We start from the raw sequence: 53566 nt of genomic DNA on the forward strand, positions 1-53566 counted from the left end.
TCGGAGTCGGCCGTCCCCTTCTCTCCCGCGTCGGCCGATCCGGTGGCTCCGCCGGTGACCTTGCCGTCGGCCGAGACGCCGATCGAGTTGATCCGCTGGGTGTCCGTGTAACGACTGGCTCCCCAGATGCCCACGCCTGACAGCACCATGAGCGCGGCCACCGAGGCGGCCAGGCCGACCGGGAACCTCCGGCGCGGCGAAGACGGTTCCACGACCGACGCCTGCAACACCTGGGGCCGCTGCGGCGACTCCCACATGGGCTGCTGCGGCTTGGGCCTTTCCCACGCCTGCTGTGGCTTGGGCGGCTCCCACGCCTGTTGCGGCTTGGGCTGCTCCCACACCTGCTGCGGGGGCTGGACCGGCACACCTTCGAGCGGCGCGCCGTCCGCCGCCGGCGGCAGGGCGGGGAGACCGAACGCCGGAGGCCGGGTCACCGCCTCCGCCGGCGGCGGCTCAGCCGTGACCTCCGGCTCCGCCGCCGGGCCGCCGAGCAGGCGCAACAGCGCTGTGTACGTGGTCGGCCGCTGCCCGGCGTCCTTCGCCAGCGCCGCGGACACCACGCCCAGCAGCGGCTCCGCCAGCGTGCCCAGCGCGGGCACCCCGGTCAGCACCGCGTCGGCGTCCTGACCGAACGGCGCCTTGCCGGTGGCCGCGAAGACCACCGTGGCCGCCCAGGCGAACAGGTCCGCGGAGGAACCGTACGGCTCGCCTCTCAGCTGCTCGGGCGAACGGTAGCCGATCTCACCGGCGGGCTCGCCGAGGTCCAGGTCGGTCACCCGGAGGCCGTCGGCGCCCATGATGACGTTGCTGGGGGTCAGTCCCCGGTGGGTGATGCCCGCCAGGTGCGCGGCGGTCAGCGCGGTCAGCGTGCCGACGGCCACCCGCTCCACGGCCTCGGCGTCGAGCGGCCCATCGGCTGCGACAAGCTCGGCGAGGCTGCGCCCCTCGACGTGTTCGCGCACGACGTAGAGGTGGCCCTCGTGCAGACCGACGTCCACCGTTCGCGCGATGGACGAGCTGGAAAGGCGCCGGACCCTGGCGAAACGCGCGACGCCTTCCGGGTCCGGCTTGCCGGTGAACAACTTGATCACCCGGAGAGGCGCGTCCTCCGACTCCCGGCCCAGGAAGGCCGTCCCGCGCGGCCCCTCCGGCAGGCGTTCCAACAGGTCGTGGTCGCCCAGCCGCATCGGATCGTCCGGCTGTAATGGGTCCATCGTAGGTTTCCCTTCATCAAGCGCTGCGGCGCAGCGCCTGCATCAGCAGTCACATGGGTCATCAGGTCGGTGGGCCCGCCCGCCATCCACGGCTTCTGCCGAGCGGCAGCACCCGGGCGAGCGCGCCGGCCGCGGCGGTGAGGATCAGCGCCCCCGCGGTCACGGCCAGCGAGATGTTCCTGGCCCCGGCGTCCTCCGGTGGGAGTTTGGCGATCGCGTCCGCCGCGATGGGAGCGGGCGGAGGCGCGGCCACCAGCGGCCGGCCCGCGGGCTCGAAGGGCAGGACGGCGCTGACCGCCTGCACCGGATTGACCATGCCCGCCCCGGTGCCCTTGCCGACGGAGCCGTCGGCCGTGGCGATGATGCGCCGCCGCACCTGCTCCTGGTTGAGATGCGGGAACCGGGCGCGCACCAGCGCGGCGGTCCCTGACACGTAGGCGGCGCCGAAGCTGGAGCCCTCGAGATCCAGCTTGTACGTGCCGTGCGGCCACGGGGCGATGATGCCGACGCCCGGCCCCAGGACGCCGACGGGTGTGGCCGTGTTGGAGGAGTCGGCGCGCCGCCCGTCGGTAGTGGCCGAGCCGACGGCCAGCACTCCCTCATAGGAGCCCGGATAGGCGGGCACGTCCTCCTTCTTGTCGGTGATGTTGCCCGCGGCGGCGACGATCACGACATCTCTGGCCAGGGCGTTCTGGACGGCCGCCTTGAGCGTGGGATTGTCGGCCGCCTTGATCGAGATGTTGATGACGTCGGCCTTGAGCTGGACCGCCTTGTCGATGGCCGCCGCCAGGTTGGCGACGTGGCCCTCGGCCTGGTTGCTCTGTTTGAGCTCTATGACGGTCGCCTGCGGAGCCACGCCGTGGAAGGCGACGCCTGGATAGACGCGGCCGGCGATGATTCCGGTGACGGCGGTGCCGTGACCGACGCAGTCGGTGTAGCCGGTTCCGGTGAAGTCGACGAAAGTGGAGAGCCAGGGCAGTTGCGGGTGCTTGACGTCGAGGCCGCTGTCGATGACCGCCACCCGTACGCCGGCGCCGGTGCTCAGCCGCCACGCCGTCTTGATGTCCAGCCGCTTCTGCGCCCAGGGCTCTCCGCCGGGCAGCTTCACCACGCCTGCTTCGGGGTTGCACTCCTCACGCGCCGACGTGGCGGTCGCCGGGGTCGCGACCGCTGGAGCGACGACGAGGCCGAGAGCGGACACGGCCGCCAGAAGCACTCGACCGAGCACAGCCGAACGCCGCACTTTGTCCAGATATATCCGAGCGATCCGCCCCGACTGCGCAGGACCATCACGGCTTCCCGCCGGCACGGAGGCGCGGCTCGCGCTCGTGCGACGCCGACCGCCCCACCGCTCTACCAGGGTCATCTCAGCCATCCAGGTCGAACCGCGTCTGACCGCCGGATCCGGCGATCAACACGACCAGCAGGGCAACGAGCAACGCGGGCGTCCTGGCCCTGGCATCCGCGCCCCCGCGCACCTGCCCCGATCAAGTCGCATTCGTTCGAGAGGCAATCCTGCGACGCCGGATACCCCGTGTCGTTAGCGGAGAGCGCAAGATATCTTGGCGGAGAGCGCAGATCATCCGGCCCCGGCCAGGCGACCCCGCCGGGGCCGACCAGTGGGCCCGTCAACGCGCTCCGGTACCCTCTCGTGATCTTCACACAGCGCTCGAGTCCCGGCCGGACACCGGGACCCCCCTTGAAACCAACCTGGAGTAGTCGTCAATGACCATGCCTGAGCACAGCACGACCTGGCACGACGCTCGCTACGACATGCCCGTCAGTCGGCAACTGGAGCGCTACAACGAGCTAGCCGCCAGGAACGCATCGGCTCGTGCCCGGATTGAGCTGGTGGAACGAGGGATCTATGACCCCGCCCGGCATGGAGCCGATGACCGGCCTCCGCTCACCGTGGCCGAACACATCGAATTGCTGGCATTGGCGGAGAGCATCGCGCGCACCGTGCGCCATCCCTCCAACGTCCACCACGCGCTGCTGGCTGGGGTGACCTGGGCCGATATCGCCCGCATCGCCGACTCCGACGAGCTCGCCGTCCGGCGGGACTACCAGCAGTGGGCTGACGATCAGTACGACCTCAACCAGCGCTTCCCCGACCGCGGCATGACCGCCGATGAGCACGCCGCCGCGACGGCCAGAGCAGCGGAGGGGCCTTGAGACACCTTCTTGCTGACCGAGACACCGTCGCCGACTTTGTGGGCACCTCACGTCCGGCGATCTTCGCGGCCTCCACGCTGCCCGTGAGGGTCGCCAGGGAGATCGCGACCTTCTTCACGTCCGTGAGCTTCCGCGCGCCGGGCCGGCAGACCACCAGAACCCACGGAAACCGGTGCCGGCGGTCGATGTCGCTCCGGTCGTCGGCGCAGTGGTAGCCGTATTCGGTGGTGCCGTCCCGCTTCTCGGCGACGGCTTGGCCGTCCACGGACGCTTGGGGGCGAACCTCCTTCGACGGCGGTGGCGACGACGTCGCCGAGGAGCCGTTGTACGACCCGCAGGTGAAGAGGCTCCGCGTCAGCGCGGGGTGAGGACGCAGAACTCGTTGCCCTCCGGGTCGGCGAGGACCGTCCACGACACGTCACCCTGGCCCACGTCGAGGTCGGTGGCGCCGAGAGCCCGCAGCCGGGCCACCTCCGCCGCTTGATCGTCGCCGGGGTAGGGCCGGAGGTCGAGATGGATGCGGTTCTTCACGGTCTTCACATCAGGCGTGCGGAGGAACTCGAGATACGGCCCGACACCCTTGGCGGAGCGCAGCACCGCATGATCGTCGGTCACCTCGTGCAGGGTCCAGTCCATCGCCTCGCCCCAGAACCGGGCCATGGCCCGGGGGTCCGCGCAGTCGACCACCACCGCGGCCATCGGCCCGGTGTCCCGGTAGACCGATCGAGGCTCCAACACGCAGAACTCGTTGCCCTCCGGGTCAGCGAGGACCGTCCACGGGACGTCACCCTGGCCCACGTCGACGGGCGTCGCGCCGAGATCCTGGAGGCGCGCGACCAGATCCGCCTGATGGGCCGCAGAGGTGGTGGCGAGGTCGATGTGCACGCGGTTCTTCACCGTTTTGGATTCCGGGACGCGAAGGAAGTCGATGCAGAGAGCGATGGGGTCGGGATAGGCGAAGCCCTCGGGCTCGACGTTGGTCTCGCCGGCTTCGTCGCCGGAGACGTTCCAGCCGAGCGCCTCCGCCCAGAACCGGCCGAGTGCGGAGTCATCACGAGCATCCATCGCAACGTGAACGAGCCGTGTCGCCATGCCGCCGATCCTATGCACGCGTCGATGAGGACCCAGCTGGGGCATCGAGGGCCGAGAAGCTGAGGACCGCGTCCAAGGCCGCGTAGTAGAGCTGAGGCGCGTGGGGACGTCGGCGGTGACCGCCTAGCCCGCCTCACCGCCGTCGTCCAGGTGCCCGATGGCCTGCTCGGACGCAGGCGTGCGGCGGCGGAGCCTCTGGCGAGCTCCGGCCTCCTGCCGAGCACGCGGATGGCGCTGCAGATGAGCGTCGCCTTCTCCGTGGCGTTCCGGCGCAGTGATCGGCAGCGAGGTTGTCGGACCGTTCCGCTACCTTTCCACCATGGCGGAATTCGTACTGGTCGCGGGCGCGTGGCTCGGATCGTGGGCGTGGGACGAGGTGGTGCCGGAGCTGCGTGCGGCCGGCCACGGCGCCCACCCGTTGACGCTGTCCGGCCTCGCCGACAGGCGTGGCCTGCCAGCTGGGCAGCAGACCCACGTCCAGGACATCGTCGACGAAGTCGGACGCCACGATCTGCGCGACGTCATCCTGGTCGGGCACAGTTACTCGGGCATCCCGGTCGGTCAGGCCGCCGAGCGGATCGGTGACCGGCTGGCCCGCGTGGTCTTCGTCGACTCCAACGTTCCCGCCGACGGCGAGTCGTTCGTGTCCCGCTGGTCGGTTCACGGCCGGACGATGGTGGAGGCCTCGATCGCCGAGAACGGGGGCTTCTGGTCGCCGCTGGTCGCGGCCGACTACGACGGTCAGGGCCTCACCGGAGAGCAGATCGCCCGGATCGTGCGCGGCTCGACACCACACCCGGGGGCCACGCTGACCGAGCCGGCCGTACTGGCAGGCCCGCTCGGCCGGCTTCCGGCGACGTACGTCAAATGCCTGCTCGACGGCGACAAGCCGAGCGACGACGTGGTCGAGCTGCTGACCAGCGAGCACTGGCGGCTGGTCGAGATGAACACCGGCCACTGGCCGATGTTCTCCCAGCCACGCGAGCTCGCGCGAATCCTGCTCGACGCGGTGGCAGGCGGGTAGGTCCGGCGCCGCGGCCGCTTTGGCGAGGGCTGCCCGGATGGTCTCGTCGCCGACCCGGTCGACAGCGGCTTGCACCTGGGGGGACGCTGTTCCGGCGCGGCCGAGAACGAACTCCTGGACCGGCGGGCGGCGTGGACAGTTCGGCACGCGGGGCGGGCACCGTCGATCACCTCAGTCGTTTGTGCGCGTGGGCCAGTAAGTGGTGGGTGGCCGCCTGGCCGCCGACGGCGATCTGGCTGACCAGGAGGCTTCTGGTGCCGTCGCCGGCGTTGGGCGAGTCGGGCGCCATCCTCGACCAGGCGTGCCTGATGTGCGTGGCCAGATAGCGGGTGTCGCTGCCGGTGTCGGCGAGAACGACGACGCGGTGGACGGGGTAGCGGTCGATGACGCGCTGAAGTTCGTAGCCGGTGCCGATGTTCTCCTTCTGGAAGCCCGACAGGTCGATGACGACGAGGTCGGCGAGACCCAGCAAGGTGTCGACGGCGCGTTTCCAGTAGGCACCGTGGCACAGGTACGCGGACATGGGGTAGCTGCCTTTGCGGTCCCAGACGCGCACGCCTTTGCCGCCGGTGCCCCTGATGGTGCGAAACCCGCTGGGCAGCGGCTCGAAGGGCCGCGCGTCGAGCTCGCGCAGCATGCGTCGGTCGGAGGCGATGAACAGCTCTCCGAGCGTCCCGGCGCGCCGCATCCGCGCCAGCTCGGAGTGGCGCACGGAGGCGGCGCTGCGCAGCAGGTGCACGTACCCGCAGCGGCGAAAGGCCCCTTTGACGAAGTCGCGCACCCGTAGCTCGTTCTCGAACAGCCGGAAGTAGACGATGCTCAGCGGCGGCTGGCCGAAGACGTTGCGTGCGGCGCTGACTTTGGGCAGGCCGAAGACGATGGTCCGGGGCGGCGCGTAAAAGGTGATCTTCAGCTCGGGGATGACCGGCGCTCGGTAGCGGGACAGGGCGGCGGTGGCGGGCGGCATCAGCTCGGCGAAGGCCGGGTCCTGCGAGAGCTTGCGCACCTGCCTGGCCAGCAGGTGCCGGCGCGTGACGTCGACGGCGACCACAAGCAGCACTACCAGCCCCACCCCGCCGGCCAGGGCGGCGACCAGCATCGCCTCCTCGGCGCGCGAGCCCATCCGCTCGGGCGTGAGCACGGTGCCCAGCGCCACGATCGCCAACGGAAAGGCCACCCACGGCACGGCCAGCATCAAGACGTTGCCCAGCGTGGTACGGCCGGGCCGCGACTGCCGCAGGGCGGCGCCGTGCTCGGCCGAGGGCGGCAGCAGCAGCGCCTTGGCCGGATCGCGCGCCCGCCGTTGCTGCGACAGCGCGATTTGCCAGCGGACCACGCGCACGACCAGCGCGACGGTGAACAGTGCGGAGGCCAGGCCAGTGCCGCCGGCCAGCCAGGGGAAGAGCTCGAAGTCGCGGGGGATCCGCACGCCGACGGTCACCGCAGGAACCCGGCCGCTCATGTAGGCGAAGACGAGCGAGGCTATGCCGCCGGTGTAGAGGCCCCCGAGCAGGTTGCCGCGCGCCGCCTCGGCCTCGGCCGCCGGGTCAAGCCGATACCGCATGAGCCACCTCCGTTCCCACCGAGTGTGGCCACCCAAGATCCCCGGCACATGAGTAGCCCCTACTCAGGAGGGGGTACAGGGGCTCTACCGCGGTCAACGCGGTACCGGGCCGAGCGGAAGCTCCTCATCACAGACCACTGACAGGCGCAGAAGCCACAGGTCGCTACCGCTGATTTCCGCACCCAACCTCCTCGATGGCCCATCGGCCGCTTCGTCCCCCAGATCGTGACGTGTTCGACGCCGCAATCTTGGGATCAATGGAGGCACCACGGCGGAGAGCGCACCGGCAGATCTTGGCCGACTCGGCTCGATGCCCTCGGCTGACCCGATCCCAGGCAGCACGAGGACGAGCGAGCGGCTGAGCCGGCCCCCGGACCGGCGACAGCCCGCAGCGGGCCAGCGAACGCGCGATCGGCGCTGATTCCGTTCACGGGACAGACGGGAGGTCGTGGGACCGAGGTTCGTCAGCGTGATCGCGGTCAGCGTCTCGGCCCACCGCCGCTCACAACGGATCGCAGGCGGGATCGTGTTTCTCATAGAGCCGGGCGAGCAGACGATTGAGCTGCCGTTGTTCGGCTGCGTTGAGCGGCGACAGGAACTCGGCCTCCGCCTTGGACAGCTGATCGAGCGCCTCGTCCACCACCTTCGTGCCGGCATCGGTCAGCCTGACCAGGTACTTCCTTCGATCAGCGAGGTCGCGTTCACGGTGCGCGTAACCCAGCCGCTCCAGCTTGTCCACGACCGCCACCATGGTCGTCCGGTCCATGCCGGTGAGCCGGCCCAGTTCGCGCTGGGACAGCCCCTCACCGTGGGCGACGCTCAGGACGCGCAGGTCACGACCGGTGAGAGACCAGCTGTCCAGCGCGTTACCGATCACTGCGCGGGCGGCGTCGCCGAGACGGAGCATCATGTGGCTGGTCGCCGAGGTGACCAGCCGCGCGGCCGGGGTCGGTTCTCTCATGAGGGCAACATACGTCATAGCACCGATCATCAGTTACTATGATCGTCAGCACCGCTGATGAATCGGAGTGTGCCATGAGCTCAGTTGCCACTCGTGAGACCGCGCTTCGCGTCGCCCTCGTGGCGATGGGGCTGGTCACCACCCTCCCCGCCCTCGCACTGGTCACCTCGTACGCGCTGGAATGGACCTACGGGGTGATCGCCCCCGAACCGATGACGCTGGCACTGCTTCAGCACCGGGGCATGCTCCAACTGCTGCTGGGCGCGGCCCTGATCTGGGCGGCCTTCTTCCCGCCGGCGCGGCGGGCTGCCGCGATCGCCGCGGTGGCGGGCAAGTCGACCTTCCTCCTGCTGATCCTGCCGAACCCCGACCTGCGTGCCGACCTCGCGCCCTTCAGCACGGTGGTCGATCTGACCTGCATCGTCGTGCTGTCGGTCTACATCGTCTGGAGTACCTCGGTCAGCGTCAGAGGCGGTCGACACGCCCCGCATTGACTTTCTGGGCAGTCGGACGGCTGTGCTCTCTCAGCCGGCGTGAAGGATCCGCAAGCGATCGGGTGCCGCCGGATCTCGGTCGACGACCTGGACCGGCGCCCAAGCCCACTGCCAAACGCTGATGCCTGGCGTGCGGGAGAACTGGATCTTCCCGCGGGTGCCTTCGACTGCAACGCGCGGCCAGGCTTCGGCAGTGCGTGCCCGGTCCACGCCACCAGACCGCAGCGCATCAGCGAGGACGGTGACCGTGTCGTAGCCCTCGAAGGCGACGAAGGAGGGCGCCGCGGCCAGCCGTTCGCGCAGGACCTTCTCGACTCGTGCCCCGAGTGGGCTGAGGCACTCGGGCAGGTAGCGCAAGAACGGGATCGCGGCGCCGTCGTCGCCCAGCAACCTCGCCCATTCGGCGAACTCCGGCTGCCCGGCCGGAGCACCAATCATGATCTCGGCCAGGCGCGGGTCGCGGCGGACAGACTTGACGATCGACACGGCCGGCTCCGGGTGGCCGACCAGAAGAAGGAGGGCCGTCGCGCGATTGCCGACGAGTTCGTCGCACACGGCCGTGGGGGCGAGCGCGCCCATGTCGAGCTCGATGACGGTGCCGCCGTGCGGAGCGAGGTAGTCCCGCAGAATGCGGGCCCCGGATGCCCAGTAGACACTCGGCTGGGCAGCTACGGCGATCCGCCTGTGGCCCGCGCTGAGAAGGAAGTCCGCGTAGATCTGCCAGCCGTGGGACTGCGCCGGGGCGACGCGCGCGACCCATTCCGTCGGCTGTTCGGTGAGCGTGTCGAGAACCGCTGAAGAGCAGAGGTACGGCAGGCCGAGGGCCTCGGCCCTGGCCGCAGCGGTGCGAGCGACCACGCTGTGATACTCCCCCGCCAAGGCGGCCACGCCCAGGCGAGCCAATTCATCCACGGCCGCCGCGGCCCGCTGCGGATCAGCCGCAGTGTCCCGGACCACCAGTTCGAGCGGTCTTCCGACGATCCCGCCGGCGTCATTGACATCGCGAACGGCCAGCTCGAGTCCGGCGAGCAAATGTTGGCCTGCCTCGACCCAGCCAGGCCGAGTCAACGGAACGAGAGCGCCGATCTGGACGGATGATCCGTCAGTCCGCTCCACTGCAGGCGGTGATGGTGGCGTGTTCATGCGTGGCGTCTCCCGTGTGACGTTTCGGTCGCAGTCTGCCCTGATCACAGAGTGGCAAGGCCAGATAGTACGCGTTCATCTCATCTCGCCGGGGCGGGCGCCCCCCGCGACCTGTACGACCCCGGCCGCCCCATCACCTCACGTGTTCCTCAACCACTCACACCCGGAGGGGTTGGACCAGCGGATCGATCCGGGCGGGCCTGAGACACCCCCTCGTCCGCCTCTTGATCCTCTTTCTGGGCAGGGGGTGTCAGTCGGTGCTCGCGGCGGAGGCGAAGGGGCCGTCCAGGGCGGCCCATTGCAGCAGCAGGATGGTTTTGCCGTCGGTGATGCGTGCGTCGCGGACCATGGCGAGGGCGTCGGTGAAGGGCAGTTCGAGCACTTCGATGTCCTCGCCGTCCTCCTCCAGCCCGCCGCCGTGTGCTGTGCGGTCGGCCGGTGTGTAGGGGGCGGCGTAGAAGTGCAGGCGCTCGGTGACCGAGCCGGGGCTCATGTAGGCGTCGAGGACGTGGGTGAGCGGGCCGAGCGTGATGCCGAGCTCCTCGGCGGCCTCGCGCCGGATGGCGGCGACCGGGTCGTCGCCGTCGAGCAGTCCGGCCGCGGCTTCGATGAGCATGCCGTCGGGGTGGTCGTTGACGTAGGCCGGGTAGCGGAACTGGCGGGTGAGCAGCACGCGCCCGCGGTCGGTGTCATAGGGCAGGACGACCGCGCCGTTGCCGCGGTCATAGGTCTCGCGCTGCTGGGTGACCCAGCGTCCGTCGCGGCGCCGGTAGTCGAAGGTGGTGCGGCGCAGGACGTGCCAGCCCTGGGAGGTGAGCTCCACGTCGCGGACCACGACGTCGGAGTTGCGGTCCAGATCACGCCCGACGCGGTCGAGGCCGGTGCGGCCGCGGTGGTCGGGGACGTCGATGCCGGGGCGGGTGTTCACGCGGTCTCCTGCGGAGTGCGGCGCGGGATCTCGTTCACGTCGTGGTAGACGGGCAGCGCGACCCACTCCCCGATCATCGGGACGTGTCCGGCGGCGAAGACCGGCCACGCCGCCGCTTCGAGGCGGGCGAGGTTGGCGGCCATGGCCTGCGGGTCGCCGTCGGTGCCGGAGCGGTAGGGCCCGGCGATCAGGATGAGCATCGGCTTGTCGGTCATGACGCGCTACGATACATGCAGAAACGTGCAAGAACTGGAGAGAACGTGCATGCTGGCTGCTGAACGGCGTGACCACCTGCTGGGCCTGCTCGCCCGCGAAGGCAAGATCGTCGCCAAGGACGTCGCCGCGGACCTGGGCATCTCCGAGGACAGCGTGCGGCGCGACCTCCGCGACCTGGCCGCCGAGGGCCTCTGCCACCGCGTCTACGGCGGAGCGCTACCCGTCTCCCCTGCCGTGGCGGACTACACCGCCCGCAAGACCGTCACCCCCGACGGCAAACGGAAGGTCGCCGCGGCGGCCGCGGCGCTGGTACGGCCGGGCAGCGCCGTGATCCTGGACGGCGGCACCACCGCCCTGGCCGTCGCCCACACGCTCTCGCCGGACCTGGCCTGCACCGTGATCACCCACAGCCCGACCATCGCCGCCGCGCTGCTGGAACATCCGCGGGCCGAGGTCTTCCTGCTCGGCGGCCGCATCTTCAAACACTCGGCGGTCGCCTGCGGTGCCGCCGCGGTGGAGGCGGCCCAGAACGTCTCGGCTGACCTCTGCCTGCTCGGCGTCACCGGCGTCCATCCCGAGGCGGGACTGACCACCGGCGACGCCGAGGAGGCCGCGATGAAGCGCGCCCTGGCCGCACGGGCCGCCGACACCTACATCCTCGCCTCGTCGGAGAAGATCGGCACGGCTTCACGGTTCCGCGTCCTGCCCTGGGAGGAGATCAGCGGACTGATCACCGATGCCGATCCCGGCCACGCAGTCGTCGAGCAGCTCACGGCACGCGGCGTGGAGGTTCTGGCAGCCGGCTGAAAGCCACGCGCCGAACACGGGAGCGCAGGAGGTAGCGGTTCAGCCGGCCACAGGAACTGACTAGCCTCGGCCGTATGGTGTTCGACTCCGTTCATTTCGATCTCCAGTCCTATGCCGGTTTCGACATGGATCGATACGTTCGGCGGACGCACTGCAGCTGGGAGGACCTCGGCTGGCAGTCCTTGCTTGCGCAACGGTTCGACCACGTCCCGCTGGTCGAGGACATGGAGTTGCCGGCCGCGGCGGACGTGCACCTGATACTGCCCGTAGGAGGCCGGACCGTGATGGAGACACGGATCGATGGTCGATGGAGCCGCCACACCTGGGTACCGGGGCGGCTCGAACTGGGCATCCCGGACCGGCCCGCCGTCCGCCGCTATCGCGCGGACGGCCCGTTGCGCAGCGTGCAGGTCCACATCCCGCGCGGCACCGTCGAACGGACCGCCGAGCAGCTGGGTGGCCGCGCGGTGGACTACGCGAGCATGGCGGCGTCCGTGGCCGCCGGCGATCCGCTGATCGAGGAGGCTGTCCGCGCCGCCGGCTTCGCGGAGGAGACCGGCGACCTGTACGCCGAGTCCGCGGCCGCCTTCCTGGCCGTGCACCTGCTCACCCGCCATTCCCGGTCACCTGGTCAACGGACGCCGGGGCGGGAGGACGCACGCGTCCGCGCGGCGATCGCCGTCATGCGTGACCGGCTGGCCGAACCGCTCACCCTGGCGGACATCGCGGACGAGGTGTACCTCAGCGTCTATCACCTTGTTCGCGTGTTCAACCGAGCAACAGGAGAAACGCCCCACCGGTTCCTCATCCGCTTGCGGATCGAGAAGGCGCAACGCCTGCTGCGGGATACCGACCTCACGGTCGCCCAGATCGCGCCGCTCTGCGGTTTCGCCAGTCCCGGTGCTCTGTCGACGGCCTTCCTGCGGCACACCGGCACCCGTCCCTCGGCATATCGCAATTCCTGACCGCTCTCCCGGCAATCTCACGCATGGACCCGGGGGTGACCGGTTTCTAGGGTTTCGTCCATGTCTGAAAACGCGGCGACAACGCCGGAGATCGAGCCGTACCCCATGCGCATTCCTGACCGCGACCTGGCGGACCTGCGGGCTCGTCTTGACGGGGTTCGGCTTCCCGAGCCGGAAACGGTGCCGGACGCCACGCAGGGTATCGGGTTGGACCGGCTGAGCACGCTGCTGGACACCTGGCGACAGCACGACTGGCGGGCCAGGGAAGAGCAGTGGAACACGATTCCGCATTACCGCGTGCGCCTCGACGGCCTGCGGATCGCGTTCTGGCACGTACGCTCGCCCGAGCCCGCAGCGCTCCCCTTGTTGCTGACCCACGGCTGGCCGGGCTCCGTCCTCGAATTCGAGAACGTCCTCGGGCCGCTCAGCGATCCGGTCGCCCATGGCGGTTCCGCGAGTGACGCCTTCCACATCGTCGTCCCGGCCCTGCCAGGGTTCGGGTTCAGCGATCGTCCACGCGAGCGCGGCTGGCACCCCGCACGCACGGCGCGGGCGTGGGCCGAGCTGATGACCGTGCTCGGCTACGAGCGGTTCGGCGCGCACGGCGGAGACTGGGGCGCGTTCGTCAGCACCGAACTGGCACGCCTGGTGCCCGAGCGAGTCGCCGGCCTGCACCTGACGATGCCGATCGCCTCTCCCCTGCCGGACGACCGGATCTCGCCGGACCCGGCGGAACAACGCATGCTGGAGCGGCGCGACACTCATCTCGCGGACGGATACGGCTTCGGGATGATCATGAGCACGCGCCCGCAGACGCTCGGCTACTCCCTGCTCGACTCGCCTGCCGGCCTGGCGGCGTGGCTCGGTGAGAAGTTCGCCGCCTACTCCGACACCCGACCGGAGGCCGGCGGCGGGGTGAGCGCGTCGCAACAAGTGGACAACATCGCCCTGTACTGGCTGACCGGGACCGGCGCCTCCAGCGCTCGCTGGTACTGGGAGGCCATGCGGTGGGTACCACGCAGCGCCGAAGAAGAGAACGAACAACCGGTGACGGTGCCCACCGCCTGTTCGCTCTTCCCCGCCGAGCCGTGGCCGACCGCCCGGCGCTGGGCCGAGCGGCGCTACCACGACCTCCGGTCATGGCACGAACTGGACCGCGGCGGCCACTTCCCCGGCCTGGAACAGCCAGACCTTCTGGTCTCCGAAATCAGGACCGCATTCCATCACCTACGTCACCGTCCCGGCGATCTCACGCGGTGAAGGTCTCTCACCCTCCCATCCACCGGCGGCCGGCTTTGCCTCCGTCCCCGCGATGACCTGCCACCTTCCCGCCCGAAGGGAAACATCATGACGACCGTGTCCACGCGACCCGCCCGCACCGACCGGCGCACCCCGCCGGCGGTGACCATCTCCTCCTGGGCGGTCCCCGTGATGGTGCTCGGCCAGTTCGCCCTGCTGGCGGGCGTCCCGGTCACGATCGCGCTGGTCGGCGCTCTCCGCCACGTCCGCGATCGGACGGTTCGCCGGGCGGCCACGCTCCTCGCCGTCACGTACGCGATCCCGCTCGTCGTCTGGCGGACGCGGCTCGACGGCGCGCCGAGCCTGTCCAAGGACATTCACCCCGCGTTCGTCGCTGTGATCGTCGCCGCCTCCGCCGCACTCATCGTGGCCATCCGTCGAGCCCGGCGCTGAAGCAGCGTGCCCACTTTCCTCAGTACTCATCAGGAAGCTCAATGACCATGTCCAGCAACAACCTGTCGAACTCCTCCGGGCAGCGATTCCCGACCCGCGCGCGCATCACCGCGCTCACGATCTCGCTCGCCGCGACCGGCGTATTCGCAGGCGACATCTCCGCCGCGCAGGCCGTCACCGCGCAGCCCCCGGCCATCCACCACGCCGCCGCTCACCACGGTGGTGGACTCCAGTGCCGCGGGAAAGGTGTCGACCCCACCGCGAAGATCCGATACCGGACCGAGGCCCTGATCAAGGCGCCGCTGAACACCGCCTGGAAACTGCAGACCGATGTGGAAGCCTGGCCCACCTGGCAGAAGCCCGTGACCAGCATGAAGCGCCTCGACCCTGGCCCGCTCCGCAAGAACTCGCGCTTCCGGTGGACCACCCCGGTTCCCGCCACTCCCGTCAGCGCGCCCACCACGCTGGTCATCACCTCCACCGTCCGCCAGCTTCGGCACCATGCGTGCATCCGCTGGACCGGGCCGGCGATCGGCGAAGGACTGCGCATCGACCGGGGCGTCCACGTCTGGACCTTCACCAAGGTCAAGGGCGGCGTCCTCGTACGCACCGAGGAGACCCATGCGGGCGACCAGATCGAAACCAACGTGCCACTCGCCACCGACTTCCTCGGAAAAGGTCTTGAGGCCTGGCTGAAAGACCTCAAGAACACCGCCGAAGCGCGCACGAGCGCTTAAGTGCCTGTTCCGAACTTCTGGCCATGGACCGAGGGACGGTGGACACATCCTGGGCTACCGCATGTCGCGGTCTCCGATGATCAGGGATACGCCGGCGTTGAAGATGTCGTCGGGGGTGAGTCCGGCGTGGCGGCCTTCCGCCAGGGCACGGGCGATGGTGGGGAATGTCTGCGCGAACTGTTCGGCGGTCCGGGTGTCCATGGTGTGGGCGCCTGCGGAGTCCTGCTCTTCGATGACGTGGCCGAGGGTGTAGTGGGTGCCGGTGAAGACGATGTTCGCCGCCTCAGCCAGGGGCAGGTCGCGGTCTTCGAGTGTGCGGAGTGCGTGTTCGGCGATGCGGGCGAGGGTGGGTGTGCCGGGTGGTCGGGCGCCGGCCACGACTCGGGCGCCGTCGGGGTAGGCCAGCATTGCCTGGCGCAGGCGGTGGAAGATGGCGGCCAGCCATGGCCGCCAGGACTGGCCTGAAGGCAGTGGCGCGAGCTCGGCGAATTGTTCTTGCAAGATGGCTTCGGCCATCGCTTCCAGGAGTTCCTGCTTGTCGTTGAAGCGCCAGTAGATGGCGGGGGCTTTGACCTGCAGGCTGGTGGTGAGCCTGCGGAAGGTCACCCCGGTCAGACCTTCCTGTTTCAGCAGCGTCAGGGCTTGCTTCACGATCGTCTCGGCATCCACGGCATCCATTGTATAACTGTGTTACATTGGCTCCTGTAACGTCGTTATAGAGCGGGGTGTAGATCTTGAACCAGGCACTCGTGGACAGCATGCGGACCTACCTCCAGGCCGGACTGGCCATGGACGTGGACCAACTGGATCAGCTGTATGACCCGGAATTCGAAAACGTGCGGGCGGATGAGTCCGGCCAGACGATCACCCTGACCAAGGCCCAGTTCATGGCGCGCTTCCGCGCACTGCGCGAACAAGGCCAGTCGGTGGGTGAGTCCATAGACGACATCACCTTCCCGGCCACTACCGACTTCGGCGACCATGCGGCGATCATCATGCGCCGGGTCGAAAACGATGTGCCGGCACTGTATACCTTCATCTGGCGGATGGACGAGGGACAGCCGACCACCATCCTGCGCGAGATCACCTTCGACAAGGACATCAGCTACCTGCTGAAGATGGTGCAGTCCGCGAAGGACGCATAGCGGTATCGGAGGGCGCGCCCAAATCAGCAGCGGGCCCGGGGCGTCCACGATGACGTGCAGCTTCCTGCCCTGCACGTTCTTGGCCGCGTTGTATCCGCGAGAGTCGGTGGCGACAGCCTCGGCTGCCCCGCAGCGACTGTGAATCGATGATCCCTGTGCTGGGTTCGGCCTGGCGCCCCTCGGCCAGTCGGACGTGTTCACGCAGGTCGTTATGGCGTACGTACAGATCCTGCCGCCAGCGACTGAAGATCGCGTGGACGGTGCGCCAGGGCGGGAACTCGGCAGGGAGATTGCGCCACTTGCCGCCGTTGTCGACGACGTTTCGGATGGCGTCCGCGATCGGGCATGTCGCATACCAGGCGGCGGTGGTGGCGTGCTCGTCCTGCTCCCACTCGCTCCGCACGGGCATCCCTCGCGTCGGTGATTACAGTAAGGACCGCCGACCACAAACAAGAACGGGCTCATCCGTCCAGGAAGCGCACCAGCTCCGCAGTGACGAACTGGGGGTTCTCCTCGACGAGCCAGTGTCCCGCGTGCGGCACGTCCACCGCGCGCACGATCTTGGTCATGCGCGGGGCCACTGTGGCTCGGATCGCGTCGAGGTGCCCCTGGGCGGTCATGAGCAGGGTCGGGACACGTACCGGTGCTGCTGCCGCGGTGTCACGAACGTCTTTGTCGAGGGCGCGGTAGAGCTCGAAGCCGCCCGACAGGACCTCTGGCCGGCTGTAGGTCCGTGCGTACTCGTTGATCTCGGTGTCGGAGAACGGGGACCGATCAGATGTGCCGCCGAACGCCGTGCCGCCGAACGAGACCTGGGGATAGAACAGCGCCAGGTACTCGCGGACGTCGTCGCGTACGACCGCCTCGGGGACCCGTCGCTGGGAGTGAAAGGCGATGTGCCAGCTCAGTGAGCGGTACGTGGACGCATCGATCCTGGGCCCGGGTAGTGGCAGGTCGAAGTAGCCGAGGCGGGCGGTGTCGTCGGGGAATTGGCTGGCGTACTGGAAGGCTACTGCGGCGCCGAAATCGTGCCCGACGACGCGGGCGTCACGTATCCCGAGCCGGTCGGCGATCAGCGTGTGGACGTACCGCGCCAGAGTGGCCTTGTCGTAGCCGGTCGGTGAGCCGGTGCTGTCGCCCAGTCCGGGAAGATCGACAGCGTAGACGGTGTGGTTCTTGGCGAGCGCCGGCATGATCGGCCACCAGCCGTACCAGGTCTGCGGCCAACCGTGTATCAGCACTACCGGCGTGCCGCTGCCGCCGGTCACGTAGTGCATACGGACGCCGTCGACGTCGGAGAACTCGTGTCGGAAGGTGTTCTTGAACTGGGGGTCGTCCTGGGTTGCGACGGCGTAGGGGGGAACGTCGCCGGCTGTCGGCGTGGAACAGGCCGCGGTGCCGATCGTGAGCAGGAGGGTGAGCGTGACGGTCGCCACCGTGCGCGCGGATCGGAAGAAGCGGCGCGACAACAGTCGTGTTGCGGTGATCATGTGGTCCTGTTCTGGAGAAGGTGGATCAGCGCCCGGTCGCGCCGTCGATCAGTTCGCGGAGGATGTCCGCGTGGCCCGCGTGACGGCCGGTCTCCTCGATCATGTGGGTGAGGGCCCACCGGATGCTGGGAGCGGGGCGTTCCGGTCGCGGTCGAGGAATCGGCGCGCCGAGATCGGTGCACCCGTCGAGCAGTTCGTTCGCGCGCCTGACCGTTTCTCGGTAGCGGGCGACGACGTCGGCCACGCTGTCCGCCGGCGCAGCCTGGAACGTCGCCTGCCAGTCGGTGACGTCGTCCCCGAGGAACATCGAGCGTTCGACGAAAGTCAGGTGGTTGAGCAGGCCGAGCAGGTTCGTGCCGGACGGCACCACGGCTGTTCGCGCCTGAGGTTCGGGGGCACCCTCGACTTTCGCGGCGATCGAGGTCCGGAGGTAGTCGAGGAATTCGCGCAGGATCTCGGTCTCGCTGCTTCCGGTCCGGGGCGGCGGGGTGTCGCCGCGGCGGTCGCGGCGCGTGGTGCTGGGCACAGTGGCTTCCTTTCTTTCGCTCTTTCGCCGGGGGCGGGTCTGGTGCCGTGTCAGGCGGTACGTCGGATGAGTAGGACGTGGTCGGTGATCTCGGCGGTGCGCCCGCCCGGTCCGGTCGCGATCCGGCGGGGTGTGTCGGCCCGCTCGACCGTCCATGTCGCTGGGTCCAGATCGATTCCCGCGGCGACCTCCCGCGGGCTCGGGTACCGGACGTCGGGATTTTGGTTCCACGACCATGGCGCGGCCGAGCCGTGGTCGACGACCAGTAGCCGCCCGCCCAGGCGCAGTGCGCGCGCGGCTGAGCGCAGGACGGTTGCCCTGTCCAGGTCGAAGGGGGTGTGCAGGTAGTGGGCACAGATCAGGTCGAATCCACCCTGCGGGAACGACTTGTGCAAGTCGTGGCGCACGGTGATGACACGGTCGCCCAGGCCGCGCGAGCGGGCGAGGACGGCGAGCCGCTCGACCGCCACGGCCGAGATGTCGGCGGCGGTGACGTGCCACCCCTGGCCGGCGAGCCACAGCGCGTCGCCGCCGTCGCCGCATCCGAGGTCCAACGCGTCGCCGGGCGGCAGGCTCGTGATCGTCTCGGTGAGGCGCGCATTCGGCTGCGGGTCACTGGCTGCCGGTCGGGCCGCGTGCAGGTCGTCCCAGAACGTGACCGCATCGGTGGTGCTCATCAAGGCTCCTTCTGTCGGGAGCGCTCAGTCTTGCCAGGCGGGCCCGATCTGGCACAGAAACTTGCGGTTCCGGCAAGATGGCCTCATGGATCGCGAAACGGACGACGTCCTTGACGCGGTGGGGCCGCGACTTCGTGCACTGCGTCGTGACCGCGGCATCACCCTCGCTGCCCTCGCGGCGACGACCGGCGTGTCGGAGAGCACCCTGTCCCGGCTGGAGAGCGGGCAACGTCGGGCAACCCTGGAGCTGCTGCTGCCGCTGGCTCGTACCTACGACGTTCCGCTGGACGATCTCGTCGGCGCCCCGCGCACCGGCGACCCCCGGATGCACCTCAAGCCGATCAAACGGTTCGGGATGACCTTCGTGCCCCTGTCCCGGCGGCCGGGCGGAGTGCATGCGTTCAAGATGATCATCCCTGCCCAGCCGAAACCGCTCGAACCGACCCCGCAGACCCATGAAGGCTTCGAATGGCTGTACGTGCTCAGCGGTCGCCTGCGGCTCGTCCTCGGTGAGCGCGACCTGACGTTGCCGCCAGGTGAGGCAGCCGAATTCGACACGTCATTGCCGCACTGGCTGGGCAGCGCCGACGGCGGCGCGGTCGAGCTTCTCATCCTGTTCGGCCTGCAAGGGGTGCGTCTGCACGTACGCGCCGCCCCTCATCGGTCGTCTCACGGCGAGAGCCGGCGGTGAACTCGGCGCAACCGTCGGGGATGGCGTGGCAGTGAAGAACCGGGAGCGGGCGCCGGTGCTCCTCGGCCCCCGCGGCGCTCGACGAGGCCGTGGTTGTCCAGCACTTTAGAGTACACAATTGCATCTAATGGCGGGCTCCGTAAGTCTCCGCGATAAGATGCGCAGGTGGACCGTAAGCGGGAGCGGACCGCGGCTGAGCACGAGGCGATCAGCGCGCAGGCGGCGGAACGTCGTGCCGACGCCGGCACGACCCGCGACGGCGGCGCGTCCCGTCGACGCGGCCGCAAGCTCCAGGACGCGATCCTCGACGCCGCGTGGGACGTGCTGGTCGAGCACGGATATCACGGCTTCACCTACGAAGCGGTCGCCGCCCGCGCCGGCACGAGTCGTCCTGTGCTCTACCGGCGCTGGCCGCAGCGCGACGACCTGCTGCTGGCCACTCTCGCCAAATTCTGGCAGCCGATCACGGTGCCCGACACCGGCAGCCTCCGCGATGACGCGATCGGCTTCCTGCGCAACGCCGACGCTGACCGCGCAGGCATGATCACGTTGATGAGCGTGCAGCTGGCGGACTACTTCCGCGACACCGGCACCAGCCTCGGCGAGCTTCGCGACACCCTCCTGCCGCCGGGCCGGCCGACCGCCTTCGAGATGATCGTCGCTCGCGCGGTCGAGCGCGGCGAGCTGCCGGACGTGCCGCGTTCGTCCCGTGTGGTGAACCTGCCGCTGGACCTGTTGCGCCACGACATGTTCATGACCATGCGCGCGGTGTCGGAGGAGTCGATCGTCGAGATCGTGGACGAGGTGTGGCTGCCGCTGCTGGGGGTGCATGGGGGTCCGTCCGCCTCACCGGCCTGAGCCTCGCCGGCGACCTGGCCCGCCAGGTGTTGACCGACCCCCTCGGCGGGCAGGTCGGCGCCCGGCCGGGCGGGTGCAGCCCATGCGACGTGTCACTCCCGGCCTGGCGGGCTCGACCAGAGAACGGCCGGCCGGAGCCACCCGTCTGCTGCCGCCGCCACACCCACGAATGCTGCAAGAGGTCTTGCGAGATCGCCGAAATGCGGGGTCGCCGCGCGCAAGATATGGCTCTCCAGCTTCTGCAGTGATTGGGGTGGAAATGCTGAGTCGCAGGAAGTTATTCACGCTCGGCGGAGTCGCAGGGGCGGCGGTCTTGTTGCCCAAGGCGCTGGAATCATCGGCCGTGACCCGGGAAACCCCGCCCGGCCCCGGCCACACGCACCATTCGACCTCCCCCAAAACCGTCGTCTCCACCCGGGCGCCGGTCGCCCCCTTCTCTGCGCGCATGCCCGTGCCGCAGGTGCTGCGGCCGATCGCCCAGCTGCCCGAAGCCGATGTCTATGAGCTGGCCATCCGCCAGATCGAGGCGGAGATCCTGCCCGGCGTCCGGACTCCCGTGCTCTCCTACGGCAACCAGTTCGTCGGTCCGACCATCCGCGCCAAGAGTGCGCGCCGTACCCTGATCACCTTCCGCAACCGCCTGGAGGCGCCCTCCAACGTGCACCTGCACGGTGGGCACGTGCCGGCCGTCAGCGACGGCCACCCCATGGACCTCATCCAGCCCGGGGGTGCCAAGCTCTACAACTATCCCAACCGGCAGCAGGGCGCGACGTTGTGGTACCACGATCACAGCCACCACACCGAGGCCGAGCACGTCTTCCGCGGCCTGCACGGCGCCTACCTGCTGGAAGATGACAGCGAGCGGCATCTCGGGCTGCCCGGCGGCGAGTACGACATCCCGATCCTGCTGCGCGACGCCGCCTTCGACGAGTCCGGGGCCCTCGTCTTCGCCGAGCCCGAGTACCGCACCACCCTCCTGGCCAACGGCAAGCCCTCGCCGTACTTCCCGGTCGCGGCGCGCAAGTACCGCCTGCGCCTGCTCAACGTCTCCACCCACCGCGACTTCACCCTCAGCCTGGGCGGAGTCGAGATGACGCAGATCGCCACCGACGGCGGCCTGCTGCCCGCCCCGGTGCCGCGGACCACGCTGCTGCTCAGCCCCGGCGAGCGCGTCGAGATCGTGGTCGACTTCTCCCGCCATCCCTTGGGCACCCAGCTGGTGCTGGCCGACACGACCGGGCCGGTGCTCCGCTTCGACGTCGTACGGCGGGCCCGCGACAACAGCCGCGTACCCGACCGGTTGCGGGAGCTGCCTCCCCTGCCGGAGGCGACCGCCACCCGCGAGGTCGTGCTCGGATTCGGGTTCGTCGACGACGTGCCGATGGGCCTGATCAACGGCCGGCCGTTCGACCCGGACCGCATCGACGCGAAGATCAAGCTGGGCACCACCGAGATCTGGCGCATCACCAACGGCGACGTCGAGTACCAGGTGCCGCACAACTTCCACACCCACCTGGTGCAGTTCCGGGTGCTGGACCGCGACGGCAACCCGCCGCTACCGGGCGAGACGGGCCGCAAGGACACCGTGCACATCCGGCCCGGGGAGTCGGTTCGGGTGCAGGCCACCTTCGGCGACTACACCGGGCGCTTCCTCTACCACTGCCACCTGCTCGAACACTCCCAGATGGGGATGATGGCCCAGATGGAGATCACCCGTTAGGCGCGGCGGGCAGCATTCCCGCACAGCAGCGGACACCCTGCCGGGTGACACCGTGTTCCAGGACGGCGAGCTGACTCCGCAACGTTCATGCCGGCGGGCGTCGGCAAGGGGCGAGCGAGACGGCGTGGCCGCCTTGGCAGGGCTCGCCCCCTCCCTGCCCCGGCACGCCGCCGCGTCCCGGTGACCGGAGGCCCCGGGACATCGCAATCAAGCGGCGTCGAGGGCTGCGGTGATCTTGCGGGTCATCTCGGCCAGGGTGGGGCTGGGCTCGCACTGGTGGTTGCGGGCGGCTGCTTCGACGGCGACCAGGACGGTGCTGCGGAAGTTGTCGGCCTCTGCCGGATCCTGCTTCCTGAGCAGGCTCATGGCGGCTGTCAGGGCCGGCAGCACGTGGTCGGCGATCGCGGCCACGGACTTGCCGTCCAGGGTGATGTCCCTGGTCTTCTCGGCGAGCACGTGGCCGACCAGGCCGGTCGCGGAGGCCAGGGCGATGGAGCCCTCGGTGGCGACCTTGTGGGGCTTGCCGGTGGCATCGGCGGCGGCCAGCAGCGAGACGGCGCCGTAGGCGGCGGTGCGCAGGGTGGACTTGTCCTGGTCGGTCAGGGTGATGGACATGGTGGTGTGCTCCTTCAAAGCTGTCAGGAAATTCGATGGAACGGGCGGATGGTGGAATGCGGGGTGAGGGCCGGCCTACCGGGCGAGGGCGCGGGGTCAGTCGTCGATCGCCTGGTAGAGCATGGTCCAGAAGTCGTGGATCAGCCGCGTCGAATCCGGGGTGGACGCCCCGACCTGCGTGAGCAGGATTCCGGTGAGCTGGTTGGCCGGGTCGGCGTAGGTCGCGGTGCCGCTCCCGCCGTCCCAGCCGAACTGGCCGACGGGGGCGTAGTCGCCGCGGTAGGTGCGCACCGCCATCCCGAAGCCCCAGCCGCCGTGCTGCCCCTGGCCGTGCGAGATGTGGACGTTGTCGAGGGCCATGGCGTTGCGGGCGGCGTTCTGCTCGGGCGTCAGGCGGTTGGTGGTCATCAGCTCGACGGCGGGCCTGGACAGGATCCGCTCGCTGCCGTGCATTCCGCCGTTGAGCAGCATCCGGAAGTAGGCGTGGTAGTCGTCGACGGTGGAGACCAGCCCGCCGCCACCGCCCTGGAACGCCGGAGGCCGGCTGTGGCGTCCCCCCTTGGCCTCGTCCCACACGAGGAACTGTCCGGTCTGCGGGTCGGGGGCGTACAGGGTCGGCAGCCGGTCGATCTTGTCGGCGGGCACGTGGAACCCGGTGTCCTTCATCCCCAGCGGGTCGAAGACGCGTTCGCGCAGGAACGTCTCGAACGACTGGCCGGTGACCCGGGCCACCAGCACGCCGAGCAGATCGTTGCTGATGTGGTACTGCCAGCGCTGTCCGGGCTGGTGCATCAGCGGGAGCGTGCCCAGGCGGCGCATCCACTCATCCGGCCCGGGCATCGGCACCGGAAGATTGGGCGTGAGCCCCTGCTCGAAGATCGCGTTCATGATCGGGGTGCCGAGCGACGTCATGTCCATGCCGAGCCCGAACGTGGAGGTCAGCACGTCCCGCACGGTGATCGGCCGCCGCGCCGGCACGGTGTCGTCCAGCGGGCCGTCGATCCGCTTCAGCACCCGCCGGTCGGCCAGTTCCGGCAGCCACGCATCGACCGGGTCATCCAGCCGCAGCCGGCACTCGTCCAGCAACACCATCGCGGCCGCCATCGAAACCGGCTTCGACGTCGAGGCCATCCGGAAGATCGTGTCCCGGCTCATCGGCGGGCCGCCGTCATGACGCATCGTCCCGATCGCCTCGACGTGCGTCTCACCGCCCCGGCTGACCAGGGCGACCAGCCCGGGAATCTTCCCGGAGTCGACATGCCGCGTCAGCACCTCGCGCAGCCTGCGCAGCCCTGCCGCGGAGAAGCCGCTGTTGCTTGTGTCCATCACGTAGCTCCCTGCCTCAAATGTTCGATCTCTGCGAGCCCGTCCCGGCGTGCCACCCATGGCCTCGGCGAGCTGGGGCTCGGTCATGCGCCACCGGCGCCGCATGTGTTCGGGAATCCCTGAACGTCTGCGACACTACATTGCGTTTACACATCAGTCAACAAGCAAAGAAGAGCATTACCCCTGCTCTTGCGGACCAAAGAGCGAGTATTGCAATGATGGTGATGCTGAACGCAATGGGTGATCAGGGTCAGAATTGCAATGGACTGCGCGTGAATGCATACTGTGCAGCGGGGTACGCGGGCGCCGAGCTTCGCGCATGTCGAGCGAGAGGAAACAAGCACCGATGCCCGGAGGCAGGCTCACCAATGAGGACCGGCAGCGCATCGCTACGGGGCTGGCCGAGGGACTCGGATACGCAGAGATCGGTCGGCTTCTCGGGCGGCCCGCCTCGACCATCATGCGGGAGGTCACCCGCAACGGCGGCCCCGACGGCTACGGGGCGGACCGGGCGCACGAGGCCACACGCCACCGTGCGCGCCGACGCAAGCAGGCTCAGCCTCCGGCGCCGCCGGTCCCCCACGGCGACCACGGGCGTGACCCCCGAGCGGTTCAGGACTTCACCGAGTCCTTCACCGATCTCCTCGTTCAGCAGGGGCTCCCCCAGATGACGGCCAGGGTGCTGGCCTGCCTGTACATCACCGACTCCGGCGCCCTCACCGCCGCCGAGCTGGTCCAGCGGCTTCGCGTCAGCCCGGCGTCGATCTCGCACGCCGTCACCTTCCTCGAACAGCAGGGACTGCTCACGCGGGAGCGGGTTCCCGGCGGGCGCCGCGAACGCTATGTCATCGACGATGAGATCTGGCTCCGGTCCACCCTTGCGGCTGTGCAGACGAACGATGCCCTGGAGGCCGCGTCGCAGCGCGGAGCCGAGATTCTCGGGGTCGCAACCCCGGCGGGCGCCCGCTTCAAGTCCTCCGCCGAATTCCTTCACCTCGTGACCGAGTCCCTCGGGAAGGCCATGGAGCAGTGGCGGCAGAGCCTGGCCGCCCGGAGCACCCAGCACCCTGACCCGGACTCGCTGACCACACAGGACGAACTCGCGTACTGAACCGGGAGTGGGCAGCCGGCGGCTGACTGGCAAGGCTCTGACAGTGCTCAGCCGGCCATCCCGAACACGCAGCGCGCCTACGCCCTCGCCATCGATCACACCATTACCGCCCTCGGGCGGGAGCGGCCGTTGTCATCGGGTGAGGAGATCCGGCGGAGCGGCGCTCCGGTCGGCCCCGGCAAGTCACCCGCGGATCGCGCCGCCCCGCATGCGCGAGATCCGGGTCCGGTTCGCCAGGACCGGCGCCCCTGGCCGGGACCCGTACGACGACGAGCGCAGGACCACCATGCGCGTCGACGCCGAGTGGACCCAGGCCGACGACCCCCGCAGCCAGGAACAGGGAGCTGATCCTGCACAACCCAGTGGAGCCGTTCAGTGCACCAGGTTGGGGCGATGCGGTGAGGTGTTCACGGGGTGGGGTGCGCCGCATCCAGCAGGCGGCGTAGGTGCAGGGTGTCCGGGGCCAGGGCGGTGATCAGGATGGCGGGGCCGGCCAGGGGGGCCAGCAGGGCCTGGCCGGCTTCCGGGTCGTCGCCGAGCAGCCGGACGTGGGGCGGTTGCGGCTGCAGGGCCGGATCGATGATGAGGATCTGGCCGACGGCGCGGTGGCCGGCCAGGACGGCGGGGCCGTCCCAGCCGGGTGCGCCGGGGCCGTACATCGCCTGCTGGTCCAGCAGGGGGCGACCGTCGCGCCGGACGGTGAGGCGGGTGGCCAGCCGGCCCGGCGGCTCGCCGGCGCGGCCGAGGACGATTTCTTCACGTAGGAGGAGTCGTGCGGTCGGGGCGAGGTCGATGGTGCAGCTCTGGCGCAGGTTGCTGCGGGCGGCGGAGATCAGCGGCTGGGGCAGCCAGTGCAGGCTTGCCCGCTCGGCAACGGTCAGGTGCACGTCGTAGGTGGCGTGCTCGGTGGTGGGGCCACGCAGGGCGATGGTGGCGGCGGCGGAGGTGATGTGCAGGTGTGCGTCGTGCTCGGCGGTGGCCTCGATGCGCAGCCGATCGCCGCCCAGGGGGGCGCTCATGGCGGCGAGGACGCACACCCGCGCCTGGTTGCCGTGTGAGCGGCCGCGGCGCAGGTCGAAAGGGCCGTCACCGGCGAGGAGCGGGAGGGCGGTGGTGTTGCCCGCGTGGGTCGCCCGAATGCGGGCGGTGGCATGCACACCCGGCGCGGACCGCCCGGCCGGTGTGGGTGCAGAGGGCGCGAGTGTCATGCGGGGCCCGCGGTCCAGGCGGCCAGGCGCCGGCGGATCCAGTCGGCCACAGGTGTGATGCCGCCGTCGGTCTTGACCGCGGTCAAGACGGTGGGACGGTGGCCGCGCTGGGTCTCGGCGTCGCGTGCCATGGCTTCCAGGTCGGCACCGACGTAGGGGGCGAGGTCGGTCTTGTTGATGACCAGCAGGTCGGAGGAGGTGACGCCGGGGCCGCCCTTGCGGGGGATATCGTCGCCGCCGGCGACGTCGATGACGAAGATCTGCGCGTCGGCCAGGCCTGTGGAGAAGGTCGCGGTGAGGTTGTCGCCGCCTGATTCGACGAGGATCAGATCGAGCGGGCCCAGGTGTTCTTCCAGGTCTTCGACGGCTTCGAGGTTGGCGGAGATGTCGTCGCGGATGGCGGTGTGCGGGCAGGCGCCGGTCTGGACCGCGGTGATGCGCTCAGCGGGCAGGACGGCCTCGCGCAGCAGGAACTCGGCGTCCTCGCGGGTGTAGATGTCGTTGGTCACGACGGCGATGGACAGCTCCTCGCGCAGCGCGCGGCACAGGGCGGCGACGGTGGCGGTCTTGCCGGAGCCGACCGGCCCGCCCAGACCGATGCGCAGGGCGCGGCGACGGCCGTCAGGACGGGAGGAGGAACCGCCGGGGCCGTGGGCGTGGGCTTCGGGGAAGGTGTCGCTGTGGTGGAGGTGCATGGCTGCTCCGGGGGTGAAGGGGTGCTCAGGAGGCGAACAGACGGGTGGGGCGGGCGGCGTGCTGTTCGGCGGTGATGTCGAGCAGCGGCGCGGAGACGGCCGGCAGCGCGGGCGGTCCGTCGGTGTGGACGCGCTGTGCGGCTTCGGCCGCCCGGGCCGCGACGTGGTCGATGTCGGCGGCCAGGCGGGCCAGGACGGCGGTGGCGTCGAAGGGGTCCAGTCTGAGCAGGCGCACGGTCGCGCTGACCGGGCCGCCGACGCTCTCATAGGCCGCCACGTACGCGGCGTCCAGCGGGGTCAGCCCGGCGGAGCGGGCGGCCAGGCCGAGCACCACAGGGTGATGAGCGCCCCGCGGCAGCGCCGCGGCGAGGGAGTCGAGCTCGGAGCAGGGCCAGGCGACTCGGGCGGCCCGCAGCAGCTGCCGGCCGAGCCTGCGCGCGGTGTGCCGCAGGGCGGGGGCGGCGGTGCGGGCGTCGGCCGCCTCTTCCAGCAGCAGCGGGTCGTACCCGGCGGCGGCCGCGGCGGCCAGGCCCGCCGCGACCAGGCCGCTGGTGTACAGCCGGCCGCGGCAGAACTCCTGCAGGCTCGCCACGTCACGCACCCGTCCCGCCGTGACCGCCGCCTCGGCCCCGCCGGAGTGGGCATGCCCTCCGGCGGGGAATCGACCGTCGGCCAGGACGAGCAGGGCGGCACGGTTCATGGTGCGTGACTCACCTTTCGCTGACATGGAGCGTGCCCCCGGTTTGCACGCGCGGCGGGCCGTTCCGGGGCGGTGGTCAGAACAGGAAGTAGCGCTGGGCCATGGGCAGCGTGTCGGCGAACCGGGTGCCGTCGACCAGCTGGTCGTCGATCTCCGTCTTGACGTCCTTGGCCTCCGCTCCACCGATCACGACCTCGAAGGTGTCGGGATCGATGCGGATGTCGGGGCAGGCGTTGTTCTCCCGCATGTCGGCCTTGAACACCTTGCGGGTGTCGCGGATGGCCTTGAACTCCTTGCCCACCGTGAGCCGTTCGGGCAGGCCGGACTTGATGGCGTGTTCGGTGACGAAGTTGACCGCGTTGGCGGCAGGTGCCCGGCCACTGGCCCCCCACATGGGGCGGGGCAGGATCGGCTGCGGGGTGGTGATGGAGGCGTTGGCGTCACCCACCTGCGCGTAGGCGATCTGGCCGCCCTTGATCACCCGGTGCGGCTTGACGCCGAAGAACTTCGGCTCCCACAGCACCAGGTCGGCCATCTTGCCCACCTCGACCGAGCCGACCTCGTGATCGATGCCGTGCGCGATGGCCGGGTTGATGGTGTATTTGGCGACGTAGCGGCGGGCGCGGTGGTTGTCGGCCCCGTCGTCGCCGGCCTGGTCGCCGTCCAACGGGCCGCGCCGGGCCTTCATCACGTGCGCGGTCTGCCACGTCCGTATGATCATCTCGCCGATGCGTCCCATCGCCTGGGCGTCCGACGACATGATCGAGATGGCGCCGAGGTCGTGCAGGATGTCCTCGGCGGCCATCGTGGAGGGCCGGATCCGCGACTCGGCGAAGGCCAGGTCCTCCGGCACCAGCGGGTTGAGGTGGTGGCAGACCATCACCATGTCGATGTGCTCCTTGACCGTGTTGACGGTGAAGGGGCGGGTGGGGTTGGTGGAGGCGGGCAGCACGTTCGGCAGGCTCGCCATCGTGATCATGTCGGGGGCGTGGCCGCCGCCGGCGCCCTCGATGTGGAAGACGTGGATGGGGTGGTCGCCGATGGCGTCGATGGTGTCGGCGACCGCGCCCGCCTCGTTCAGCGAGTCGGCGTGCAGGGCCAGCTGGACGCCGGTCGCCCGGCACACCTCCAGGCACCGGCGCAGGACGGCCGGGGTGGCACCCCAGTCCTCGTGGATCTTGAAACCGAGGATTCCCCCTTCCACCTGGTTGTAGAGGGACTCGGTGGACATGGTGTTGCCCTTGCCGAGCAGCCCGATGTTGACCGGGAAGGCGTCCAGCGCCTCGAACAGGCGGGCGATGTGCCAGGCACCGGGCGTGACGGTGGTGGCGGTGCTGCCTTCGGCCGGGCCCGTACCACCGCCGATCAGGGTGGTGACGCCCGCGGCGAGTGCCTCGGTCACCTGCTCGGGGCAGATGAAGTGCACGTGGGTGTCGATGCCGCCCGCGGTGAGGATCTTGCCGTTGCCCGCGATGACCTCGGTCTCGGGGCCGATCAGGAAGTCCGTGGCCCGCTGGTGCCCGTCGTGCAGCCGGTCCATGGTCTCGTCGTTGTAGGCCTTGCCGAGCGCGACGATCCGGCCGTCACGGATGGCCACGTCGGCCTTGATCACGCCCCAATGGTCCAGGACGACCGCGCCGGTGATGACCGTGTCGGGCGGCTGCGGGGCGCCGAATCTCGCCGAGTCGCGCGGCGCGCAGGACTGCCCCATCGATTCACGGATCACCTTGCCGCCGCCGAAGATGACCTCGTTGCCGCTGCGCCCCGGACCACCCGACCAGTCCTCACTGATCTCGATCCGGAGGTTGGTGTCGGCCAGCCGGATGCGGTCGCCGACCGTCGGCCCGAACCGGTCGGCGTACTGGACCCGGGTCAGCGGCTGATCGATCGGCAGGATCTCCGGGCCTGGCACGCCATCCCGCGACGACGCCCCTGCCGCCAGCTCGTCGGGCGCGTCCGCCGCCGCGTCTGTCAGGGGCTCATCCATCGAGCTGCCCCCCGACCTCGCCGCGCAGGCCGGCGACGATGCGCCTGCCCTCGATGGGCACGAGCGTGACCGTCCTGGTGCATCGAGGCTCGAACCGGACAGAACTGCCGGCGGGAATGTGCAGGCGCTTGCCGTAGGCGGCGGAACGGTCGAAGCTGAGGCGGGGGTTGGCCTCGTAGAAGTGGTAGTGAGAACCCACCTGGATGGGGCGGTCGTCACTGTTGGTGACGGACACGATCGTGATCTCGCGGCCCTCGTTGAAGGCCACCGGCTCAGCGCCCTCAGGATGGTCGATCTTCCCCGGATGAACCAGCGCCTCCGTTCCCGTTTCGGCGAAGGCGTCGCGGATGGTGACCAGCTTGGTGCCGTCGCGGAACGTCGCCTCGATCTGAATGTCGGAGATCATCTCCGGGACGCCCTCCATGACTTCGTCACGGGAGAGGATCTTCTCCTCGGCGGACATGAGCTCATGGACGGACTTGCCGTCCCGGGCCGCCTCCAGCACATGTGCCGTGATCAGCGCGACCGCCTCCGGATAGTTGAGGAGAACCCCCCGTTCTCTACGCCTCCGGGCCACGTCCGCGGCCACATGGATCATCAGGCGTTCCTGTTCGTGCGGAGTCAGATGCACTCTGCCACCTCGCCTTCGCTCTGCCCCGAGGCGTCGTCCCCGGGCGGCCAACGGTGCAGATCGCGGGGCATGACCGGCGTTCGGTCATGCCGCCGTCCGCTCTTCAGCCGAGAGGTGATCCCTTCGCCGTTGCGCTGGGCTTCGGCGGTCACCACCCGCTGCGACCGAAAGTAGTCCGATGAACGCTCTGAGTGATATGACGGAGGAGTGAAGCGTGTGTTACCAGTGACGCAGGGTGACCTGTCACACCGGCAGAGCTGTGAACCGCATCCGCCCAGACCGGCCGCCCGGCTGGAGGCCCTGTTCACCGATCCCGCCTGCTCTGTTCCGCATCTGTCCGATCGCCGGCACTACAGGAGCCCGCGCTCCATGGCCACGACGACCGCCGCGGCCCGGGTCTCGACGCCGAGCTTGGCGAAGACGTGCTTGAGGTGCGTCTTCACGGTCGTCTCGCTGATCAGCAGGGTCCTGGCGATCTCCTTGTTGGCCGCCCCCCGGGCCACCAGGCGCAGCACCTCCAGCTCGCGCAGGCTCGGCTCCTGCCCCGCGGGCCGGCCGATGAGCGCGGAGGCGACCGACGGGGCCAGTACGGCGCCGCCCGCCGCGGCCGTTCGCACGGCCCGGTGCAACTCCTCGCGGGGCGCGTCCTTGAGCAGGTAGCCCGCGACCCCGGCCGCCATGGCCCGCGTCACGTCGGCGTCTGTGTCGTAGGTGGTCAGCACGATCACCTTGATCTCCGGGTGGTCGACCCGCAACCGCTGGATCGCGCCGACGCCGTCGAGGCCGGGCATGCGCAGGTCCATGAGCACGACGTCCGGGCCCGCCCTCCTGGCCATGGCCAGCGCCTCGAACCCGTCGGACGCCTCGGCCACCACCTCGATGTCGTCCACGTTGTCGAACATGCCGCGCAGCCCGTCGCGGACCACCGGATGGTCATCGACGATCATCAGTTTGAGGGGATGCGCAGGCACAGTGCCGTCCCCTCTCCCGGCGCCGACTCGACCGTCAGCGTGCCGCCCACGCCGCGGGCGCGCTCACGCATGGCCGCCAGCCCGTAACCGGAACCGTGCGCGCCCGGGTCGAAGCCCGTGCCGTCGTCGAACACGTCCAGCGTCACCTCGTCGTCCATGTAGGTCAGTGTGATGGCCACCCGGTCCGCCCGCGCGTGCTTGGCCGCGTTGGACAGCCCCTCCTGCGCCGCGCGCAGCAGCGTGGCGCCCACCTCGGCCGTCAGCGGCCGGGGCGTGCCCTCCACCGTCACGGTGGCGCTCACCTCGGATGTGCGCGACCACCGCTCGGCGACCTGCGCGAGCGCCGCGTCCAGGTGCGCTTCCTGCAGCGGGCCAGGCCGCAGCGCGTCCACCGAGCGCCTGGCCTCCTGGAGGTTGTCGCGGGCCAGTTCCTTGGCCAGCGCGATCCTCCTGCGTACGGCGGGCAGGTCGGGCCTGCCCTGCTCGGGCATGGCCTGCTCGGCCGCCTCCAACTGGGTGATGATCCCGCTCAGGCCCTGGGCGAGGGTGTCGTGGATCTCCCTGGCGAGCCTCGCCCGCTCCTCCAGCACGCCGACCGTCTTGTTCTGCGCGCTCTGCCGCAACACGTAGGCCACGAACAGGCCGATCGCCACCACCAGCCCGCAGCTCCCGACGAGCCGCCACAGGGCGTTGGGGTCGTCCAGGTAGCCCCTGGCGGCGAAGGTGCACAGGATCGTCGCCACCGCCCCCGCGTACGACCACGGGGTGGAGAGCATCAGGTACGGCTGGGGCATCAGCCCGAAGATCACCACATCGAACGAGCGGTCCGTGAGTACCAGCGCGACGTACAGCGCGCACAGCACGGCCAGGTGGAACGCCATGGGGTGGAGCCGGCCGAGCAGGTGCGGGCGGCGCAGGACGAAGAACCAGTGCCAGCCGGCCAGCAGCGCGAGCAGGCCCAGGCTCACCGGGCCTGGGCCGGCGTCCTCGCCGAACGACAGCACCAGGCCGAGCGCCAGGCAGGCGTAGAACAGCATGTGGAAGGCGCGCAGCCAGCGCGCCTCCCAGACGTTCACCTCGTCACTCCCATCGGAACAGCGCGCCGGCCAGGGTCGTGCCCGCAACGATTATCCCGATCAGGATCAGCATCGGGAAGAGCGCGGCGGTGCCGCTCCAGGCACTGGTCAGCGCGTCCACGCCCGGGGTCAGGGGCAGGAAGTCGCCGATCTGCCGCAGCGAGCCGGGCAGGGACTTCCTGGGCACGGCCGCCCCCGCCAGGAAGATCATCGGGAACATGACCAGCATGCCGATCAGGCCGGCGCCCCTGGTGTTGCGCACGATCGCGGCGATCACGAACCCGATCGCGCAGACCGCCACCGAGCACAGCAGGAACGCCACCGCCAGCAGGGGCACGTTCGCGGGCGGCCGCGTGCCGAACACGACGATCGCGGCGGCGATCAGCAGCACCGAGCCCGCCAGGGCCGCGGCGACCTGCGCCACCAACTGCGCGGCCAGCAGCAGCACGGGAGAGATCGGCGTGGTCGCCAGCCGCTTGAGCACCTTGCGCTCGCGGTAGGCGGCCACGATGCCGGGCAGCGCGCCCATGCCACCGATGGCCGCGATCATCGCGACGTACCCCGGGACCGCGCCGGTGTCGCCGCGCTTGAGCACCAGCAGCATCAGCGGGAAGGCCAGCATGAAGAACACCGAGGCAGGATCACGCAGCAGCAGCCTCAGCTCGGTGGCCGTTAAAGCGGCGAACGCCTTCATCGGTCCGCTCCTTCCAGGGCGAAGTACGCCTCTTCCAGGCTGGCGGTGCCGGTCCGGGCGATGATCTCGTCCGGGGTGCCCATGGCCCGGATCCGGCCACGGGCCAGGACCGCCAGGCGGTCGCACAGGGCCTCGGTCTCGTCGAAGTAGTGGCTGACCAGCACCACGGTGGTGCCGGAGGTCTTCAGCTCGCGCACCAGCCGCCAGGTCTCCCGGCGGGCGATCGGGTCCAGGCCGGTGGTCAGTTCGTCCAGCACGACCACCTCGGGGTCGCCGACCAGGGCCAGGGCGAGCATCAGCCGCTGCTTCTGCCCGCCGGACAGGTCACCGTACGCCTTGCGCGCCAGCGGGGTCAGGCCCCAGCGCTCCATGACCTCCCGCCAGTCGGCGGGGTGGCGATAGAAGCAGGCGAAGGCGTGCAGCGCCTCGGCGACCTTCATCCGCTCCGGTAGCGCGCTGTCCTGGAGTTGGGCGCCGATGCGCTGGGCCAGGGCCCGGCGCCGGCGTGCCGGGTTCTCCCCCAGGACCCGCACGCTGCCTCCGTCGGCCCGCCGCAGCCCGATGAGGCATTCGACGGTGGTGGTCTTGCCCGCCCCGTTGTGGCCGGCGATGCCGAAGGTCTCACCGGCGTGGACCGTGAACGTGACGCCGTCCACGACGTTCGTGCCCCCGTACGTCTTGCGCAGGTCTGTCACCTCGATGGCTTCCATTCCTCAAGGTTCCCGTCGTGTCGGGACAGGCGGCATCGCCCATCTCGTCGCCCGGCATCCTCCATACGAGGGATGTCGGGCGAGGCTCTCCGCCTGGCGCCAGTACACGCCCGCAGGCGCCGCCGCTCCTCGCCTACACCATCACGAGGCGGAGCGGGCGTGAACAAGCGCGGTTCGGAACGTGCGGTCGGCGCCGGTGGCGGTGTCGAGGGCCGCGACGTCCTGCCCGGTCGAGCCTCCGTATGTGGCGATCTTGTACTCGATCGCCATGAGGGAAAGGGTCAGCTCACGGATCCGGCGGCGGGTGGTGTCGCGATGTTCGACCAGCATGTCGAGCCGCTCGGGCACGGTGTGCCCCCCGGCGTCGACAAGTGAGATGTAGTGCTGTAGGTCGCGCATCGGCATGCCGGACAGCCGCATCCTGGTGAGGAACACCAGGCGCCGCACCGCCTCTGCGTCGTAGACCCGGTGACCGTTGCTGTCACGGGCCACCTCGACCAGCCCGGCCCGCTCGTAGTAGCGCAGCGTGTGAGGAGAGAGGTCGAGGAGGTCGGCGACCTCGGCGATCGTCATCGACTCGGGCACCTCGGCCAGGTCGGTGAGGCGGTGGATCGCCTCAACCGACAGCGGGCCGTCGTCCCCGAGCGTGTCGAGCGCCCTGGTCATCAGATCGTCGGTGGCCATGACGCCAGCCTAAATCGGCCGGACCGACGCCGGGACGTCCTCGAAGTCGGCGCTGCGGGCGATCTCGGCCCACCGGTCGACCTCGTCCAGGCCACGCCGGTACGCACCCGAGATACGCTCGACCGCCTCGCGCCCGAGCGGCAGCCGCAGCGGCACCTCGTCACTGTGCGCGAGGGACACGATGATGTCCGCCGCCCGCGCCGGGTCGCCTTCCTGGAGACCGTCGGCTCCGGCCATGTCCGCGCGGACGGCGGCGAGCACGTCACTGTAGGTTTCGGACGCCTCGGCGAACTCGAGTACGTCCCCCGCGTTGAAGTCGGTCCGGAAGCGGCTGGGCTCAACGATCATCACGCGGATCCCGAACGGCGCGACTTCCCCGGCCAGGGCCTCGGACCAGCCTTCGAGGGCGAACTTCGACGCGGAGTACGTCGACACGCCGGGGAACGACATCCGCCCACCCTGGCTGCTCATCTGCACGATCGTCCCGGCGCCCCGCGCGCGCATCGCCGGCAGCGCCGCACGGACGAGCGCGGCAGGCCCGAACAGGTGCAGATCCATCAGTTCACGCAGTTGCGCGTCGCTGACCTCCTCGACCGCTCCGACCACGGCCCGGCCCGCGTTGTTGACGAGCACGTCGAGTTGACCGAAGCGGTCGAGGGTGTCCCGCACGAGGTCCGCGGCAGCAGCGACGTCTCGGGCGTCGAACTTCGCGATCAGGCAGTTGTCCGGGTACTCGGCCTCCAGGTCGGCCATGCTCTCGGGCCGGCGCACCGCCGCCACCACGCGGTCTCCCGCCGCGAGCGCCGACTCCGCCAATGCGCGCCCGAAACCGCGGGACGCGCCGGTGATGATCCAGGTCTGTGTCGTCATGGCGGCGACGCTACGGCTTCGAGCGCGCTCAAACGCAAACCTTGCGCGCTCGTCCCCCCTGCTGGGCGAACATCGTCGATCAGGCCGTCGTCCTGTTGCACAGCTCCGCCGGCTTCGCGTCCGCCGGGAAGTACGGCATCCACCGCGCCTGCTGGAGCCGCCTCAGCTCGTTACGTCAAAGCCAAGGGACGGTTGGGAGAAGCCGGTCGATGTCGGTGCGCGGGCGACGCCTTCGATCGCGATGGGGCCGGCCACCGACAGGTCCAGGTGGACGAAATGTGAGACCAGGCCTGCGAGGGCGGTCAGGGGGTCGCCGTCGATTTCATGGCTTGCGATGTCCAGGGTGCTGATGTGGAGTCGTCCGACCGGGTGTCCAGTTCCAGGGTGGTGAGGTTGGGGAGCGTGACGAGGTCCGGGCCGGAGCCGGGGAATGCCGATCCGTCGCTGATGGTGGCGCCGCGGAGGCGCAGGTCGGTCAGGGCGTCTCCGGCTATCCCGTGGAAGAGGAGCGCTCCTTCGACGGTCAGCGATCGCAGGGCAGGGAGCGATTTCCACATGGCGTCGGACGCGCTGCCGACGAGTCCCTCGTCGTAGTGGTCCATGGGTTCGATCCGGCCGCCGGCCGAGGTCCGCGCCCGGTGCGGCAGGGGCGGCCTGGCGCCGACATGGGAAGCCAAGGACATCCACGCCCGCATCGGCGTCCTCGACTGTGGCACGGCGTGGCGATCCTGGAGCGTGCGGTCAACGCGCGACTGGTTCGCTGGTGGCCCAGTTCCAGGTGGTGATCGCCGTGCGCATCAGGCGGGCGGCGGTCGACAGGTGGCTGTCGGCGCCCCAGTACAGCGTGAGCGCGCGACGGCAGTCGGGGCTGTCCACGGTGATCGCGGCGATGGGGGCACGGATGGAGGTCCGCCGGGCCATGGAAGGGACGAGGCCGATGCCGAGCCCCGCGCCGATCAGGTCGGCGATGGCGCTGAGCTCGTCGACTTCGCAGACGATCTTCGGTGTGAGGCCTCTGGCGGCGAAGAGCCGATCGAGGAGCCTGCGCTGCCAGTGCCCCTTGCGGGCGGTGACGAAGGGCTGATCGGCGAGTTCGTCGATGCTCACCGAGGTACGGCCCGCCAGCGGATGATCGAGTGACGTGGCCACCCACACCGCCTCGTCCACCAGCTGAACCGCCTCCAAGCCCTCGGCGTGGATCGGCTGCGAGGCGACACACAGGTCGACCTCTTGAGCCCGCAGGTGGCGGGCCATGTCCTCGGCCGCCGCCCAGCGGAGTTCGACCTCGATGGAGGGATGAGCGCGCTTGTAGGCCGCCAGCGGCCCGGTGAGGGTGAGGAACGTCTCCGACGCCAGTCGCACCGTGCCCACCCCCTCACTGGTGGCCTCGGCGACGGCTCGCCGGCCCGCATCGAGCTCACCGAGAGCGCGTTCGACGTGACCGCGGAAGAGCTTGCCCGTGTCGTTCAGCCGGAGCCGGCCGCTGCGCTCGAACAGCGGTGTGCCCAGTTCGTTCTCCAAGCGGGCGATGGTACGGCTCAGCGAAGGCTGGGCGACGCGCAGCTCGTCGGCCGCGCGGCTGAGGTGTTCGAGCCGCGCCACCACCAGGAACTGCCTGAGCGTGTTCAGCTCCATCATGCCTCCCACTACATAACACCATAGTGATATTGATCTTAGACAAGATAACCAGTGGGCCATAGCGTCGATGCCGTTCGCGAAAGCGACGACGAAGTGAGGAGGGATATCGCATGCTCACCATGGCCGCGCAGCGGACGACACCGACGGGGTGGACACTGCGGGCCGTCGTCAGCGCGCATGTGGTGGCGATCGTCGGCCAGCCGGTGTTCGCCGGGGTGTATCTGACCGGTGACTTCGACAGCATGCGCTGGCACGCGATCGGCGCCGACGTGGTCACCTCCATCGGCTACGTGCAGGTGATCGTGGCGATCGTGGTGTGGATCCGGCTACGTCAGATCTGGCCGTTCGCGGCCACGATGACCGTGGTGGCGGCCGAGACGGTGCAGTACTTCGCCGGGCTGGACGGCGCGCTGTGGTTGCACATCCCGTTGGGTGTGATGGCCGTCGCCGCGCTCGTCGTGCTGTTCATCGCCGTCTGGCTCCGGCCCTTGCCGCGGCGGGAGGTCCACCGTGCGTGAGCATGATGCCCGGGACCTGACCCGGCGGCGGGCGCTGGGCATCGGCGGGGCGCTCGGGCTGATGGCGGCCACCGGGCTGTCGGCCTCGGCGGCGCTGGCGCGCAGGCCGTCGATCACCGGCGCCGAGTTGCGCAGTGCCGTACCGCTACCGCCGCCCTTCCGCGTGCCACTGCCGATTCCCTCCGTGCTGGCGCCGGTCAGCACCTCGGGCGGAGTCGACCGTTACGAGATCACCCAGCGCGAAGCGAGCGCGGAGATCCTGTCCGGTGTCAGGACACCGCTGTGGACGTATGAGGGCACCTTCCCTGGGCCGACGATCGAGTCGCGCCGCGGCCGGCCGATCACCGTGTCGCACCGCAACGAGCTGCCCGTGCCGACCGTCGTGCACCTGCACGGCGGACGGACCCCGGCGGCTTCCGACGGGTACCCGACCGACCTCGTCCTGCCCGAGGGCTGGCAGGAGCACTCCATGCGGACAGGGCACGGTTCCGAACACGGCATGCACGACCCGAGGGCCGTGGTGACCGAGCTGACCAGGGACTACACCTTCCCGCTGGACCAGCGGCCCACGCTGCTGTGGTACCACGACCACCGGATGGACTTCACCGCCCCCGCGATCTGGCGGGGCCTGGCCGGGCTGCACATCATCCGCGACGACGCCGAGGACGCCCTCGGCCTGCCCGCCGGACCACGCGAGCTGCCCATCATGATCGCCGACCGGGCGTTCGCCGCTGACGGCAGCCTGGCCTACCCCTCCCTCGACCCCACCCTGCGCGTACGGCCCGGCGTCCGCGAGCCGTATCTCGCCGGGGTCCTCGGCGACGTGATCCTGGTCAACGGCGCCCCCTGGCCCGTGCACGAGGTCGACGCGGCCCGCTACCGGCTGCGCATCCTCAACGCCTCCAACGCCCGCCACTACGAACTCGAAGCGGTCACCGACGACGGGCGCGGCCTCGACCTCGTCCAGGTCGGGGCCGACCAGGGACTGCTCGCCGCCCCGGTCACCCACCGGCTGCTGCCGATCGCACCCGCCGAACGCTACGACGTGGTCGTCGACTTCTCCGGCGTCCCGACCGGCAGCCTCGTCAAGGTGATCAACCGGCTCGGCTCCGGCCGTACCCGCGAGGTGATGGCCTTCCGCGTCGCCCGCAGAGCCGCCGACGACAGCCGCGTCCCCCGCACGCTGTCCACCGACCTGCCGGACTGGCGGCGATCGGACGCCGTCAGGGTGCGCGAGTTCGCCTTCCGCGCCGGGCAGATGCACACAGGCCACGGCTGGCTCATCGACGGCCTGTCGTTCGACCCTGCCCGCGCCGATGTCACGACCCGGCTCGGCGACGTCGAGGTCTGGCGGCTCGTCGCCGACGTCCACCATCCTGTCCACCTGCACCTGGTCGGTTTCCGCGTGCTCTCGCGCAGCGGCAGGGCGCCCCTGGCCCACGACGCGGGGCTCAAGGACACCGTCTCGCTACGACCCGGCGAAGCCGTGGAGATCATCACCCGCTTCGACGGCTACCGCGGCCGTTACCTCTTCCACTGCCACAACGCCGAGCACGAGGACATGGGGATGATGGCCAACCTCGAGATCATCTGATCGCGAGCCGGCGGATCAGGGGGCGCCTCGGACGGCTTTGAGGGCTTGGCCGACGTCGGCCGGAGGCGGGTCTGCCGCTCCCGCCGGCCTGACGATCGCCATGCGGCGGTTGCCGAAAGAGCGGCTGGGGGCGAGCGCCGATGGCGCGGTCGGCCGGACACGAGGGCGGACCGGCCGCCTGCCCTCGCGGTCAGACGTCGCCCACGGCAGATCTGGAAGGGCCTCGCCGGCCGGGCTCGAACCGGCGTCCACCCGGTCCCGAGCCGGGCGCTCTACCTCTGAGCTACAACGAGACCACTTCCAGGCACCGCCGACCGGGCTCGAACCGGCGACCACCTGGAAGAAGAGCCAGGCGTTCTACCACTGAACTACGGCGGGCCTGGACCAGTCTGCTCGGTCCCTCCCCGGCAGCGCCACCGGTTATCGGTGGGCGTTTCCCGCCGCGAGAGCGACACCGCTGCCCTACTCCGCGGGACGGCCTGCCGCGGGCAGTTCGCTCACCACCACCCCGGTGGCCAGGCCGTGACCGGCGTCGGCGGCGAGTTCGGGTTTGACGTGCTTGCCGCTGAACGCTCCCGCCCGCCGCAGCAGGGACGCCCAGACCGGGTCGGCGATGCTCACGCCGTGCACCAGCTCGGGCGTCGGCCGGAACACGGCCACACCGCGTCGGACGGCGGGCGCCGTCCAACCGGAGCCCTCCGGGTCGAGCCCGGCCGTACGGCAGGCGGCCTCGACGTCGGCGCGGGTGCAGGCGCTGCTCCCGTCGAGGACCTCCCAGGGCGGCGGCAACGCGGCCCACACCGCGGTGTCGGGGTCGACACCTCCCCCGGCGCCGCGGTGCCAGGCCACCAGGTCGCCCGCCATCAGCCGCATGGCCTTGCCGGGGCAGGCCACGTCCAGCAGGCGCAGCGCGTCCAGCGAGGCCAGGCAGGCCAGCCACCCCGCTCGGGCGGCGTTGTAGGCGACCGCCAGGTTGTTCCACGTGGTGGAGTCGTCGCCCGGCCGCACGACCATCGAGACGCGGTCGGTGCCGGGATTCCAGCGGTCGCGGAGCATGCCTGCGCTGTGCCGCATGACCGCCGACCACTGGCCGAGAAGGCGTCCCCGCTCCTCCTCGGTGAGGCGCTCCAGGATGTCTGGCGCCGCCCGCACCTGGGCGATCAGCCACCAGTCGCTGGAGTCCGTGCACCGATCGAGCAGGACGGAGGCGATCTCGTCGAACGGGTTGTCCCGCCCCGACAGGGTGAACTCCCGGCGCAGCTTGCGCCGCGCGGTGTAGTAGGCGACGAAGCAGGCGGCGTCGACGTCGGCGAGGAAACGCTCGCGCGGGATGTCGGCGCCGAACCCTGTCGTGCCCAGCATGAGCAGCCGCCGCTTGTCCTGCTCGACGCCCAGGGTGTCCGCCTTGGCCGCGAGCCTGCGCAGCATGCGGAAGCGCCGGTTGTACTGTCGCTTGGACAGCTCCATCCCGGCCGCGTCCCGGGACTCCCGGTTGAGCCGGTCGGCCAGGAAGTCGGTACGGTCCGGCGCCCACCGGATGTCGCTCCCCATGGTCGTCGCGAACTCCAGCAGCGATTCCGGGTCGTCGGGGTCGACCTCCACGGAGCGCTCGAACAGCCGGGTCGCCGCCGCGACCTGCCGCGCGCCGCCGACCGGCCGGGCGTAGTCCGTGGACATCGAGGAGAACCATGCCGCGTTGTGCGAGGAGTGCTTGGCCGCGCGCTGGAGCACCACCCGCTCGCGCCTGGACAGGCTCCCTTCCAGCGCCTGCAGCACCAGATCGGCCACATCCTCGGGCCGATGGCGTCGGTCCAGCGAGTCGTACAGCTCGAGCAGGATCTCGCGGGGCGAGCGGTCTCGGTCCTTGCGGAACTTCATGGCGGCCATCATCGCCGCCGATCGCCGGCGACTGCGACCGGATTTCTCCCGTTTCCTTCGCTTCGCTTCTGCCCGGCGACGCGGCTCGGAAGGCGAGGGCTACCGGCGTTCGGCGGCCCCTTCCACCCACGACCGATAGGCGTCGAGGACGAGGCCGTGGAAGTGATGCACGCCGTGCTCGGACAGCCCTGAGCCGGACGGGTCGTACACGATGCGGCCCTGGTCGAAGGCCGGGGTGCTCATGCCCCGCTGGACGCTCTCCACCAGCGCGATGTCCTGCTGCTGCAGCACCTCGTCGATGTACCGCACCGACTGCGCCTCGGCGTCCTCGAGCTCGGCCGTCTCGAAGTAGAAGTCCCAGGTCTCCAGGGTCCGGCCGGGACCGGCAGGAACGACCTGGAAGACCATGAAGTTGCCGCGACCGGGGTATCGCAGCAGACAGGTGTTGGGCCACAGCCACCACACCGCGTGCTGCGTGACTGACGCACCCGACACGTCGTACGCGGCGTTCTCGTGCTTGCCGGCCTCGGCGAAGTGGCTCGACCAGATGCCGTGGGTCTTCACCTCGTAGGTGTCCATGTCGACGAGGTCGACGAACTCCTTGTGGGCGATGTGACAGTGGTAGCACTCCAGGAAGTTGTCGATGACGTTCTTCCAGTTGCTGGCGACGTCGTAGGTCAACCGCTTCGCGTGGGTCAGCCCTGCCACGTCGGGAGCCCACCTGGCGATGTCGGCCCCCAGATCCCCGGCCTGCTCACCCAACGGAGCGGCGCCCTGGTCCAGGTTCACGTAGACGAATCCACCGAACTCCTCCACCAGCACCTGGTCGAGACAGATCTCGCGCTTGTCGAAGGTCTCCATCTTGTCGGCGCGACGAGCCGCCTTCAGCTGCCCGTCGAGGCCGTAGGTCCACGCGTGGTAGGGGCAGACGATGTTGCGCGTGGTGCCGGAGCCCGTGAGCAGCTCATGGGCACGGTGCTTGCAGACGTTGTAGAACGCGCGCAGCGCCCCGTCACGATCGCGGACGATCGCGATCGGCATGCCGGCCACGGTGGCCGATACGTAGCTGCCCGGCGACTCGAGCTTCTCGGCGTGGCAGATCCATTGCCAGGTGCGGGCGAAGATCGCCCGGACGTCGACCTCGAGCCACAGCGGGTCCGTGTACGCCTCCGACCGCAGCGACATCGATCGTCCGGGGTCCTGGTGGAACCCGGTGCCGACGCGGCGTACGTCGTCCATGGTCACTGGTGTCATGGGGGGAGCATACGAGCGTTTGAACGATCGTTCAATGCGCTTCTGGACGTTCGTTCAGATTTGCCGTCGGGCGACCAGTCAGTCGGCGAGTGCGATTTCCTCGCAGCGAGTGACGCTCCTGCCGATCGAGGCGCGGTCGAGCCCCAGCAGGGCCGTGAGCCACAAGCCGTTCTGGATGACGTCGATGTCGGTGGCCCGCTTGCTGCACTCGCCGCGCGACAGCTCGGGGCGGGCCGCACGGATGAGGGCGGCGAGCCCGGCGCGGTAGCGTTTCTGGGCCACCGTGTTGATGCGCTCGAAGTCCTCGTGGGCCTGGGCGAGCGCCCAGAGCTGAAGTCGCAGGGACAGGTATTCCGTCGTCAGGAACTCCGGGTCGGCCACCCGCTTCAGCGCGGCACGCAGCCGCTCTTCAGGCTCCAGGGTGAGGTCCGGCTCGACGATCGCGACGTCCTGCTCCTCGATGCGGTGCAGGGCCGCACGGATCAGGCTCGTCTTGTCCTCGTAGTAGTAGTTCACCAGCCCCAACGAGACCCCGGCCGCACGCGCGACGGCACGCATGCTGACGCCGGATATGCCCTGCAAGGACAAGAGCCGAAGCACCGCCTCGAGGATCCGCGCCTGCCGGTCGACTTTCTCATCGGCGTCCATCGCGCCCACGGACCTAGGACTCACATCCACAACCTTAGTAGTGGATCGGCTGGTCACGTCCGCCTTCGTGCCTACCCAATGGCTAAAATCATATTGCGGCGCCGTGCGTCTGAATAAACAAGTGGCACGGCCGCCGTGCCGGCCATTACTGTCGACACAACGGAACACGGGCGGAGAGCCGCCACGGAAACATCAGGAAAGGCCGGCCATGACCATCGCAGCCACCGCGCACGGACCGGGACGGTGCCGCTGTCGCCGTTGTGCGGCGCTCGGCTGCGCCCTGCTCAGGCAGGCTTCCGGATAATCCGCGAAGGACTTTCGGAGGCCGCCAGGTGCACACCAGGCGGCCTTTTCTCTTTCCCCTGCCCGGAATCCGGGACCGGTATTTTGACAACTCCACAGCGGAACACAAGGACGGTAAGGGTTTCGAGATCCGTTAGTCCACATTGCCGCAGAGGCCGAACCGGTAAGGCAGCTGGCTTCCACCCAGCAGGACGGGGTTCGAGTCCCCGCTGCGGCTCTCTGGCGTCCGTAGCCCAATGGAAGAGGCGCCGGCCTTAGGAGCCGGACGGTGCGGGTTCGAATCCCGCCGGACGTACGCCGCTGATGCGCGAGCTGGGCAGCTGGGGAGCCCACCCGGCGGTAAACCGGACGCTTCGGCTGTGGCGGTTCGACTCCGTCCTCGCGCACGATCCGCCCAGGCGAAAAGGGCGGCCTTGGCGCAGTTCGCCGGTGCGGAGGCGGGCCTGCAAAGCCCGTACGAGCGAGTTCGACTCTCGCCTGCGTCTCCATGTGTGTTCCGCTGCGGAGCTGCTTGACGGTCCTCCCCGAATACGGCCGGGCTGCTTTTGATCAAGCGAAACGGCCCCGTCCTTCCGTGGCCATGCCGTTCCTGTGGTGGACGTGACTCGACCTCAAGGTTCGCGGGCGCGGAGGTACACGTCCAGGTCGGCGGCGCCCTTGAGCATGGCGCGGCCCCGGGCGGACAGGCGGGTCCGCCAGTCGCGCAGGGTCTGCTCCAGAGGCGCGACGCCTCCGGCGGAGCGGACCTGGGCGATCAGCGGGGCGATCTGCTCCAGCAGGTATCCGCCCCGTCTGAGCTGGTGGGCCAGCCGGGCGTCGCGTATGTCGGCCGCGCTGTAGACCCGGTAGCCCGTCTGCGGGTCGCGGTGCGGCTGGACCAGTCCGGCGTTCTCCCATTTGCGCAGGGTGGCAGGGCGGATGCCGAGCCTTCTGGCCAGGGGGCCGATGAAGGCGTCGCCGCGTTCCTGCGGTACGGGTGCCAGGTCGCGGAGCGCGGCTTCGACGGCCTGGAGGGTGCGGCGGTCGTCGAGGAGTTGGGCATGGCTTTCGTCGATGAGCCGCAACGCGTCCTCGGTCGCGCCCCCGTTGACCGCCTGCATGATCGACGTGGCCGTCTGGTGGCCGTGCCCGTGCACGAGGGCGAGGAACGCGCGCAGGGCCTGCGCGTGCAGCGGCGTGTAGGTGCGGTAGCCGTGGACGGTGCGTTCGGCGGCGGGCAGGATGCCGGCCTCCTCATAGTTCCTGATCGCCTGGGTGGACAGGCCGTGCTCGCGCGCCAGGTCCACTGGTCTCATGCGTGCATCACCGTTTGAAGGTCATCGCGATAAGCGCGGGGGTTTCCACGTCAAAGTTTACAACGAAGGTTCAACGATACCGTTGAAGGTATGGATATCAAGGACACGGCCCGGCAGCTCGACGGCGCGGGCATCTCGGCGTTCCTGCGGTCGCTTCCCGCCGAGCCCCTGCTTCTCGGCCTGGGCGAGGCCAGGCATTTCGTCGGGGAGCTGGGCGAGTTGCGCAACGAGATCTTCCGGCATCTGGTCGAGCACGAGGGCTACCGGTCGTTCGCCATCGAGAGCGACTGTCTCATGGGCCTCCTGGTGGACGACTACATCACGACGGGCGCGGGCACGCTCGACGACGTCATGGAACGCGGCTTCAGCCACGGATTCGGCGCCGCACCGGCCAACCGCGACCTCGTACGCTGGATGCGGGCGTACAACGAGAAGCATGACGAAAAGCTCCGGTTCTTCGGGTTCGACGGCCCTCTGGAGTATTGGGCGGCGAGCCCGCGCCAGGCGCTCACCGCCCTCTACGAACTCCTCGACGGCCCGCTCCTCTGCACTGTGGTGACCAGGGAGACCCTCGACACGCTGCTGGGCCCGGACGACCGGTGGTCGAACGAGGCGACGGCCATGGACCCGTCCCAGTCGATCGGCCAGTCCGCCGACGCCCAGCGGCTGCGGCTGATCACCGACGACCTGGTGGCGCTGCTCGACACGCAGGCGCCGCAGCTGAGCGCGGCCGACAGGGAGCGGGCGGCACTGTACGGGCGCACCGCCACCGGCCTGCTCCGCTACCACTACTGGATGGCCGACGCGTCCCCGGCACGGTGGACGCGGCTGTCGGCCCTGCGGGACGCGATGATGGCCGCCAACCTGCGTGCCGTCGCCGAGCACGGCCCGACCCTGGTCTTCGCCAGCAACCTGCACCTGCAGCGGAACAAGAGCCTCATGGCGTTCGGCGACCAGGTGCTGGAGTGGTGGAGCGCTGGAGCGATCACCGCGACGCACCTCGGCGACCGGTACGCCTTCCTGGCCTCAGCCCTCGGCACGGTCGGCGACGACACTCCGCCCCCGGACACCGTCGAGGGCATCCTGTCCACGCTCCCGTGGGACCACTCTCTCATCGACGCCCGCCGCATGGCCGAGGCCGTCACGAAGCCCACCTCGCGCACCTCCCACGATTTCGCCTATTTCCCGCTGAACCCGGACCAGCTCGACATGATCGACGGCGTCGTCTTCCTCAAGCAGGCTGTCAGGCTGGGTTGACAGGCGCGTGCGTTGTCAGGCTGTGCTGACACACGCGCCTCGGCTGCTCATGGGCGAGCGGGGTCCGAGCCCGGATCCGAGCAGGTGACGCAGGCACCCCTGTCCCCCGCTTGAGCGCTTAACTGATTAAGGAGCGGCGCGCTAGGGTTGGGGGATGGCCGAGCGAGTGACCCTGCAGACGATCGCGGACCGCGTCGGCGTCTCTCGCGCCACCGTCTCCTACGCCTTCTCCCGGCCCGACCAGCTCAGCGCGGAACTGCGCGAGCGCATCCTGCGCGTGGCGGACGAGCTCGGCTACGCCGGCCCCAACCCCACCGCGCGTTCCCTGCGCCTCGGGCGGGCCGGGGTGCTCGGGCTGATCTTCACCGAGACGCTGCCCTATGCCCTCGGCGACCCCTACGCCATCGGCTTTCTGCAGGGGCTGGCCGTGGCCGCCGAGGAGGCGGCCGTCGGGCTGCTGCTCCTGCAGCAGCCCCGTGGCGTCGAACGCCCCGAACTCGTGCGGAACGCCGTGGTCGACGCCTTCGTCGTCTTCTGCCTGCCCGACGGGCACGCGGCGCTCGACGCCGTCCTCGCCCGGCGCCTGCCCACGCTCCTGGTCGACGAGCCGATCGTGGACGGCGTGCCGCACCTCGGCATCGACGAGCCGGCCGCCGCCGGCGCCGCCGTCCGGCATGTGCTGGACCTCGGGCACCGGCGCCTCGGGCTGGCCGTGGTCGGCCTGGGACACGAGGGCCGGCACGGCTGGGCCGACCCCGACCGGCAGGAAGCCGCGGTCTTCCGCGCCATGCGCAACCGCGTGCTCGGCTACCGTGCCGCGGCGGAGGCCGCGGGGCTGGACTGGGCGCGGACGCCCGTCTATGAGGTGGCGGCCAACGAACGCGAGTCCGGTCGCGAGGCCGGTCGGGCACTGCTCGCGCGCTCGCCCCGGCCGACGGCGATCCTGTGCAACACCGACGTGCTGGCGCTCGGTGTGCTCGACGCGGCGGCCGAGGCCGGGGTGAAGGTGCCGGAGGAGCTGTCGGTGATCGGCTTCTCCGACACCGGCGCCGAAGAGGCCGGGCTCACCACGATCCGCCAGTACAGCCGGCTCGCCGGACGGACGGCGGGCCGCCTGGTGCTGTCCGGGGAACCCACGCCCGAGCGCACCCTGCTGCCGCACGAACTCGTCGTCCGCGCCACCACCGCCCCGCCCCCATGACGACGCCATCCGCGAACCGGGCCGGGCTGAGACGTACATCGGTCGATGTCGTTGTTCCCGCCGCGCCTGCTGTCAAAGCGCTGCCGACCTGACCGTCGACGACGCGACGCCGGGCCCGCGCCAGGCCGCCCACACCCTGCAGCGCAGCGGCTCAGTCAGACAGGGACTTCAAAGATGAGCTCGAGGCCGTCCACCTCGTCCCACTGCTCTCCGACCTCGACGAAGCCGAATCCGGAAATCGTGGCCAGGGACGCGGTGTTATCCGGGCTGATCGTCACGCGCGCAGTCCTGACTCCGGATTCGGCCGCGGCCCGACGCATCAGCTCGGTCAGCATCGTCCTGGCGTACCCCTGACGACGGTAGCCGGGAGCCACCGAATAACCGATCTCCACCATGCCCGCCTCGTCCGGCGGCCCGTGGAACCCGGCATACCCCACCACGACGCCTTCGGGCTCGGCTACCACGGCTCGGGTGAGCCACCCGGCGCTAGCTGGATCCGCAGCCAGCTGATCGACCCGATACCGCCAGACCCACTTCGCCTGATCGCTGAGGAAGTACTCCGTCAGCTCGACTCCTGCCTCGGCACTGGCCCGGGCAAGGTCGTCGTCCAGCAGGGCGGTCATGGCCGTGCTCGTCAGATCAACGAATCTCACTGACTTCAGGCCGGCGGTGGGCCGGCGTTCGAACTCATCTGTCACAGCGCGGATGATCGTGGAGCGCCCTGGGCCGTGTCCAACGGTTTTCGGTGTGGTCGATGTCCACCCCGGCCCGCGTCACGACCTCAGTGCGACCTGGTGAACGCTTCCGGGCACAGCACTGGATACACCGCGACCATCCGGGAGCTGCCAAGACTCGGCAACGCCGCACAGCGGTCCGCGCGTGCTGGCGCCATGCCGGTGATCGTCCGGCTCGCGTTCTCAGGTGGTGGCCCGGGAGTGCGCTGAGCTGAGGTAGTGGACGGCGAGCTGTTCGGTGTGCGGGGCGAGCAGCTAGCTGGTGGGGGTCAGGGCTTCCAGGTACCGATGCGGTCGGTGCGACGTCGCTGCTGGGCCGCCGCGGGGACGTCGAGGCCTCGGCCTCGTGCGGTGAGGTGGTCGGCGACGGCGGTGCGGTGCTGGACGGACTTGTGGTCGTCGTATTTGAACTTGCCGCGGACGCCGGTGACCTCCAGACGCAGGCCGCGGATGCCGGACAGCAACCGCCCGTACGGGGGCCGGTCGACGGTGACCTCGGCGTGGTCGCCGTCGGGCTGGAAGTGGGCGAGCTGGCGGGCCAGCAGGTCGGCCTTGCCGTGGGGGTCGTCGATGACGTGGGCGCGGCAGGTGAACTGGACGGCCGCGTAGTAGCTGGTGGGAACCCCGTCCTGGGGAGGGGTGCCAGGGGTGGCGCGCCAGGGGCCGGGGACGAAGGCGTAGTCGCCGATGACGGTGAACGTCACGTTCGGATCATGCTCGATCGCCTTCCAGACCGGATTGGGCCGGGCGAGATGGACCAGCAGGTCGTTCCCGTCGCAGATGAAGTGGGTCGGGACGACGACAGGCGGCCGGCCGGGCGGACCGTTGACGCACAGCTGCCCGAAGTCGTGGCCGTCGGCGATCCAGGCCTGCCATTCGGCCTCGTCCAGGCTCGCGTCCCAGGGCTGGATGAACATGCGGTCTCCCTTTCGTGATCGGCGGAGTGGTCGTGATCGGCGGAGTGGAAGGCGGAAGGGCGGCGGGACCGGTCAGGTGAGGGCGAGGAGGCTGACCGCGAGGGCGGCGGCGCCCAGGCCGGCGAGCTGGCCGCGACCGATCCGCTCGTGCAGGACCCCCCGGGCGAGCAGGACCGTCCCGGCTGGATACAGCGCGACGATCACCAGGTGCCGCTTCTGGCGGCGAGCAGGAACAGCGGTTCGCCATGGAGTCCAGCACCCCGGCGGTGGCCGGCAGCGCGTAGGCGGGCTTCTCGGAGCCGAGCCTGCGGAACATCAGGACGGTCGCGGTCAACGTGATCACCGAGGACACCGCCTGGCCGACGACGTCATCCGCCTGGCCCTCCCCCGGTGGCCAGTTGCGCGCGGGCCTCGTCGATCCAGCCGATGACGCTGTGCGCGCCGTCCGAGCGGGCGAGTGAGGTCGCCTCGTCGAGCAGTTCCAGCGCATTGTCGCGATCGCCTTCCGCCGCGGTGATGTAGGCCAGGCCGACCAGGTTGGCGGCGACCCCGGCGTGGAAGCCGAGCCCGCGGCGCAGCCGTACCGACTCCTCGAGGTGCGTGCGGGCCGTGTCCAGGCGTCCCGCGCGGTGCGCGGCGATGCCCAGGTGGCGCAGCGCGTACGACGTCGTGAGCGCGTCGCCCGCCTCTGCGGCGAGGGCGCGCGAGCGTTCGAGAGCCGGTACGGCGACGCCGTCGTCGCCGCGGACCACCTGGTGGAAGGCGCCGATCCAGAACAGCGCCTCGGCTTCGCCGCGAGTGTCGCCGAGCGCGCGGTAGAGGTCGGCGGCTCGCTCGAACAGCTCCAGCTCGCACGGGTCTTCCGCACCGCCGTCCAGGAACCGGGCGTGGACGAGGCGGCCGCGGGCCAGGGCGAGATCGGCCTCGACGGCGTTCAGCGCGTGCTCGGCCGCCGTGAGGGCGTGGGTGTCGCCGGCGAACACCGCCCGGTCGTAGAGCGAGCGGGCGCGCTCGATGCGGTCGTCGGTAGTCATGCGGGGAGGCCGTGTTCGGCGGCGAGGTGGCCGAGCGCTTCGTGCAGCGCATCCAGCTGCGTGGGGGTCAGGCCGGCGGTCAGCTCGGTGTCGAGCTCGCGGGCGGCCGTGGTGCACTCGGCCAGGAGCGCGCTCCCCTCGTCCGTGAGCGTGAGCGTCTGGCGGCGGCGGTCGGCCGGGTCGCGCAGGCGACGCACCGCGCCCATGGCCTCGAGGTGGTCGGCCAGGGAGACGACCAGGCTGGGCGCCACTCCCATGAGCTTGGCGATGTCGAGCTGGGAGGCGGCCGCGCCGGATGCCAGCACGGACAGCAGCCCGACGTGTTTCGGCTTGAGATCGTGCGGGGCCAGCCGCGCCGAGAAGCGGTCGGTGGCGATGGCCCCCAGCGTGCCCAGTCGGAAGGCGAGGGTGGAGGTGAGCTTGACATCGTTCACGATCGCTATGCTAGCGTCCCGATATCATTCATTATCTGAACGATTAAGGAGTAGAACGATGCTGGATCATCGTCAGGTGCAGATCGTGTTCGCCGACCTCCAGGACAGCATCGTGGACGCCAGCGCCACGAACAGCCCCGCCGCCATCCGGCGGGCCGCGGGCGTCGTCGGCGGCGTCGCGCCGGCGCTCGGCATCCCGTTCACCGTCTCGGTCGCGCCCAGGCCGGGCGGTCCCGGCGTCATCGCGGAGGTGCCCGAAGCGCCGCCGTTCGTGCGCACCGGTCCCAGCTGCTGGGACGACCCGGCGTGGCGCACGGCGATCGAGGCCCGCGGCCGCAGGACGCTGGTCGTGTGCGGCGTGACCACCGAGATCGTCGTCCTGCACACCGCGCTCGACGCGCTGGCGGGCGGCTATGACGTGCGCGTACTGATCGACGCGAGTGGCGGGCTGGCCGGCCGTACCGAGGACGCGGCGTTGCGCCAGATCGAGGCCGCCGGTGGCGTCGTGACGTCGGTGGCCGGCTTCGTCTCCGACATGGTGCGGGACTTCACCACGCCGGCCGGCCGGCAGGCCATCGCCGCCCTGCACGGCCTGACCACGGCGGCCTGACCGGCGGCGGCCTGCTCGGCGGCACGCCACGGTGCGGCGGGCGAGCTCGTGGGCGGGCCGGCGGCACGGGATGCCGCAGGGGCGTGCAGGGCGGCCGGCGCGGGCTTGGGGTGAACGGTCGGCGGCCACGATGTGGTGCGGGACGGACGAGATGGGCCGCATCTCGTCCGGGGCGCCTCCGCCGCCGCGTTGACTCAGGGCCAGCCGTCCTCCGCCACATCGTGTCGTTTCATTACGGACCCTTGGCGTCGCAGGACGAAAGGTGGGGGTATGTCCTCCCCCATGGGGCGATCTTGTGCCCGGTGAGGAGGAAAGCCATGTACGCAACGGTACGGCGATACGAAGGGGTGACCGATCCCGCCGAGGCGGGACGCCGTGTGAGTGAGGAGTTCGTGTCGCTCATCAGCCAGGTCCCGGGGTTCGTGGCCTACTACTGGGTCGACGCCGGGGATGGGGTGATGCTTTCCACCAGTGTCTTCGAAGATCAAGCCGGAGCCGAGGAGTCCACCAGAAGGGCCGCGGACTACGTGCGGGAGAATCTCGCCTCCCTGCTTCCGAACGCTCCTCAGGTCACGGCCGGCGAGGTCGTGGCGTCCGGGTAGCGGCTACTCCAGGCCTTCGGCGCCGCGGACGGGGAGGATGATCTACGGCGCACCCGGCCGGCCCGGGACTCCAGGTAGCGTTGCTCGGCGATGCTGGCGGTCGACTTCGCGGCCCGCCGGTAGAGCTCGTACGCCCCGGAGTTGTCGCCGGTCTTCTCCAGCAGATGCGCCCGAACGGACAGCAGCCGGTGATGCCCGGCCATCCGCTCGTCCCTGTCCAATGTGGACAGCAGGGCCAGCCCGGCCGCCGGGCCCTCGGTCTCGGCGAGCGCGATCGCCCGGTTGAGGGTCACCATCGGGTTGGGCGCGATCCGCTCCAGGATCAGGTACAGGGCGTGCACCTGTGGCCAGTTGGTCTCCTCGGCCGTGGCCGCGTCGGCGTGCGTGGCGGCGATGGCGGCCTGCAGCTGGTAGGGCCCCAGCGCCGGGCCGGCCAGCGACGCCTTGACCAGCTCGATGCCCTCGTCGATCAGTCCGCGGTCCCACATCGTACGGTCCTGCTCGTCCAGCGGCACCAGGTCGCCGGCCGCCGTCGTCCGTGCCTCCCGGCGGGCGTGGGTCAGCAGCATCAGCGCGAGCAGCCCGGTCACCTCGCCGTCCTCGGGCAGCTGCGCGTGCACCATCCTGGCCAGCCGGATCGCCTCGTGCGCGAGGTCGGCGCGGTGCAGCTCGCCGCCCGATGAGGCGGTGTAGCCCTCGTTGAAGATCAGGTAGAGCACGTGCAGGACGACCCGTAGCCGCTCCTCGCGCTCCGCGCCGTCCGGCAGGCTGAACGAGCTGCCGGCGGCCTTGATGCGCTGCTTGGCCCGGCTGATCCTGGCCGCCATCGTGGCCTCCGGCACCAGGAACGCGCGGGCGATCTCGGCCGTGGTGAGGCCGCCGACCGCCCGCAGCGTCAGGGCGGTCTGGGAGGCCGCGGTCAGCGTCGGATGGCAGCACATGAACAGCAGGACGAGCGTGTCGTCGGTGTCCGGTACGCCCTCGGGCACCACCTCGGTGGCCGTCGCCGACTCCCGCTCGCGGCGCGCGTGGTCGCTGCGCATCTGGTCGATGAGCCGCCGGGAGGCGACGGTCACCAGCCAGCCGCGCGGGTTGTCCGGCACTCCCCCGGCCGGCCACTGCACGGTGGCGGCGAGGACGGCCTCCTGCACGGCGTCCTCGCACCCCTCGAACTGGCCGTGCCGGCGTTCCAACGTGTCGAGGACCTGCGGCGTGAGCTCACGCAGCAGGTCCTCGACGGCTGCTGCCGTCATGCCTCCAGGTGTCCGTCAGCGAACATCACCTGGCGCACCTCGATCCCCAGCCCCTCGATCGCGGCGTCCGGGATCTGCGCCGCCAGCTCGATCGCCCGCTCCTTGTTCTCGCAGTCGACCAGGTAGAAGCCGCCCAGGTACTCCTTCGACTCCAGGAAGGGGCCGTCGGTCACCACCGGCTGGCCGTTGCGTACCGACACCACGGCGGCCTGGGACGGGTCGACCAGCGCCTGCGTGGTGATCAGCTCGCCGGACTCCTTCAGCGCCTCGATGAACCTGCCGTGGCCGGCGCCGATCGCCGCCTTCTCCTCGTCGGTCAGCGCGTCCAGCACGGCCGGGTTGATATGCATGCTGATCAGGAACTTCATCTCGTACTCCGCGTGATTCGCGGGCCCCGGCTGGGCCCTTGCACCGGTTGGTCGGAGCGGCCGCCGTCGTCTTGACATCCCCGGCCAGAAAATCCGCATGATTTTTTCGCCCTGGCGGCGCCCGGCCGTCAGCATGTCTGCCCCACCGTGGCGGACGCAAGAGATTTCCGTCCGTGACGATGTCAAGAAGCTCTCGGCCGCTCCGACCAACCGGCGAAACGTCGAGACAACAGGGAGTTTCGGATATGCGGATCAACCGGGCATGGCTGGGACTGGTCGTCCTCATGCTGCCGACATTGCTCGTCGCGATGGACATGACGGCGTTGCTCCTCGCCCTCCCGCGGCTGAGCGCCGACCTGGGCGCCACCAACGTCGAGCAGCTGTGGATCAGTGACAGCTACGGATTCATGGTGGCCGGCATGGTCATCACGATGGGCACGCTCGGCGACCGGATCGGCCGCCGGCGACTGCTGATGATCGGCGCGGCGGCGTTCGGGGTGCTGTCGGTCGTGGCCGCCTTCGCGCCCACCCCGCTGATGCTGATCGTCGCGCGTGCGCTGCTGGGCGTCGCCGGCGCGACCCTGGCGCCGTCCACCCTCGCGTTGATCACCAACATGTTCCGCGACGAGCG

At 70.0% G+C, this 53566-nt stretch carries 59 protein-coding genes and 6 tRNA genes (2 of these 65 running past the window's edge); 24 read left to right on the plus strand and 41 right to left on the minus strand.

Going from position 1 to position 53566, the window contains the following annotated elements; genetic code table 11:
- Positions 1-1214: the 5' portion of a serine/threonine protein kinase gene (locus ACWDLG_RS23880; RefSeq protein WP_449923310.1), read on the minus strand. 901 nt of this gene lie to the left of the window's left edge; 1214 of the gene's 2115 nt are visible here — the first part of the coding sequence; the start codon lies at positions 1212-1214; its stop codon lies off the left edge, out of view.
- 61 nt (positions 1215-1275) lie between these two features.
- Positions 1276-2430 carry a S8 family serine peptidase gene (locus tag ACWDLG_RS23885; protein ID WP_449923313.1) on the minus strand — a complete coding sequence of 385 codons (1155 nt, stop codon included), beginning with the start codon at positions 2428-2430 and terminating at the stop codon, positions 1276-1278.
- A gap of 509 nt (positions 2431-2939) precedes the next feature.
- Here ACWDLG_RS23885 and ACWDLG_RS23890 point away from each other — a divergent pair.
- Positions 2940-3389: a hypothetical protein gene (locus ACWDLG_RS23890; RefSeq protein WP_354908757.1), complete on the plus strand. Its 450-nt coding sequence runs from the start codon at positions 2940-2942 to the stop codon at positions 3387-3389.
- Between the two features lie 354 nt (positions 3390-3743).
- Here the strand turns inward: ACWDLG_RS23890 and ACWDLG_RS23895 are convergent, their stop codons facing one another.
- The gene (locus tag ACWDLG_RS23895) at positions 3744-4481 is read right to left on the minus strand and encodes a VOC family protein (protein ID WP_449923317.1); all 738 of its coding nucleotides are present in this window, start codon (positions 4479-4481) and stop codon (positions 3744-3746) included.
- 319 nt (positions 4482-4800) lie between these two features.
- On the opposite strand from ACWDLG_RS23895, the gene ACWDLG_RS23900 reads away from it, so the two are divergent.
- Positions 4801-5505, plus strand: coding sequence for an alpha/beta fold hydrolase (locus ACWDLG_RS23900; protein WP_449923319.1), 705 nt, complete (start codon positions 4801-4803; stop codon positions 5503-5505).
- Between the two features lie 166 nt (positions 5506-5671).
- Here ACWDLG_RS23900 and ACWDLG_RS23905 read toward each other — a convergent pair whose 3' ends face one another.
- Both ACWDLG_RS23905 and ACWDLG_RS23910 read right to left on the minus strand, forming a co-directional pair.
- A complete protein-coding gene (locus tag ACWDLG_RS23905) occupies positions 5672-7069 on the minus strand; it encodes a hypothetical protein (RefSeq protein WP_449923324.1) in 1398 nt (465 codons plus the stop codon).
- A gap of 502 nt (positions 7070-7571) precedes the next feature.
- The gene (locus tag ACWDLG_RS23910; RefSeq protein WP_449923327.1) at positions 7572-8030 is read right to left on the minus strand and encodes a MarR family winged helix-turn-helix transcriptional regulator; all 459 of its coding nucleotides are present in this window, start codon (positions 8028-8030) and stop codon (positions 7572-7574) included.
- Positions 8031-8068: 38 nt separating this feature from the next.
- Here ACWDLG_RS23910 and ACWDLG_RS23915 point away from each other — a divergent pair, with 38 nt between their 5' ends.
- A complete protein-coding gene (locus ACWDLG_RS23915) occupies positions 8069-8524 on the plus strand; it encodes a hypothetical protein (RefSeq protein ID WP_449923330.1) in 456 nt (151 codons plus the stop codon).
- Positions 8525-8554: 30 nt separating this feature from the next.
- Here ACWDLG_RS23915 and ACWDLG_RS23920 read toward each other — a convergent pair whose 3' ends face one another.
- The 3 genes from ACWDLG_RS23920 to ACWDLG_RS23930 all read right to left on the minus strand — a co-directional run bounded on the left by ACWDLG_RS23920 (position 8555) and on the right by ACWDLG_RS23930 (position 10810).
- Positions 8555-9667 carry an ABC transporter substrate-binding protein gene (locus tag ACWDLG_RS23920; RefSeq protein WP_449923333.1) on the minus strand — a complete coding sequence of 371 codons (1113 nt, stop codon included), beginning with the start codon at positions 9665-9667 and terminating at the stop codon, positions 8555-8557.
- A gap of 250 nt (positions 9668-9917) precedes the next feature.
- Positions 9918-10595: an NUDIX domain-containing protein gene (locus ACWDLG_RS23925; protein WP_449923335.1), complete on the minus strand. Its 678-nt coding sequence runs from the start codon at positions 10593-10595 to the stop codon at positions 9918-9920.
- Entirely contained in the window at positions 10592-10810 is a 219-nt protein-coding gene (locus tag ACWDLG_RS23930; protein WP_449923338.1) for a hypothetical protein, read from the minus strand. The genes ACWDLG_RS23925 and ACWDLG_RS23930 overlap by 4 nt, the downstream gene beginning before the upstream one ends.
- 49 nt (positions 10811-10859) lie before the next feature.
- Here ACWDLG_RS23930 and ACWDLG_RS23935 point away from each other — a divergent pair, with 49 nt between their 5' ends.
- From ACWDLG_RS23935 to ACWDLG_RS23955, 5 genes are all read left to right on the plus strand, one after another.
- Positions 10860-11618 (plus strand): DeoR/GlpR family DNA-binding transcription regulator, encoded by a 759-nt coding sequence (locus ACWDLG_RS23935; protein WP_449923341.1) that lies wholly within the window; start codon positions 10860-10862, stop codon positions 11616-11618.
- A gap of 74 nt (positions 11619-11692) precedes the next feature.
- Positions 11693-12583, plus strand: coding sequence for a helix-turn-helix domain-containing protein (locus ACWDLG_RS23940; RefSeq protein ID WP_449923344.1), 891 nt, complete (start codon positions 11693-11695; stop codon positions 12581-12583).
- Positions 12584-12643: 60 nt separating this feature from the next.
- Positions 12644-13843: an epoxide hydrolase family protein gene (locus tag ACWDLG_RS23945; protein ID WP_449923347.1), complete on the plus strand. Its 1200-nt coding sequence runs from the start codon at positions 12644-12646 to the stop codon at positions 13841-13843.
- Positions 13844-13930: 87 nt separating this feature from the next.
- The gene (locus ACWDLG_RS23950; RefSeq protein ID WP_449923349.1) at positions 13931-14275 is read left to right on the plus strand and encodes a hypothetical protein; all 345 of its coding nucleotides are present in this window, start codon (positions 13931-13933) and stop codon (positions 14273-14275) included.
- 41 nt (positions 14276-14316) lie between these two features.
- Complete coding sequence (locus tag ACWDLG_RS23955; protein WP_449923352.1) at positions 14317-15012, plus strand: SRPBCC family protein; 696 nt, start codon at positions 14317-14319, stop codon at positions 15010-15012.
- Positions 15013-15066: 54 nt separating this feature from the next.
- On the opposite strand, the gene ACWDLG_RS23960 is transcribed toward ACWDLG_RS23955, so the two are convergent.
- Positions 15067-15681, minus strand: a complete 615-nt coding sequence (locus ACWDLG_RS23960; RefSeq protein ID WP_449923355.1) for a TetR/AcrR family transcriptional regulator C-terminal domain-containing protein — start codon at positions 15679-15681, stop codon at positions 15067-15069.
- Between the two features lie 65 nt (positions 15682-15746).
- Here ACWDLG_RS23960 and ACWDLG_RS23965 point away from each other — a divergent pair, with 65 nt between their 5' ends.
- On the plus strand, positions 15747-16157 hold the full coding sequence (locus tag ACWDLG_RS23965) for a hypothetical protein (RefSeq protein WP_449923358.1): 411 nt from the start codon (positions 15747-15749) through the stop codon (positions 16155-16157).
- On the opposite strand, the gene ACWDLG_RS23970 is transcribed toward ACWDLG_RS23965, so the two are convergent.
- From ACWDLG_RS23970 to ACWDLG_RS23985, 4 genes are read right to left on the minus strand one after another with little or no spacing between them, the layout of a single operon-like run.
- The gene (locus ACWDLG_RS23970) at positions 16114-16566 is read right to left on the minus strand and encodes a transposase (RefSeq protein ID WP_449923361.1); all 453 of its coding nucleotides are present in this window, start codon (positions 16564-16566) and stop codon (positions 16114-16116) included. The two genes, ACWDLG_RS23965 and ACWDLG_RS23970, sit on opposite strands and share 44 nt — an antisense overlap.
- A 52-nt stretch (positions 16567-16618) precedes the next feature.
- A complete protein-coding gene (locus ACWDLG_RS23975) occupies positions 16619-17647 on the minus strand; it encodes an alpha/beta fold hydrolase (protein WP_449923364.1) in 1029 nt (342 codons plus the stop codon).
- Between the two features lie 25 nt (positions 17648-17672).
- Positions 17673-18173 (minus strand): DinB family protein, encoded by a 501-nt coding sequence (locus tag ACWDLG_RS23980; protein WP_354908799.1) that lies wholly within the window; start codon positions 18171-18173, stop codon positions 17673-17675.
- Positions 18174-18223: 50 nt separating this feature from the next.
- Positions 18224-18850: a class I SAM-dependent methyltransferase gene (locus ACWDLG_RS23985; protein WP_449923368.1), complete on the minus strand. Its 627-nt coding sequence runs from the start codon at positions 18848-18850 to the stop codon at positions 18224-18226.
- 85 nt (positions 18851-18935) lie between these two features.
- On the opposite strand from ACWDLG_RS23985, the gene ACWDLG_RS23990 reads away from it, so the two are divergent.
- The 3 genes from ACWDLG_RS23990 (at position 18936) to ACWDLG_RS24000 (ending at position 22119) form a co-directional block, all read left to right on the plus strand.
- A complete protein-coding gene (locus ACWDLG_RS23990; RefSeq protein WP_449923371.1) occupies positions 18936-19541 on the plus strand; it encodes a helix-turn-helix domain-containing protein in 606 nt (201 codons plus the stop codon).
- A 165-nt stretch (positions 19542-19706) separates the two neighbouring features.
- On the plus strand, positions 19707-20399 hold the full coding sequence (locus tag ACWDLG_RS23995; protein ID WP_449923373.1) for a TetR/AcrR family transcriptional regulator: 693 nt from the start codon (positions 19707-19709) through the stop codon (positions 20397-20399).
- A gap of 445 nt (positions 20400-20844) precedes the next feature.
- Positions 20845-22119, plus strand: coding sequence for a multicopper oxidase family protein (locus ACWDLG_RS24000; RefSeq protein WP_449923376.1), 1275 nt, complete (start codon positions 20845-20847; stop codon positions 22117-22119).
- A 207-nt stretch (positions 22120-22326) separates the two neighbouring features.
- Here the strand turns inward: ACWDLG_RS24000 and ACWDLG_RS24005 are convergent, their stop codons facing one another.
- Both ACWDLG_RS24005 and ACWDLG_RS24010 read right to left on the minus strand, forming a co-directional pair.
- On the minus strand, positions 22327-22734 hold the full coding sequence (locus ACWDLG_RS24005; RefSeq protein ID WP_449923379.1) for a hypothetical protein: 408 nt from the start codon (positions 22732-22734) through the stop codon (positions 22327-22329).
- 96 nt (positions 22735-22830) lie between these two features.
- Positions 22831-24060 carry a serine hydrolase domain-containing protein gene (locus tag ACWDLG_RS24010; protein ID WP_449923381.1) on the minus strand — a complete coding sequence of 410 codons (1230 nt, stop codon included), beginning with the start codon at positions 24058-24060 and terminating at the stop codon, positions 22831-22833.
- Between the two features lie 346 nt (positions 24061-24406).
- Between ACWDLG_RS24010 and ACWDLG_RS24015 the strand changes: the two genes are divergently transcribed.
- Positions 24407-25171, plus strand: a complete 765-nt coding sequence (locus ACWDLG_RS24015) for a helix-turn-helix domain-containing protein (protein WP_449923384.1) — start codon at positions 24407-24409, stop codon at positions 25169-25171.
- Positions 25172-25578: 407 nt separating this feature from the next.
- Here the strand turns inward: ACWDLG_RS24015 and ACWDLG_RS24020 are convergent, their stop codons facing one another.
- The 13 genes from ACWDLG_RS24020 to ACWDLG_RS24080 form a co-directional block, all read right to left on the minus strand.
- Positions 25579-26328, minus strand: coding sequence for an urease accessory protein UreD (locus ACWDLG_RS24020; protein WP_449923387.1), 750 nt, complete (start codon positions 26326-26328; stop codon positions 25579-25581).
- A gap of 47 nt (positions 26329-26375) precedes the next feature.
- Positions 26376-27074, minus strand: a complete 699-nt coding sequence (gene ureG, locus ACWDLG_RS24025) for an urease accessory protein UreG (protein ID WP_354908816.1) — start codon at positions 27072-27074, stop codon at positions 26376-26378.
- 25 nt (positions 27075-27099) lie between these two features.
- Entirely contained in the window at positions 27100-27774 is a 675-nt protein-coding gene (locus ACWDLG_RS24030; protein ID WP_449923391.1) for an urease accessory protein UreF, read from the minus strand.
- Between the two features lie 76 nt (positions 27775-27850).
- Complete coding sequence (locus ACWDLG_RS24035; RefSeq protein ID WP_449923393.1) at positions 27851-29761, minus strand: urease subunit alpha; 1911 nt, start codon at positions 29759-29761, stop codon at positions 27851-27853.
- Positions 29754-30392, minus strand: coding sequence for an urease subunit gamma (locus tag ACWDLG_RS24040; protein WP_354908822.1), 639 nt, complete (start codon positions 30390-30392; stop codon positions 29754-29756). The genes ACWDLG_RS24035 and ACWDLG_RS24040 overlap by 8 nt, the downstream gene beginning before the upstream one ends.
- Before the next feature lie 350 nt (positions 30393-30742).
- Positions 30743-31339 (minus strand): response regulator transcription factor, encoded by a 597-nt coding sequence (locus ACWDLG_RS24045; RefSeq protein WP_354908825.1) that lies wholly within the window; start codon positions 31337-31339, stop codon positions 30743-30745.
- Positions 31339-32439, minus strand: coding sequence for a sensor histidine kinase (locus ACWDLG_RS24050; RefSeq protein ID WP_449923398.1), 1101 nt, complete (start codon positions 32437-32439; stop codon positions 31339-31341). The genes ACWDLG_RS24045 and ACWDLG_RS24050 overlap by 1 nt, the downstream gene beginning before the upstream one ends.
- 4 nt (positions 32440-32443) lie before the next feature.
- On the minus strand, positions 32444-33133 hold the full coding sequence (locus ACWDLG_RS24055; RefSeq protein WP_354908828.1) for an ABC transporter permease: 690 nt from the start codon (positions 33131-33133) through the stop codon (positions 32444-32446).
- The gene (locus ACWDLG_RS24060) at positions 33130-33843 is read right to left on the minus strand and encodes an ABC transporter ATP-binding protein (RefSeq protein WP_449923401.1); all 714 of its coding nucleotides are present in this window, start codon (positions 33841-33843) and stop codon (positions 33130-33132) included. Before ACWDLG_RS24060 ends, ACWDLG_RS24055 begins: the two co-directional genes overlap by 4 nt.
- A 141-nt stretch (positions 33844-33984) precedes the next feature.
- Positions 33985-34527: a MerR family transcriptional regulator gene (locus tag ACWDLG_RS24065; RefSeq protein WP_449923404.1), complete on the minus strand. Its 543-nt coding sequence runs from the start codon at positions 34525-34527 to the stop codon at positions 33985-33987.
- 9 nt (positions 34528-34536) lie between these two features.
- Complete coding sequence (locus ACWDLG_RS24070) at positions 34537-35397, minus strand: SDR family NAD(P)-dependent oxidoreductase (RefSeq protein WP_449923406.1); 861 nt, start codon at positions 35395-35397, stop codon at positions 34537-34539.
- Between the two features lie 302 nt (positions 35398-35699).
- Positions 35700-35999: a hypothetical protein gene (locus ACWDLG_RS24075; protein WP_449923409.1), complete on the minus strand. Its 300-nt coding sequence runs from the start codon at positions 35997-35999 to the stop codon at positions 35700-35702.
- Between the two features lie 139 nt (positions 36000-36138).
- On the minus strand, positions 36139-37035 hold the full coding sequence (locus ACWDLG_RS24080) for a LysR family transcriptional regulator (RefSeq protein ID WP_449923412.1): 897 nt from the start codon (positions 37033-37035) through the stop codon (positions 36139-36141).
- Positions 37036-37145: 110 nt separating this feature from the next.
- Here ACWDLG_RS24080 and ACWDLG_RS24085 point away from each other — a divergent pair, with 110 nt between their 5' ends.
- Together ACWDLG_RS24085 and ACWDLG_RS24090 are read left to right on the plus strand one after the other, a co-directional pair.
- Positions 37146-37553: a hypothetical protein gene (locus ACWDLG_RS24085; protein ID WP_449923415.1), complete on the plus strand. Its 408-nt coding sequence runs from the start codon at positions 37146-37148 to the stop codon at positions 37551-37553.
- Positions 37546-39147, plus strand: coding sequence for a multicopper oxidase family protein (locus ACWDLG_RS24090; protein WP_449923418.1), 1602 nt, complete (start codon positions 37546-37548; stop codon positions 39145-39147). The genes ACWDLG_RS24085 and ACWDLG_RS24090 overlap by 8 nt, the downstream gene beginning before the upstream one ends.
- Positions 39148-39368: 221 nt before the next feature.
- Here the strand turns inward: ACWDLG_RS24090 and ACWDLG_RS24095 are convergent.
- From ACWDLG_RS24095 to ACWDLG_RS24115, 5 genes are all read right to left on the minus strand, one after another.
- Positions 39369-39440: transfer RNA gene (locus tag ACWDLG_RS24095), tRNA-Pro, on the minus strand.
- A 12-nt stretch (positions 39441-39452) separates the two neighbouring features.
- A tRNA-OTHER gene (locus tag ACWDLG_RS24100) sits at positions 39453-39525 on the minus strand.
- Between the two features lie 84 nt (positions 39526-39609).
- Complete coding sequence (locus ACWDLG_RS24105) at positions 39610-41025, minus strand: hypothetical protein (protein WP_449923421.1); 1416 nt, start codon at positions 41023-41025, stop codon at positions 39610-39612.
- Between the two features lie 99 nt (positions 41026-41124).
- On the minus strand, positions 41125-42279 hold the full coding sequence (locus ACWDLG_RS24110; RefSeq protein WP_449923424.1) for an aromatic ring-hydroxylating oxygenase subunit alpha: 1155 nt from the start codon (positions 42277-42279) through the stop codon (positions 41125-41127).
- A gap of 78 nt (positions 42280-42357) precedes the next feature.
- Positions 42358-42927 carry a TetR/AcrR family transcriptional regulator gene (locus ACWDLG_RS24115; RefSeq protein ID WP_449923919.1) on the minus strand — a complete coding sequence of 190 codons (570 nt, stop codon included), beginning with the start codon at positions 42925-42927 and terminating at the stop codon, positions 42358-42360.
- A 448-nt stretch (positions 42928-43375) separates the two neighbouring features.
- Between ACWDLG_RS24115 and ACWDLG_RS24120 the strand changes: the two genes are divergently transcribed.
- The 4 genes from ACWDLG_RS24120 to ACWDLG_RS24135 all read left to right on the plus strand — a co-directional run bounded on the left by ACWDLG_RS24120 (position 43376) and on the right by ACWDLG_RS24135 (position 43718).
- Positions 43376-43447: transfer RNA gene (locus ACWDLG_RS24120), tRNA-Gly, on the plus strand.
- Positions 43448-43452: 5 nt separating this feature from the next.
- Positions 43453-43525 (plus strand) — tRNA-Leu (locus tag ACWDLG_RS24125).
- Between the two features lie 10 nt (positions 43526-43535).
- A tRNA-Tyr gene (locus ACWDLG_RS24130) sits at positions 43536-43616 on the plus strand.
- 29 nt (positions 43617-43645) lie between these two features.
- A tRNA-Cys gene (locus tag ACWDLG_RS24135) sits at positions 43646-43718 on the plus strand.
- 123 nt (positions 43719-43841) lie between these two features.
- Here ACWDLG_RS24135 and ACWDLG_RS24140 read toward each other — a convergent pair.
- Positions 43842-44525: a TioE family transcriptional regulator gene (locus ACWDLG_RS24140; protein ID WP_449923427.1), complete on the minus strand. Its 684-nt coding sequence runs from the start codon at positions 44523-44525 to the stop codon at positions 43842-43844.
- Between the two features lie 90 nt (positions 44526-44615).
- Between ACWDLG_RS24140 and ACWDLG_RS24145 the strand changes: the two genes are divergently transcribed.
- Both ACWDLG_RS24145 and ACWDLG_RS24150 read left to right on the plus strand, forming a co-directional pair.
- The gene (locus ACWDLG_RS24145) at positions 44616-45782 is read left to right on the plus strand and encodes an erythromycin esterase family protein (RefSeq protein ID WP_449923429.1); all 1167 of its coding nucleotides are present in this window, start codon (positions 44616-44618) and stop codon (positions 45780-45782) included.
- 154 nt (positions 45783-45936) lie between these two features.
- Positions 45937-46983, plus strand: coding sequence for a LacI family DNA-binding transcriptional regulator (locus tag ACWDLG_RS24150; RefSeq protein WP_449923432.1), 1047 nt, complete (start codon positions 45937-45939; stop codon positions 46981-46983).
- A 155-nt stretch (positions 46984-47138) separates the two neighbouring features.
- Here ACWDLG_RS24150 and ACWDLG_RS24155 read toward each other — a convergent pair whose 3' ends face one another.
- From ACWDLG_RS24155 to ACWDLG_RS24175, 5 genes are all read right to left on the minus strand, one after another.
- Entirely contained in the window at positions 47139-47681 is a 543-nt protein-coding gene (locus ACWDLG_RS24155) for a GNAT family N-acetyltransferase (RefSeq protein ID WP_449923436.1), read from the minus strand.
- Positions 47682-47986: 305 nt separating this feature from the next.
- Positions 47987-48634, minus strand: coding sequence for an FMN-binding negative transcriptional regulator (locus ACWDLG_RS24160; RefSeq protein WP_449923438.1), 648 nt, complete (start codon positions 48632-48634; stop codon positions 47987-47989).
- A gap of 72 nt (positions 48635-48706) precedes the next feature.
- Positions 48707-48838, minus strand: coding sequence for a hypothetical protein (locus ACWDLG_RS24165; protein WP_449923440.1), 132 nt, complete (start codon positions 48836-48838; stop codon positions 48707-48709).
- 164 nt (positions 48839-49002) lie between these two features.
- Positions 49003-49668, minus strand: a complete 666-nt coding sequence (locus ACWDLG_RS24170) for a tetratricopeptide repeat protein (RefSeq protein WP_449923443.1) — start codon at positions 49666-49668, stop codon at positions 49003-49005.
- On the minus strand, positions 49665-50102 hold the full coding sequence (locus ACWDLG_RS24175) for a MarR family winged helix-turn-helix transcriptional regulator (RefSeq protein WP_449923445.1): 438 nt from the start codon (positions 50100-50102) through the stop codon (positions 49665-49667). Before ACWDLG_RS24175 ends, ACWDLG_RS24170 begins: the two co-directional genes overlap by 4 nt.
- Positions 50103-50160: 58 nt before the next feature.
- Between ACWDLG_RS24175 and ACWDLG_RS24180 the strand changes: the two genes are divergently transcribed.
- Both ACWDLG_RS24180 and ACWDLG_RS24185 read left to right on the plus strand, forming a co-directional pair.
- Positions 50161-50712 (plus strand): isochorismatase family protein, encoded by a 552-nt coding sequence (locus ACWDLG_RS24180; RefSeq protein ID WP_449923448.1) that lies wholly within the window; start codon positions 50161-50163, stop codon positions 50710-50712.
- Positions 50713-51029: 317 nt separating this feature from the next.
- Entirely contained in the window at positions 51030-51314 is a 285-nt protein-coding gene (locus tag ACWDLG_RS24185; RefSeq protein WP_449923451.1) for a hypothetical protein, read from the plus strand.
- Here ACWDLG_RS24185 and ACWDLG_RS24190 read toward each other — a convergent pair.
- A complete protein-coding gene (locus ACWDLG_RS24190) occupies positions 51278-52567 on the minus strand; it encodes an RNA polymerase sigma factor (RefSeq protein ID WP_449923453.1) in 1290 nt (429 codons plus the stop codon). The genes ACWDLG_RS24185 and ACWDLG_RS24190 overlap by 37 nt on opposite strands.
- Complete coding sequence (locus ACWDLG_RS24195) at positions 52564-52935, minus strand: YciI family protein (RefSeq protein ID WP_449923456.1); 372 nt, start codon at positions 52933-52935, stop codon at positions 52564-52566. Before ACWDLG_RS24195 ends, ACWDLG_RS24190 begins: the two co-directional genes overlap by 4 nt.
- 245 nt (positions 52936-53180) lie before the next feature.
- On the opposite strand from ACWDLG_RS24195, the gene ACWDLG_RS24200 reads away from it, so the two are divergent.
- Positions 53181-53566, plus strand: the 5' portion of a protein-coding gene (locus ACWDLG_RS24200) for an MFS transporter (RefSeq protein WP_449923458.1). 1108 nt of this gene lie beyond the right edge of the window; 386 of the gene's 1494 nt are visible here — the first part of the coding sequence; its start codon is at positions 53181-53183; its stop codon lies off the right edge, out of view.

The organism is Nonomuraea sp. NPDC003727 (assembly GCF_053586935.1).

Bases quoted from the DNA above. Each gene is read 5' to 3' on its own strand.
- ACWDLG_RS23890 (WP_354908757.1), top strand. From the start codon at position 2,940: ATGACCATGCCTGAGCACAGCACGACCTGGCACGACGCTCGCTACGAC.
- ACWDLG_RS23895 (WP_449923317.1), bottom strand. From the start codon at position 4,481: ATGGCGACACGGCTCGTTCACGTTGCGATGGATGCTCGTGATGACTCC.
- ACWDLG_RS23900 (WP_449923319.1), top strand. From the start codon at position 4,801: ATGGCGGAATTCGTACTGGTCGCGGGCGCGTGGCTCGGATCGTGGGCG.
- ACWDLG_RS23905 (WP_449923324.1), bottom strand. From the start codon at position 7,069: ATGCGGTATCGGCTTGACCCGGCGGCCGAGGCCGAGGCGGCGCGCGGC.
- ACWDLG_RS23910 (WP_449923327.1), bottom strand. From the start codon at position 8,030: ATGAGAGAACCGACCCCGGCCGCGCGGCTGGTCACCTCGGCGACCAGC.
- ACWDLG_RS23915 (WP_449923330.1), top strand. From the start codon at position 8,069: ATGATCGTCAGCACCGCTGATGAATCGGAGTGTGCCATGAGCTCAGTT.
- ACWDLG_RS23920 (WP_449923333.1), bottom strand. From the start codon at position 9,667: ATGAACACGCCACCATCACCGCCTGCAGTGGAGCGGACTGACGGATCA.
- ACWDLG_RS23930 (WP_449923338.1), bottom strand. From the start codon at position 10,810: ATGACCGACAAGCCGATGCTCATCCTGATCGCCGGGCCCTACCGCTCC.
- ACWDLG_RS23935 (WP_449923341.1), top strand. From the start codon at position 10,860: ATGCTGGCTGCTGAACGGCGTGACCACCTGCTGGGCCTGCTCGCCCGC.
- ACWDLG_RS23940 (WP_449923344.1), top strand. From the start codon at position 11,693: ATGGTGTTCGACTCCGTTCATTTCGATCTCCAGTCCTATGCCGGTTTC.
- ACWDLG_RS23945 (WP_449923347.1), top strand. From the start codon at position 12,644: ATGTCTGAAAACGCGGCGACAACGCCGGAGATCGAGCCGTACCCCATG.
- ACWDLG_RS23950 (WP_449923349.1), top strand. From the start codon at position 13,931: ATGACGACCGTGTCCACGCGACCCGCCCGCACCGACCGGCGCACCCCG.
- ACWDLG_RS23955 (WP_449923352.1), top strand. From the start codon at position 14,317: ATGACCATGTCCAGCAACAACCTGTCGAACTCCTCCGGGCAGCGATTC.
- ACWDLG_RS23970 (WP_449923361.1), bottom strand. From the start codon at position 16,566: ATGCCCGTGCGGAGCGAGTGGGAGCAGGACGAGCACGCCACCACCGCC.
- ACWDLG_RS23975 (WP_449923364.1), bottom strand. From the start codon at position 17,647: ATGATCACCGCAACACGACTGTTGTCGCGCCGCTTCTTCCGATCCGCG.
- ACWDLG_RS23985 (WP_449923368.1), bottom strand. From the start codon at position 18,850: ATGAGCACCACCGATGCGGTCACGTTCTGGGACGACCTGCACGCGGCC.
- ACWDLG_RS23990 (WP_449923371.1), top strand. From the start codon at position 18,936: ATGGATCGCGAAACGGACGACGTCCTTGACGCGGTGGGGCCGCGACTT.
- ACWDLG_RS24000 (WP_449923376.1), top strand. From the start codon at position 20,845: ATGCCCGTGCCGCAGGTGCTGCGGCCGATCGCCCAGCTGCCCGAAGCC.
- ACWDLG_RS24005 (WP_449923379.1), bottom strand. From the start codon at position 22,734: ATGTCCATCACCCTGACCGACCAGGACAAGTCCACCCTGCGCACCGCC.
- ACWDLG_RS24010 (WP_449923381.1), bottom strand. From the start codon at position 24,060: ATGGACACAAGCAACAGCGGCTTCTCCGCGGCAGGGCTGCGCAGGCTG.
- ACWDLG_RS24015 (WP_449923384.1), top strand. From the start codon at position 24,407: ATGCCCGGAGGCAGGCTCACCAATGAGGACCGGCAGCGCATCGCTACG.
- ureG (WP_354908816.1), bottom strand. From the start codon at position 27,074: ATGCACCTCCACCACAGCGACACCTTCCCCGAAGCCCACGCCCACGGC.
- ACWDLG_RS24030 (WP_449923391.1), bottom strand. From the start codon at position 27,774: ATGAACCGTGCCGCCCTGCTCGTCCTGGCCGACGGTCGATTCCCCGCC.
- ACWDLG_RS24035 (WP_449923393.1), bottom strand. From the start codon at position 29,761: ATGGATGAGCCCCTGACAGACGCGGCGGCGGACGCGCCCGACGAGCTG.
- ACWDLG_RS24045 (WP_354908825.1), bottom strand. From the start codon at position 31,339: ATGATCGTCGATGACCATCCGGTGGTCCGCGACGGGCTGCGCGGCATG.
- ACWDLG_RS24055 (WP_354908828.1), bottom strand. From the start codon at position 33,133: ATGAAGGCGTTCGCCGCTTTAACGGCCACCGAGCTGAGGCTGCTGCTG.
- ACWDLG_RS24060 (WP_449923401.1), bottom strand. From the start codon at position 33,843: ATGGAAGCCATCGAGGTGACAGACCTGCGCAAGACGTACGGGGGCACG.
- ACWDLG_RS24065 (WP_449923404.1), bottom strand. From the start codon at position 34,527: ATGGCCACCGACGATCTGATGACCAGGGCGCTCGACACGCTCGGGGAC.
- ACWDLG_RS24070 (WP_449923406.1), bottom strand. From the start codon at position 35,397: ATGACGACACAGACCTGGATCATCACCGGCGCGTCCCGCGGTTTCGGG.
- ACWDLG_RS24075 (WP_449923409.1), bottom strand. From the start codon at position 35,999: ATGGACCACTACGACGAGGGACTCGTCGGCAGCGCGTCCGACGCCATG.
- ACWDLG_RS24080 (WP_449923412.1), bottom strand. From the start codon at position 37,035: ATGATGGAGCTGAACACGCTCAGGCAGTTCCTGGTGGTGGCGCGGCTC.
- ACWDLG_RS24085 (WP_449923415.1), top strand. From the start codon at position 37,146: ATGCTCACCATGGCCGCGCAGCGGACGACACCGACGGGGTGGACACTG.
- ACWDLG_RS24105 (WP_449923421.1), bottom strand. From the start codon at position 41,025: ATGAAGTTCCGCAAGGACCGAGACCGCTCGCCCCGCGAGATCCTGCTC.
- ACWDLG_RS24110 (WP_449923424.1), bottom strand. From the start codon at position 42,279: ATGACACCAGTGACCATGGACGACGTACGCCGCGTCGGCACCGGGTTC.
- ACWDLG_RS24115 (WP_449923919.1), bottom strand. From the start codon at position 42,927: ATGGACGCCGATGAGAAAGTCGACCGGCAGGCGCGGATCCTCGAGGCG.
- ACWDLG_RS24140 (WP_449923427.1), bottom strand. From the start codon at position 44,525: ATGAGACCAGTGGACCTGGCGCGCGAGCACGGCCTGTCCACCCAGGCG.
- ACWDLG_RS24145 (WP_449923429.1), top strand. From the start codon at position 44,616: ATGGATATCAAGGACACGGCCCGGCAGCTCGACGGCGCGGGCATCTCG.
- ACWDLG_RS24150 (WP_449923432.1), top strand. From the start codon at position 45,937: ATGGCCGAGCGAGTGACCCTGCAGACGATCGCGGACCGCGTCGGCGTC.
- ACWDLG_RS24160 (WP_449923438.1), bottom strand. From the start codon at position 48,634: ATGTTCATCCAGCCCTGGGACGCGAGCCTGGACGAGGCCGAATGGCAG.
- ACWDLG_RS24170 (WP_449923443.1), bottom strand. From the start codon at position 49,668: ATGACTACCGACGACCGCATCGAGCGCGCCCGCTCGCTCTACGACCGG.
- ACWDLG_RS24180 (WP_449923448.1), top strand. From the start codon at position 50,161: ATGCTGGATCATCGTCAGGTGCAGATCGTGTTCGCCGACCTCCAGGAC.
- ACWDLG_RS24185 (WP_449923451.1), top strand. From the start codon at position 51,030: ATGTACGCAACGGTACGGCGATACGAAGGGGTGACCGATCCCGCCGAG.
- ACWDLG_RS24190 (WP_449923453.1), bottom strand. From the start codon at position 52,567: ATGACGGCAGCAGCCGTCGAGGACCTGCTGCGTGAGCTCACGCCGCAG.
- ACWDLG_RS24195 (WP_449923456.1), bottom strand. From the start codon at position 52,935: ATGAAGTTCCTGATCAGCATGCATATCAACCCGGCCGTGCTGGACGCG.